Below are 57,671 nucleotides of genomic sequence, written 5' to 3'. Positions count from 1 at the left end.
CGTCGTGGTCGCTGAAGGTTCGTCGCCAGGCGCCGCCTGCGGCTGGGGAGCGGCCAGGGCGGTTTGAATCAGGGCGATGGTTGCCTGCGGGAACTTGGCGTTGGCCAGTTCGGAACTGTGGGCCTTGAGCTGCGGCCACATGGCGACTACCGACTCCAGGAAGTCCAGTTGCACCAAAGAATCCAGGCCCAGGCTTTCATAGCTTTGTGTCGGGTCGATCTGCTCGACCGTAAAGCCGGTGATGGTCGCGAGTTGGTCGAGTACCCACGCTTGGACATCCACCGTTGGTGCCTGCGGATCGGCTTCAAGGCGCGCCAGCAATGCGGTTGGGGTAGGGGCGTCGAAGAGCTGCGAGGTCAGGTCTTTCTTTTCCGGGAAGTGCTGGGCCAGGGATTCGAAAATATCGACCAGCCCCAGGGAGTCGATCCCCAGGCTCTCGAAGCTCTGATCGAAGTCGATCTGTTGAGCCTGGAAGCCGGTGACCGTACTGATTTCGGCACGCAACCATTGCCCGTAGCTGAGTGCATTTGTCTCTTCGACGGCTGCGGCGGCTTCGACGACAGGCGTCGGCGCCAGTATGGTCGGGTTTGAATGAACCGGCTCGAGTACGGGAACACTCGTGTTGACCGCCGCTTCGGTCCCATTGGCATAAACGCCTTCAAGGACTTGTTGATGAGCATTGAAGTAATGCGCAGTGACCGTTTCAGCCTGTTCCAGGAGTCGCAGCAATATTGATTCTTTGGCGATATTGGATTCGCAGAGTGAATCAATAATCTTTTCGGAAAGAGAGAAATAGCTATGGGCTATTCTCCCATTGGACACGATGAATTCCTGCACAACATCATTAAGTTGCAAGCGCATAAGATTCTCCTAACCAAGTCGGTCGATATTTCTATAAGTAAGAAAGATCAAAAATCATGGCCCAGGGCAGGGCCTTGTTTATATCAGTTCATCAAACTGGCAGTAGCCATGGAGCGACTTAAAGTTGGAGTTCCACTGCGTCGGTCTCGCAAGATATTGTTTTTCTGGCACCCTTGAGCAACCCGGACCTTACATTCAGATACGTCATCAGCGTTATTGCATCGGCACCGAGGAAAGCGATATAGCCGTCAGGACGAATCAGCATCATCGTGCCTTCCTTGGCGTGATAGCGCTTATGCAGTCGCCAATCGGGGTCCAGCAACGTCGAGTGCCAAGCCGGCAGGCCGGCGCTGCTCAGGGCGTCGATCACGCAGTAGGCCTTGATGCCTGGGAAGTCCTTTTCCACCGACTTGGCCAGCGTGTAGTAGCCTGGCAGCAACGGCGAAAACTGATCGGCCGCGCTGAAAATCAGCAGCGTGAATGTCCCGTGGAACAAGTCGATCAAGCGTTTTGCTGGCATCCCTTGCAGTTGCCACAGTTCGACATCGGGCGCCAGTTGCCCGGCGCGAGGCGCTGCGCTCTGGAACTCGGGTTTTTCCCTTTCTTGCTCCAGTTCTTGCGCTGCTTCTTCGTCAGCGATTCTTGAATGTAGTCACTTTTCTCATAGTGATATTGATGACCGGAAATCATCGACGGCAGTTTGCGCTGGACCTTTTTGCGGTTGCTCAACAGCGGCAGGACATTGTCGCGCAGCCACACCAGGGCGCGACGCCGGACCGTAATCAGCCCCGTCAGCCGGTGTGCGGTGTTCTCGACTTCCAGGGCAACCGGGTAGCGCTCTTCGTTGTAACTGTCGAGCAAGGATGGATTCGCCAGGCCCTGATCGACATAGGCCATTTTCCAGGCCAGGTTGTAGGCCTCGGAAACCCCCAGGTTCATCCACTGCCCACCGATGGGGCTGCCGATATGCGCCGAGTCCCCCAGCAGAAACACGGAGCCTTGTTGCATCGATTGCACGCGGCGATGCTGGAAAGAGGCGATGGTGGTCGATGAAATGTTGGACAGCGTCATCTTTTGCCCGCGCCCTTCGCACAAGCGCTGGAAGTTCTCCAGGCTCAAGGACGGGCGCTCGCCTTCTGGCGGCAGGTTGTAGGGCATTTCGATGAACAACCGGTAACGCGATTGAGCGCTGATCGGTGCAACGGCCACATAACCGTCCTGCGCACCCAGGAAAAATGCGCCCTCGTCCTTGCTTCCGGACCACTCGATATCGGCATCGGCGAGCATGAAGAAGCGGTCGTAGGACGAGCCTTCGAAGGTCATGTCCAGGCGTTTTCTGATGTTGCTGCGAGCACCGTCGCACGCGGCCACCCAACGACTGGTGAAGTGTTCGTCGGTGCCGTCGGCATGCTTGAGCGTCATGCGCACCGAACCCGGCAGGTTTTCGATGTCCGTCAGTTCGGTATTCCACTCCACCTCGGCGCCCAGCTCCCTGAGCCGCTCCAGGAGAATCTTCTCCGTTTGCGGCTGTGGCAGGCTCAGGAGCAGGGGATAGGGCGCGTCCAGGTAGGAGAAGTTGTAGTTCAGTACCCGCTTGGCATTCGACTGCACCGAAAACTGGTTGATCGTGAAGCCGTCGCTGATGGCTTGCTCGGCAACGCCCAGGTCCCGAAAGATTTCCAGGGTCCGGGAATGGATAGCCATCGCCTTGGTCGCCGTCGAGGGGCCGGCGTTCCTTTCAATGATGCGGAACGACACGCCCCATTTCTTCAACAGGATTGCCAGGGACAGGCCAACAGGACCGGCGCCGACGATCATGACCGTCGGGGCGCTGCCAGGTCGCTGGAAATGCTTGGGGGCCAACGTGCTCAGAGTGTTCATCGATCAGTACCAGTTTCTGTAGAAGGGAGAGTTGGCAATGCCGAGCAGGGCATCGTCGCCTGATGAATCGCCGTAGGCATAAATGTAAAAATCATCAAGGTTGCTCAAGCAGCCCTTGAGCCGCGTGACTTTCTCTCGCTCTACACAGTTGGTACCGGATATCCCGCCGGTCAGCTTGTTCTTTGCCGTTGCCAGGCGGGTGCCGCACACATAGTCGAAACCCGCGGCCTGGCCCCAGGGGATCAGGTAGTTTTCCGGTGAATTGCTCACCAGCGCGGTGACGTGCCCCATGGACTGATGCCATTGCAGCCGTCGCAATGCCTCGGGCCTGAGCCAGAGCGGCAGCAGCTCGCTGATGAAATACTTGGCATGCTCGCGCTCTTGCTCCACCGACAGGCCGCCCAGGTAGCAGGCGATGAACGCCAGGCGCGCTTGCATCAGCGGGGTGATGCCGACGATCACGCTGAGCATCTTGGGCAGCAGGGGAATGATCCGCAGCCAGAACGAACGGGTACCTACGATGAAGCGCATGTAGCGCCAGAACGTGTGCCGGTCGGTCAATGTGCCGTCGAAGTCGAAAACGGCCAGGACCGGTTGTGTGCTGTTAGCGTGCATGTGCCTCTTCCTTGAGAGAAGTAATCTCGATGGTCTTGGGCAGCTTGAAGCCCGATAGGTAGCGCGAAAGCAGGGTGGACAGCGCGTTCTGGGTCAGCTCGCCGGTCCCTTCGACGCACAGGTGCAGCACGTTGACTTCCTTGTGGTCCGGGACGATATAGGCCTTGGCGCGCACCACGTTGGGGTGCTTGAGGGCGACGGATTCGATTTCCACCAGGTCGACCATCTGCGCCTTGATCTTCGAGATTCGCAGGCGTTGGCAATAGAAAAACACATGCCCATCGTCGTCCTGCCAGACCAGGTCACCGCTGTGGAACCAACCATCGCGGAAGAACCGCGCATTGGTGTCCTCGGCATCGTTATAGCCGTCGATCACCATCGAGCCGCGTATCAGCAATTCGCCGATACGCCCAGGCGCTACGTCCTGGCCCTGGGCGTCGACGATGCGTAGCTGCACACCGCTGATCGGCTGGCCCATGGCGCCACGGTGGACCGTTCCAATCGAGCTCTGGACGATCACGGGCATGCTTTCGGTCAAGCCATAGCCCTGCAGCACCGGATTGCATCCCAGCAGCCTTCCCAGCTTCTCGGCCTCGTCGGCCGGCAGGTGGCTGCCGCCCGAGTAAATCATCAACTGCGGGTGCAACGGCAGGAGCGCGCCTTTACGCTTGGCCAGGCGCGTATTGAAGTAGCGAATGACGTCGGGCACCAGGCAGGCAAAGGTGACCTGATGCTCGGACAGGACTTCAGCCAGGTCTCGATTGAGCAGGGTGTTGGTCATCAGCAGGGTGGCGCCGATGCTCAAGGGAAACACCATCATCACGGACAGGCCGAAGATGGCATACAGCGGCAGCGTCACCAGATGAACGGATCCGACGCCTTGCAGATGAAAGTGCTCATGCAGCCCGTCGCTCGATTGCGTCAGGTCGAGATAACGGTGAGAAACAGCCAGGGGCCTGCCGATGCCACGATAGGTGAATTGTACCGAGACGATCGGATTGCCCTCGGGCAACAACAAGGCTTCGATCTGGCAAGGCAGTTGAGAGATGGCCGTTGCGTTGGCAGGCAGGGGCGCTGACGGTTCGCTCCCGCCGTCCAGCACCAGGGAGTGCCTGACACCGTTGTCAGCCTGGAATACCTCACTGTGTTGCACCCATAGCGTTTCGGTCGTGACCACGAGCGTCGGCCTGGCGAGGCTGACGACACTGGCCATTTCGAAGGAGGTCAACTTGTAGTTGAGGATGACCGGAATGGCACCTCGCCCGATGATCGCCAAGTAGTAAGCGATGAACGCCACGCCATTGGGCAGTACCAGCGCTACTTTGTCGCCAGGCAATATACCGAGCGCTGTAAGAGCGCCATTGCATTGTTCAGCCTTGATGCGCAACTCGCGATAAGTAACGGTATCTTCTTCCGTATCCAGATGCCGAATAGCAACTTGCTCGGGGAACGATTCCGAAAAACCGACAAAGCGATGCAGAAAACCTTCTTTATATGAAAGGCTTTTCATTTACCAACCTCTCTCAATCCTTGGATGTTTGGCTAGTCAAAAAAGTACTACAGAGGCAGGCTATATATGAATTGTTTCAATTAAGCATCTGTGTAGTTGTTATTCCGATACCAGTCCAGGGTATCGGTCAGGGTTTCAGCAACAGGGCGGAACTTGCACTCCAGCTCCCTGGAACTTTTGTTATGGCTGAAATGAGTACGGCCTTGTTCTTGCTCCATGAGCTTGACCGTGGAGGTACTGATGAGCACCGGTTTTTTGGTGATCCGGTAATAACCTTCATAGATAAGCGCGATGATTCGCAGCATGAACAGGGGCACTTTTCGCTCTGGGGCTTTTACACCACTGACGCTGGACAGCGCCTGGAAAATGCTCTTCATGTCCATGTGATTGCCGGCGGCCAGGTAACGCTCTCCGGACCTGCCGCGGGTGATGGCCGCGATTTGATGCTCGGCCACATCCCGGGCATCGACGACGGAAAAGCTTCCGGGCAGTACACCGGGCAATTTTTGTCCGACAAAGTCGAGCAGGAACTGTCCTGAGGAAGTAGGGCCGATATCGCCGGGGCCGAACATCCACCCTGGCAGGACCATGGCGATAAACATGTCCGGGTGCTGGGTCAGGAATTGCTGGACCTTCTGTTCGGACAATATTTTGCTCAAGTAGTAATCGTCAGCCTCCAATTCACTGCGAGACATGGTTTCATCGATCACTTGATCCCGGTTGCCCTTCAATACGGCAATGGAAGAGGTGTGGACTGCACGGCGGATACCGGCGTCATAAGCGGCTTGCAGCAAGCGCTCGGTGCCGGTCACATTGGTGTCATACAGTTTTTGCCAATGTTTCCCGCCTTTGTAACTGTCGCGGAAATAGGCCGCCGTATGAAACAGGGCATCACACCCTTGCAGGGCATGGGCGAAGGCCTCGACATTGAGCATGTCACCTTCGACAAACTCCACAGGCAGGCTGCCGAACTGTTTCTTGGCTTTCTCTACGGAACGAACCAGCGCTTTTACTTTGATGTTCCGCTTTAACAGCGCACGAACGACATTATTCCCGAGCAGGCCAGTAGCGCCTGTAACGAAGGCATATTCCATTAAAATCCCGCTCCTGTGAGGTGACCTGGCATTGCATCGAGAGGGGTGTCACTGACTCGATGCGCTGACCAGGCGTTGGGCTCCACCAACGGCGCAAGTAAAAACCATTCGGTATCTGAAAATCAAGTGGTATTTCGTCGGATTGGCGGGCGGATGGCTCTGCACCGGGCTTCATGGGCGGTTTTTCCAGATCCAGCGTGGGGTGTCGGACAGGAAATTATCCGGTTTGAGCCGCTCAAAGGGATCTCAGGGACTCATCAAGCGGGGCGAAATGAAGATTTCGATTGCTTCATATCCGAGCAAAACTGTGGCGGGTAGCCCATCTAGCGTGCCTTTCCGGCTGTTCCAACTACATGGCACATACATGGCATTTTCTGAAAGTTAAAATGTAAATGATTGAACAAGGCGCGTATAAGATATGATGGCGAAAACGGGTTCCGTACAATGAGTAATCGATTCGTAGCATTCAGTTACACATAGCTATCTTGTTTGGCCAAAGGAGCCGAGGGCGTGATTAAAAAGAGACTAGGTCGAGAAGAGAGCCAGCAAGTAACAAGAGACAGATTGTTCGACACAGCCACTGAGCTGATGATCCGAAAGGGCTTTCATGCCGCCAGCGTCAACGTTATCGCCGAAGAGGCGGGCTTTTCCAAAGGCGCCTTTTTCTCAAATTTTTCAAGTAAATCGGACTTGCTGTTGCAATTGACTCAACGCTTCAAGCGAGTTGAGATCGACCGACTGAGTACGACCCTGGCATCGGGATATTCGGCGGAGCAGTTGAGTCACGGCTTGAATGCCTATATCGACACGCTGAAGAACAATACCCGCTGTGCGATCCTCGATGCCGAGTTGCAATTGATCGCCTTGCGCGATGAAGAATTCTCGCCGCATTACTACGACTTGCATGAGGAAAACAGCGAGGCCTTGGGCAAGTTGATTACCATCATATTCAATCACGCTGGCAAGAAGCCGCCGCTGGCCTACGCCGCGCTTGCCAAGACCTTCACCGCCCTGGCGGAAGGCCTGATATTGCAAGGGCATAAAGACCCGGCTGTTGAAATCAAGCTGGTGTTGAACTCGCTCATCCAGACCGCAGAGCCTCTATAAGCCCTTGGTTTATCGCTGATAGGCCAGCAAGCGGCGCTCAGCCCATCGGAATACACCCACCAGCATGCACGCCAGCAACATGTAGAGCAGGGCGGCAATGCCATAGGCCTGGAAGGTCTTGAAGTTATCCTGGGTTTCGGGCCGCGAAGCTTGACTGAACGCATTAATGAGTATTTAGTTGTGCGGTACAACTACTAAATCATTGCGTCCGAGGTCCCCCGTGAGCCATTGCCCACCAGATCTGATTGAGAACGTCCGTTCGGCGTCGCGCCTCATGGTGCGAGAGCTGGGGTTCATGCGCACCACGCTGGCGGCGACGGATTATCCGCCGTCGTCGGTGCACACAATAGTGGAGATCGGCAATCACGAATCCCTGACGGCGGGTGAGCTTGTCGAGTTGCTCGGCCTGGAAAAGTCCAGCGTAAGCCGGATGGTTCGCAAGCTCGTCGAGGCCGGCGAGATCGAAGAAATTCCCCATGAACAGGATGCGCGCGCCAAGCGATTGCGACTCACCGCGCAGGGGCAAGACACCCTTCGAGACATCGATGCTTTCGCCACGCAACAGGTTGTCGCGGCCATGTCTCACTTGTCCAGCGGGCAATGTCAGATCGTGAGCGAGGGGATTGCCAGCTATGCCGACGCGTTGCACGCTCATCGGCTCGGTGCAGAGCCACCTGCGCCGGCGCAGTTGGAGATTGCCCGGGGCTACCGTCCTGGCCTCATCGGTCGCATGGCGGAAATGCACGCAAACTATTACGCCAGGCGTTCAAACTTCGGTCAGCCGTTCGAAAGCCTGGTGGCATCGGACATGGCGGAACTGATGGGGCGTTTGCACAATCCGCGCAACGAGGTCTGGTCGGCCCTGGATGGCGAACGAGTGGTCGGTTCGATTGCCATCGACGGCGAAGGAGAGGACGGCAGTGCGGTGCTGCGTTGCTTCATCCTGGATGATTCGGCACGAGGCAAGGGCGCCGGTAGACGCTTGTTGGCTGAAGCGATGAAGTTCTGTGACGAGTGGGGCTTCAGTTCAACGAGTCTCTGGACGTTCCAGGGGCTCGATGCTGCCCGCAAGCTGTACGAGGATTTCGGTTTCAAGTTGGAACTGGAGCAAGAAGGGCAGCAATGGGGGCAGCGGGTCATGGAGCAGTGTTTTGTCAGGCCGGGTCCAGCCGCCTCATCACGTTGACGCGTAATCCGTCGAGATCAACTGGCCGACGTGGATTTGAAAACCCCACTGAGGATGAAGGCATAGCGTTCCGGGCGGATGAAAAACGTCGTGCGGTCGCAGCAGCGTCCGTCGGCAAAATAGGATGTGCGCTCCATGACCAACAGCGCGGCGCCGCGTTTGACCTGCAGCGCGCTGGCCAGGCCTTTGTCGGCTTCCTGCGCACGGATGGCCAGGTCGGCACGGGTGACCGCCAGGCCGGTGATCGACTCGAGAATGGAATAGATCGGTTGATGTTCGACTTCAGCCCAGGCCACGCTGGCCAGCTCTGCCGGTAAGTGGCTGCGCCCCAACGCGATGGGTTCGTCATCGACGAAGTGCAACCGCTCCAGGAGCAGGCAGTCGTCTGCGTCCTCAAACAAACCACGCAGGGTCTCTGGAACGGGCTGCAGGGCATGGCTGACCACCTGCATGCTCGGTTGCAGCCCTTGCAGCAACAACGCCTCATGAAAACTGCGCAACGCATCCAGGCCGTGGCGTACCTGCTTGGCTGCCACGAAGGTGCCTTTGCCTTGCTTGCGCTCCACCACGCCGTCGTCGCTGAGCTTGCCCACCGCCAGGCGAACCGTGACGCGGCTCACCCCGAACCGTTCGCCCAACTGTGCCTCGGACGGCAGCTTGCCGCTGGGTTCGTAGTCGCCGCGTTGGATTTCCTCCAACAGTTGATGGGCGATCTGTTCGTAGAGCGAGGTGGTGCTGTCGCGAAGAATGGGCGTGGACACAGTCAGTTTCCATGGCCTTGAGCGGGGCAGGGTGCCTTCACTTCTAAGGTTATAAAAATAGGTTATTGGGACTACTTGTATTAATACGTATTATGTCAGGTATTCCCATTGTAAACGACCTGACGACACTTGCCATGCTCAAAACCTTTCCTTACGCACAGCCGCAAGCCGATGCCCTGACGGTCGATGACATCAGCTTCAGTTACCCCAATGGGCACTCCGTATTTTCCGCTTTCAGCCTGAACGCCCAGCCTGGCGAGTTCGTCGCGATCCTGGGGCCATCCGGTTGTGGCAAGACCACGTTGCTGAACTTGTTGTCGGGGTTCATGCAACCGCAAAGCGGCCGTATCACGATCAACCAGACAGCGGTACGTCCGGAGCGTTCGGAATTGGGCTATGTGTTCCAGGCGCCGCAACTGTTTCCCTGGTTGAGCGCGTTGGAAAACGTCCGTTTCGGTCTGCGGATGAGCGCTCGAATCGACGAATCGCAGCAGCGCGCCCAGGCATTGCAGTACCTGCGCCTGGTCGGACTGGAGAATGCGGCGCATCGGCTGCCGCACCAGCTTTCCGGTGGCATGCAACAGCGCGTTTCCCTGGCCAGGACCTTGGCCCTCGAACCCAGCGTGCTACTGATGGACGAGCCGTTCGCCGCGCTCGATGCCATCAGCCGCAACAGCATGAATGAAGAGACATTGCGCATCTGGGCCGAACTGGGCCAGACGGTGTTGTTCATCACCCACGACATCGACGAAGCGGTGTTCCTGGCCGATCGGGTCGTCGTGCTCAACATCGCGCCGGGCGGTATTCATAGCGAGCTGGAGATCCACCTGCCGCGCCCCCGCAGCAACCTGCAAACCCGCCGCCTGCCGGCCTTCCTGGATTACCGCAATGAACTGATGACGCGCATTGCCCGGGTGATGGACGCGCCCCAGGCCATTGCTCACCCCACTCCTCGACTTGAGCTGACAGCATGATCAAACGTTCGCTGCTTGCCCTTACATTGTCTGCTGCCACGTTGGCGGGCAGCGCATTCGCCGTGGCGGGTGAAGAGAAACCCTTGCGTGTGGGGTACGTCTTCGCCATGGCCAACGCCCCGGCGCTGATCGCTGACAAACAGGGTTACTACCACGAGGAAGGCTTGAACGTCGACCTCAAGGCGTTGGGCGATGGCCCTGTGATCCAGCAGGCTCTGGCCGCCGGTGAACTGGATGTGGCCTACGTCGGCACGCCGCCGGTGTACCAGTGGTTTTCCCGCGGGCTGCAAAGCCGGATCCTGGCGAAGGTCAACTACGGTCAGGCTGCAGTGATTGTCGACGCCAAGAGTCCGATCACCAGCCTGGATGCGCTCAAGGGGAAGAAACTGGCCGGGGTCAAGAAGGGCAGTGGCATGGATGTGTTGCTGCGCGGTTATGTCCTGAAGGAAAAGGCCGGGCTCGACCCTGACAAGGACCTGGACATCATTGACATGCCGCCGGGCAACATGAACGCGGCCCTGGAGCGCGGCGTCGTCGATGCGGCATTTTCCTGGGAACCCTTCGTCAGCCAGTCGGTGTTGCGTGGATCGAGCCGGATCCTGCTGGACGTCAACCAGGCGTTGCCCCAGTACCCGTGGTATGTGGTGATCGCCTTGCCGAAAACCTTGCAGGAACGTCCGGATGATGTGGTGAAGCTGCTGCGTGCCCATCGCAAGGCCATTGCCTTCCTCAATGAGCATCCCGCCGAGTCGAACCGGCTCATCGCCGAGGCCTTCAAGCTTGAGGCGGTGCAAGGCACTGACGGCAAGACCATCGCCCCGGAGGCCATCGTCGCCCAAGCGCGGACCCGGCTGGGCTGGTCGGCGGACTTGGAGGAATCGGACATCCAGTTCATCCAGCGCCTGATGAATTACTCCCATGACCTGGGTTTTATCGACACCACGCTCAAGACTGATCAGATCGTGGACACCTCCTACCTGGAAAAATCCGCGCACTGAGTCCGTCATGTCCTTGCCAAAACCGAATTGGGGATGGGCGTCGCTGCCATTCCTGCTGTTGATCTGGATCGCCCTGGCGAGCCACTTTCCCACCTACATCCTGCCGCAGCCCTGGGACGTTGCCCGCGAGGCGCTGCGCTGGCTGGGCGACCGCTCGCTGTTGCAGCACCTGCAGGCCAGTGTGCTTGAAGAGGTGGGGGGCTTTTGCGCGGCGGTGATCGTTGCAATTGCGCTGGGCACTGGCGCTGGCCTGTCCTCGCGTTTTCGCGACTTTATCTCGCCACTCAACAGCCTGTTCATGGCTATCCCGCCGATTGCCTGGGCGCCGCTGATCATGATCATTTTCGGCCTGGGCTATGTGTCCATCGTGCTGGTGATTTTCATTGCCGCGATGTTCCCCATGGCGGTGACCATCCAGGAGGGCGTGCAGAGTATTCGCGGCGGTGAAGTCCGCGCGGCGCGCACCTTGGGTGCCAATGCCTGGCAACTGTTGGCCCACGTCTACCTGCCGGCCTCGTTGCCGTTCGTCACGGCCGCCTTGCGCATTGGCTTCAGCCAGGGCTGGCGGGCACTGGTTGCGGCGGAAATGATCGGCGCCTCCCAGGGCATCGGCTGGATGGTGTCCACGGGCGGCCAGATCGGCAACAGCAGCCAGGTGCTGCTGGGCATTGTCGTGATCGGCCTGATTGCCTGGCTGATGGAGAGCTTTGTATTCCGGCGCATCGAGCGTCACTACCAGAAATGGCGCGTGCAATAAGCGCTACCTGCTTGTCTTCGTCCCCCTTTCAAACCTTCAGTGGACCATTGCACGAGGTGTCATGTGAGTAACGTTTTCGATCCCCGCGAAGCCGGGCATTACATCGCCCCGCAAGGCTTGTACGAGCGCAACAAGAAACGTCCATTCCTGGGCAGCGTCCACTGTGATCGTGACACGCTGGTCGCCGGTCAATGGGATGACATCACCCTGGTCTACGAGGTCGGTGGCAGTGGCCTGGCCGATGGTGCCTGGCTCAAGCTGGCCTTCAAGTTCTATTCCGACTGGGCTTTGTTCCAGACCTCGAACCCGGCCGGCCCCAACTACGTCAGCGCCGAATACCAGGCCGGTGAATTGATGCCCGGCCAGAGCCAGGCCACCGTGCAGCACTTGAAAGTGCGCTTCGACCAGAAGGGCCATGAACGGCCGTTCCAGAAAGCGATCATCATCGACATCATCGACGGTTACCTGAACCCGGGCGACAAAGTCATCATTCGTCTGGGTGACCGACGCCAGGGTGGGGCGGGGACGCGGGTGCAGAGTTTCGTCGAGAAGGACTTCCGTTTCCGTCTGTTCATCGACCCGTTGGGCAGCTCGAAATTTGCCGAGGTGCCGGGCGACCCCTTGCTGGACATCGTGCCGGGACCGGCGCGGAGCGTGCAGTTGATCGTGCCGCGACTGGTCAGCGCCGGTGAGGCGTTCGATGTCCTGTTGCGGGTGGATGATGCCTGGGGCAACACCTGCCGAAACTTGCCGCTCAACGGTGTCCTGACCCTCGTTGACCCGGAAGGTGGCGAGCGCCAACAGCCGTTCACGCTGGCCGCAGAAGGTTGGGCCGCGGCCCGGCTCGAGGGGCTTGATCTCGGCGCCGTGGGCGAGTGGCGTTTGTCCGCCAAGGTGGCAGAGCCTTTTGTCGACGGCGCCCAGGCCTTTGTTACCGTCGACCCGGCCGGTACTGCGTTGCGTCCGCTCTACGCCGACCTGCATGTGCACTCCGATGACACGGTGGGCACCAACGACACCCTGTACAACCTCAGCTACGGTCGCGATGTCGCCGGGCTCGATGTACTCGGCTACACCGCCAACGACTTCAATATCACCGAGCAACGCTGGGACCAGGCGGTCAAGCTGATCCACGAACTCAACGAACCGGGGCGATTTGTTTGTTATCCCGGCACCGAGTGGTGTGGCAACTCTTGTGCGGGCGGCGACCGCAACGTGGTGTTCCTGCATGACCGCAAGCCCGAGTTCCCCTTCGACAACCAGGGGCGGCTGGTGCGCTCCTTCGAGTGGAACGAGTTCACCGCCGGCACCATCAAGCCGGGGGCCTGGCCGGTGGACGAGTTGTACGCCGCCTATGCCAAGGACCCCGAAGGGCATCTGATGATGCCCCACGTCGGCGGACGTCGTTGCAACCTCGACTGGCATCACCCGGAGCTCGAGCGGCTGATCGAGGTCGGTTCGGCCTGGGGCCAGTTCCATTGGGTCTACGCCGAAGCGTTGCAGCGCGGCTATCGGGTGGGAGCCGCGGCGAACAGCGATGAACACCAGGGCCGCTGCGGTGGCGGCGTGCCGGCCACGGCGGTGTTCGGCTCCCGTGGCGGGCTGACCGGCGTTGTCGCCGAGGCTTTCGACCGCGCCAGTGTGGGCAAGGCCCTGCGCGCTCGTCGCACCTTTGCTACGACGGGGGAGCGTTCGTTCGCCAGCTTGCGTCAGGGCAGGCACTTCATGGGTGAAGTCTTCACTGCTGATTCGAATGCCACCTTGGACTATCGACTGCTGGGCGAGGCGGGCTGGGAGCAGGTCGATCTGTTCGATGGCGACAAGCTGATCTGGTCGCGCAACCTGCATCAGGAACTGGGTTTTTGCACGCAACGCATTCGCTTGCGCCTGGGGGGCGCACGGATCAAGGACCGTTATCGCGGCGCCTACTGGACCGGCGAAATCCGCATCACGGGCGCGGTCATCAATGGCTTCCGCGCGCTGGGCCTCGATCATCCCGAGCAGACCGTATGGCGCAAGGATGCGACGGTCCTGGCGTTTCGCACCGACACCAACGGCGATACCGACAGCATCGAAATCGACCTGTCGCAACTGGCCGGCGCGACGCTGCAGGTCCACAGCCGTATCGACAACTACGTCAAGGTCGGCGACCCGTCCGAGCCGCAACCTTACGTACACGCGCCGACGGTGTTGATGACGCTGTCCGGCGAACAGTTGCTGGCGCAATCGCAAGTGGTCGAAGAGTTGCCGGGCGCGGAGTTGAAGGTGTCCCTGGAACGGGTGACCGCCGCAGCGCTGCCCCGTGAGCTGCAGGGGACAATCGAACTGGCCCGGTTGGGTCTTGAGCCAGGTCGTGAACACCCGCTGTTCATCTGCGCCCGCCAGCGGGATCAATCACGGGTATGGACGTCCGCACTGTTTCTGACCCTGTAGGCGTCTGTGCCGGCTGACAGAAAACAATCTGGCCAATTGCTACACGCCGTTGTTCGGCATGATCTAAGCTCCAGAGGAGAGTTACCCGAGCAGGGGGTTTCAATGCGAAGCGCACCTGAAAACAGCCTGAAGAAGGCGCTGAAAGCCTGCCGGAACAGCTTCATTTCTGTCGGGTTTTTCAGCTTTTTCATTAATGCGCTGATGCTCGTACCCACGTTTTACATGCTCCAGGTCTATGGGCGAGTGATCACCAGCGGCAGTCTTACGACCCTGACCATGCTGACGCTGATCATGACCGCATTGCTGGTGACCCTCGGTTCGCTGGAATGGATCCGTTCGCGTGTCATGGTTCGGGTCAGCACCCGGCTGGATGTGCTGCTCAGTCGCCAAGTCTATAAGGCCAGTTTCAAACGGGCTCTGGAGAGTGGCGGCATGGATGCTTCAGCCCAATCGCTCAACGACTTGACCGGCTTGCGACAGTTCCTCTCCGGCAACGGCTTGTTCGCGTTTTTCGATGCGCCCTGGTTACCGATCTATATCGCGGTAATGTTCCTGTTTCATCCCTGGTTTGGTTGGGTCGCGACGGGCAGCGCGCTGTTGTTGCTCGCGCTCGCCTTCGTCAACGAACGGCTGACCGGGCCGGCACTGGCCCAGGCCAACAAGGAGCACATCGGCGCGACGCTCTACACCACCAAGAACCTGCGCAACGCCGAGGTCATCGAATCCATGGGCATGCTTGAGACCCTGATGGATCGTTGGGGACGGCGCCAACGCAACGTGCTGTTGCTGCAATCGGCAGCGAGCGACAGCGGGGCGATCATCAGCACGCTGTCGCGCACCTTTCGCATCCTCGTGCAATCGCTGGTGCTGGGGTTGGGGGCGTACCTGGCCGTGGACCATCAGGTAGGGGCCGGCCTGGTGTTCGCCGGGTCCGTGTTGCTCGGGCGGGCGCTGGCCCCCATCGACCTGATCATCGGCAGTTGGAAGGGGTTTATCGCCGCTCGTTCTCAATACAGTCGTTTGAGCGACATCCTCGATAAACAGCAGGCCCAACCCGAGCGCATGTCTTTGCCGGCGCCCCAGGGGCATGTCCAGGTCGAAAACCTGATTGTCGCGGCCCCCGGGTCCAGGACGCCGATCCTCAAGAACATCAGCTTCAGCGCACCTGCCGGCTGCATGGTGGGCATCATCGGTCCCAGTGCGGCGGGAAAGTCGACCCTGGCCAGGGCGTTGCTGGGCGTCTGGGCGGCGCAGCACGGGGTGGTTCGGCTCGATGGCGCCGACATCAGTACTTGGGATAAGCATGAGCTTGGGCCCTATATCGGTTACTTGCCCCAGGACATTGAATTGTTCGAAGGCACCCTCGGCGAAAACATCGCTCGCTTCGCCGGAGTCGATTCGGTGAAGGTGATCCAGGCGGCCAGGACCGCTGGTGTTCACGAGATGATCCTGCAGTTTTCCGATGGTTATGACACTGTCATCGGCAGCGAGGGACTCATGCTTTCGGCGGGGCAGCGCCAGCGTATCGGACTGGCCCGGGCCCTGTATGGCAGCCCACGGCTGATCGTTCTCGACGAGCCCAACTCCAATCTTGACGACGTCGGCGATCGCGCCCTGGCGGCAGCGATCCAGCAACTGAGGCAGACCGGCGCGACGCTGTTTGTCATTACCCACCGGACCAACATTGTGTCGCAGCTTGACCGGCTCATGGTGATGAACGCTGGGGTTATCAGTCTCTACGGGCCACGCGAGCATGTCCTGGCCGAACTTAACGCGCAGCGACAGCCGGCACAGATGCCAGCCGTGCCCGCAAGCACCGGCACGGCTTCGGTCGATACCGGCAAGGGTGATTCCGATGAACCCCATGGTGCCCAGTCGTCAAATTGAGAGCTTCGCTGACCTGCCGACATCCGATCACAATATTCGACGCCTGGGCGTTGTCATCATAGGCGTGATCTTCGGCGTGTTCGGCACCTGGGCGGCCGTCGCGCCCCTCGACGGTGCCGCGTATGCGCCAGGCGTGGTCACCGTGCAGGCTTATCGAAAAACCGTCCAGCACCTTGAAGGCGGCATCGTCAAAGCGCTGCTTGCCCACGACGGCGACATCGTCAAGCGTGACGATCCGCTGATCATTCTCGATGACGCCCAGTTGCGCTTCGAATACGAGATGGCTCGCGGCCAACTGATAGCGGCCAGGGCCATGGAGGCGAGGCTTATCGCCGAGCGCGACAGTTTGCCGACGATCGGTTTTGGTGACATCGCCGATCCCGACAGCCTGCGGGGCATGGAGGCGCGCCAGGGCGAGACGCGGGTATTCAGCGCTCGACAAGGGTCACGGCTGGGCCAGATCGCGGTGCTGCGCGAGCGCGTTGGCCAGTTCCGCCAGCAGATCAAGGGGCTGGAATCGATGGTCGGCTCCAAGGTTCATCTGGAGAAATCCTACAGCGGCGAAATCGATGAGTTGGCTGACCTTCTCAAACAGGGGTTCGTTGACAAGCAGCGCCTGCTCGAACAAGAGCGAAAATTGGGGCTGCTGCGTTCAGAGGTTGCCGATCACCGCTCCACCATTGACCGGACGCGCCTGCAGATCAACGAAACACAGCTGCAGATACTGCAAGTCGACAAGGATTTCAATGCTGACGTCGTCAAGCAACTGGCCGAGATCCAGACCCGGATCTACGACCTGCAGGAAAAAACCTCGGCACTGGAAGACCGGCTCTCTCGTATCGTCATCCGAGCGCCCGAGGCGGGCATGGTGATCGACATGACGGTGCACACCATTGGCGGGATCGTGCGTCCGGCGACGCCACTGCTCGATATCGTGCCCTCGGTGTCCGACCTGGTCATCGAGGCCCAGGTGGCACCGGTGGATATCGATCGCATCGCCATCGGCAAGCGTGCCGATATCCGTTTCGGTGCATTCAATAGCGCCACCACGCCGGTGATCGAAGGCGAGGTCAGCAGTGTGTCGGCAGACCGGATGATCAACGAAAAGACGGGGACGGCTTATTACCTGGCACGGGTGCGGGTAACCGAGGCGGGTGCGCGCACCTTGGGTGAGCGCAAATTATTGCCGGGCATGCCGGCGGACGTTTTGATTATCACCGGGCAACGCACGTTGTTGCAGTATCTGATGCAGCCGGCTCGCAATGCCCTTTCTCAATCGATGATCGAGGAATGACCATGGTTGCGTCGGCAGCTCTGCTAGGCAGTGTATTGATGCTCGCCGCGGGTGCGGTTCTGGCACAAACCGAGGCGGCAGCGCCCGCCGAGGTCAATGCCTCGACGTTTTCCACCGACCTCATGCAGCTTTATCGCGAGGCACGGCTGGAGGATCCGCAGATCGTGGCGTCCTATGCGCAAGCGAAGGCGGGCCAGGAGCATCAGCGCGAAGCCATGGGCGCGCTCTTGCCGCAGTTGTCGTTCAACGCCGGGTCGAACCGGATTCACCAGGAAAGCGATCTGGTGCAGCGCAGTTTCGATAGCGAAAGCTACGGCCTGGTGCTACGTCAGTACCTCTACAACAAAGCTGCGTGGGAGAACTATCAGAAGTTCAAGAGCCTGGCCCGGCAGTCCGAATCCCAGGCCCTGGAAACCCAGGCCGAGGCCTCGGTGGAACTGGCCCGGCGTTACTTCACCGCGCTGGCGGCCGAGGATGAATTGCAGTTGGTGCGGGCAGAACGTCGAACCACCCAGAGGAGCCTGGATCGGATCAATGTGTTGTACGAAAAGCAGCTGGCATTGATCACCGATCAACTCGATCTCAAGGCCCGGGTAGATCTGCTCACGGCCCAGGAACTGGACGCTCGCAATCAGGTCAGCCTCAGTCGCGAGGCACTGGCGGAGATCGTCGGCCGGCCCGTCAAGGAGCGGCTCAACCGGATTCGTGAAGACCTTCAGTTGCAAGTCTCGGCGCACAACCTGGAGACCTGGGTCCGCGATGGCATGGCACTCAACCCGGCGCTCAAGGCCAACGAGAGCGGCGTCGAAGCGGCGGGGGCAGCGTTGCGCAGCGGCAAGGGTGGGCACTATCCGACGCTGAGCCTGAACCTGAGTGCGCAACAGACCAATGAGGGCTACAACAACTCCCTGGCCCCTCGCACCGACAGTTATGTCGCCGGGATAGGTCTTCAGGTACCGCTGTACAGCGGCGGCTCGACCTCGGCGCGGGTCCGTGGGCTCTACGAGGATCAAGTGGTTGCCGAGCAACAGTTGGAGGCGACCCGGCGCCGGGTGGTCAAGGAGATCACCAACGCCTACCTGACCGCCAATTCCAATGGCGAAAAAATCGGTGCGAACCGGCTGGCATTGGAGTCGGCACAGTTATCCAGGGTGGCCGCCGAGAAAGCGCTGAGCTACGGGATGGTCAATTCCGTCGATGTCCTGGCCAGCGTACGCAATGAGTTCCGCGCTCGGCGCGACTTGCTTAAAACCCAATACGACTTTCTCAGCAACGTGCTGATCCTGAACCGCTGGGCGGGGAAACCACCGGCCGAGGGTATCGAAAATTTAAATAGCTGGTTAAGTTCCGGCAGCGTTGGCCAAGACTTTCGCTGATCGGAATAGGCCCATGCGACCTTCCGTTGGCTGATTCGGAGTAGATTTTTGACGATATATTGACTTCATATTTATTAGGCGTTGTAAGTGCATGCCACTCGTCGATTAATTGACGATTTTCTCTCGGCCTCATACAGGTTGCCAATTCCTCGCTCCCGGCTCAACGAGCTGATTTAGCGAGTGTTTTTCTCCTTTCGGGAAGGTTGCGCAGACGGGGCGGTGCCAAGCCTTGGCCGACGGCTGGCTGATGAGCTGTCAGTGGCGCGCCGGGCTGGCCTAGACTCAGCCTACGAGCTCGTAAGGGGCACATTATCATGTGTAAGCTGTTGATAATTATTCCTATTAAGATTGTCTCGATGGTTTCTCCCAGCTTCTTGAAATGCACGCTACCCCCACCAGAACATCCAGTGGACATCCTGGTTTGCCTTGCGAGGGGGTTAGCGATATGAGACCGGATCATAGAGCACCAATCCGCGTGATGTTGGTCGATTGTCGTCCCCTTGTCCTCCGGGGGCTTCATGACTTGATCAACGCCAGAAAGCCGCAGATGGAAGTGAGCGGTCAGGCTTCGACCTATACCCATGCACTGGACCTTGCCGATCAGTTGCGGCCCAACGTGATTTTTTTCAGTTTCTTTCCCGATGCGCTGAACCCTCTGGAGGTTGTCGCCGGGCTGACTCGCAGTGCGCAGATGAAAGTGCTGGTGCTCAAGGGGTTGTATGAGGCCGTTCCTGTCGCCCAGGCGATAGAGGCGGGCGCACGGGGCATTGTGTTGGCCGAAGACCCGACGGAGTCGATTATCCAGGCCATCGTCAAGGTGCATCATCGCGATATCGGAATGGACAGGGCCTGGGCCGGTGGGCTTTCCGGCTATGCCGCCATCGGCCATGCAACCACCCAGTGCAATCTGGAGCAGGCGAAACAGGCTCGGTTGACGCTGCGCGAGAAGGAATTGATTCGTGCCATCGTGGGGGATCCGTCCGCCAAATACATCAGCATCGCTGGGCGCCTGGGTATCAGCGAGCACACGGTGCACAATCACCTCAGTAACATCTATCAGAAGCTTGATCTTATTAACCGCATCGACCTGTTGATGTATGCGCTCAAGCATGGGCTTACCAACAGTGAAGAGCCGCCGGAGTCCACTTGGGTGGAGTTGGATTGACCTTGTTGGAACTGGCTAGGATTTTGTTGATTGAGTACATATCCATTGCTGCGGTAACGGCTGCTTAGGGTTCCGCCCTGACGGCGGGTCACTTTTGGAAAAGCCGGGAGCCGGACCAGCCAAAAGCAACCAAAAGCGCTTTGCCCCCTCCACAATGCCTGCGTTCGGCCAGCGTGGTTAACGGGGCGCCGAGATCAACGTCCACCGCGAGGCGGCCTAGTAGCCGACCTGGCTCTTCCGGTCGTACACCCGTCAGATCTGTGGGAGCAAAGCTTGCTCCCGAAGACAGTGGCACATGCACCATTGATGCAAGCTGACCCACCGCCTTCGCGAGCAAGCTCGCTCCCACACTGGATCTTCATAGGGCAAAAGATTTGTGTTCGGCACAGATTCCTCTTTGAGGTGAGCTGGATTTTGTCGTGATCAGGGAAGGTATGAAAAGCGATGCGAGGATGGTTTCCAGGCCATCCTCGCATCTTTCACGCACGCGATGCTTCAGGCGTTGCCAAAGACAACGTCGCTGCTCTGCAGATCCACGCCCACCAACGTAATGGTTGTTATTTGCCCGCCAGACTCGGCGACCGTAACGACGCTGTCTGCGCCAGCGTTATCGATCGATTGGACAACGGCGCTCTGATCGCCATTGAGCACCAGGGTGTCCCGCAGGTTTTGGCTCACATCAAACCCCGTGACCTGATACTGGTTCTCGGTGAATGTCAGGTCGACGTTGAAGGCATCACGCTCGCCACCCGTGCCAACCAGCGTGTAGTCGAAGAGTGCATCGGCTGCGTTGTTGGCGAACAGGTTGGCGTCGAACGCACTGGTCGCGGTGTCGCCGTCCTTGTCCGTCAGCGTTGCGTTGAACGACAGTTGCACATCGCTGGCCAGGTTCTCGGTTTCCTGGATGAACTGGATGACCGGTATCTTGATTGCGCCACGGCCCATTGTGAGCTGGACGGCATCGATCATCGCCGTGCCCTCGCGCTCGATCTCGAAGGACACCTGCCCACCCGCTTCGGGCGTCAGGGTGTTGACCTCGGTGAGGTTGGAAAACGTGCCGTCTTCGTAGTAGATCCGGAAATACAGGTCCTCGGTCGCGGTGTTGTAGCCGGCCACTGAGTTGTCGATGAAGACTTTCATGCCCGTCACCAGGCTTTCCGGGTTGATGACGAAGCTTTCATCGGCAGCGCTGATGGCCACCAGGTTGTCCCCTTGCAGCAGGTTGTTGCCGACGCCGATGCCGGAGGTGCTGACGTTCATGGCCGCCGGGTCGATGTAGGACGGCAGGGGCGTGGTTTGCAGGGCAGCCTCGGTGGGGTCGGGAGCGCCGAGGCCGATGCCGGTCAGGATATCCGTGGTGGAGGCAAGTGCCTTCGCGGAGAAGAACACGATTTCTTCGGATGTCGAAGGAATGGCCGGATTGCTGGTCTCAGGGATCAACAAGGTGCGCACCGAATCCGGGCCGCCGGCATCGAGCGAACCGTCGGCACTGCTGCGTACGATAGTCGAGCTGAAGCCTTGCACCAGGTCCAGTGCATAGCTGCCATTGGCATAGGCGGTCAGCGTGTAGTCGACGCTGGTAGCGGCGGTGGTGGCGTTGTTGTCGAAGTCACCGGTCAACGTCCCGGCGAAATGGTACGCGCCATTGGCATCCGGCGAGGATGCTTGCTCGACGAGCGTGCCGGTCCCGGTCGTGGTCGTGTCGTCGGGCCTGACCAGGGTGAACTGGCCATTGACCAGCGAGATGTCCAGGCCAGCGGCTCCCAACCCGTCGGCCCCGGCCGATTTATCCCAGAATCCGTATTGCGCAAGCACGCTGCCGGTGCCGATCAGGTTGCCGAACGCGACCGAAGGGCCGTCGTCCTCGAACACCAGGTTCTGTCCGATGTTGAGTGTCGCTGAGGCGCTGTCGCCGTCCTTGTCGGTCTTGGTCGCGATCAGCGTGACCAGATTGTCTGTGAGGCTCTTGGCGTCATCGGGATTGGTGGCGTCGGGATGCACCAGCGCCCGGATCTGGTCGAGCGTGACATCGCCATTGGCGGCCACGCTGACCGTGAACACCAGCAGGTTGGTGCTCGCCGTGCGACCTTCTACCGTTGTGCCGTTGAGCGATAGATTGACCGCTTCCCCCGTGGCCGTGTCGGTCAGCCCGGAAGCGCCGGTCACCACGCCAAGGGCGTAGGTCAGCGTACCAGCACCGTCGGCGCCATAGGCGGAGGTGAAGTTGGCGGCGAAGTTCTGCGTGGCGTTGGTGCCCAGTAGCGTTTCGTCCACGGTCAGGGTTGGTTCGGTGCCAGTGGTGCTGATGCTCGGTCCGTCATCTTCGAACACCAGGTTCTGGCCGATGTTGAGCGTCGCCTGGACGCTGTCACCGTCCTTGTCGGTCTTGGTAGCGGTCAGCGTGACCAGGTTGTCCGAGGTCAGGCTCTTGGCGTCATCGGGATTGCTTGTATTGGGGTGCACCACGGCCCGGATCTGGTCGAGCGTGACATCGCCATTAGTGGCCACGCTGACCGTGAACACCAACAGGTTGGTGCTGGCCGTGCGTCCCTCCACAACCGCACCGTTGAGCGAGAGGTTGACCACCTCGCCCGTGGCCGTGTCGGTGAGCCCGGAAGCGCCGGTCACCGCGCTCAAAGCATAGGTCAGCGTACCCGCACCGTCGGCGCCGAACGAGGAGTTGAAATTGGCGGCGAAGTTCTGCGTGGCGTTGGTGCCCAGTAGCGTTTCGTCCACGGTCAGGGCTGGCTCGATGCCGGTGGTGCTGATGCTCGGCCCGTCATCTTCGAACACCAGGTTCTGGCCGATGTTGAGCGTCGCCTGGACGCTGTCGCCGTCCCTGTCAGTCTTGGTCGCGGTCAGCGTCACCAGGGTGTCCGAGGTCAGGCTCTTGGCGTCATCGGGATTGGTGGTGTTGGGGTGCACCACGGCCCGGATCTGGTCGAGGGTGACATCGCCATTGGTAGCTACGCTGACGGTGAACACCAAGAGGTTGGTGCTGGCTGTGCGGCCTTCTACCGTCGTGCCATTGAGCGAGAGGTTGACCACCTCGCCCGTGGCCGTGTCGGTGAGCCCGGAAGCGCCCGCGACCACACCCAGTGCGTAGGTCAGCGTGCCGGCACCGTCGGCGCCGTAGGCTGAAACGAAGTTGGCGGCGAAGTTCTGCGTGGCGTTGGTGCCCAGTAGCGTCTCGTCCACCGTCAGGGTTGGCTCGGTGCCGGTGGTGCCGATGCTCGGCCCATCGTCTTCGAAAATCATCTTGGAACCGATCTCGGTCTTGGCAATGGAAGCCTGGACCAGGGTGAAGCCGCCGATGTCAAAGTCGGCGTGGCTGGTGCCCTTGGCATCGAGGGCCGCGCCGTTCTCGATGAGCACGCGGTTGTGATCTGACGTGGTTGTGTATTCGATCTGGTAGCCGGCCTTGACGCCGGTGATGGTGGCGACGCCGGAGGCGAAGCTGATGACGATGCCCGCATCATTGACCGAGCCGTCCGAGTTCTCGATGACGGCGCCGGTGCTGATGTTGATGACCCGCACGTTGCTGATCGCAACCGAGGTGTCACCGACATAGCCGTTGATGAAATTCACCCCGGTTTCAGCCGCGGTGCTGAACGCGCTGATTTTTACCACCGCGGTCTTGCCGCTTTGCAACTGCACGATGTCGAAGTTGGCCATCCTCGCATTGAAGACGTCGGTAAAGTCGATGTTGGATTCCACGTCCGCTTCGGTCTGGTCCAGGTTGGGAATGGTCACATCCTGCCTGGCACCGGTGACGAAGGTAAAACGGATGCCTTCCTGCTCCACTATCATCTGGTTATTGGTGCCGAAGGTCGTCGGCCCACCGGCCTGGCTGGTGTTGATCGTGTCGCCCGTGGTGATATTGGCGCCGCTGGATTGGTCGGCCGGGTTCTTGCCGGTGGCGATGATGGTGGGCTCGGTGATCCGCAGGACACCGTCGACCAGCGTTGTCGTCGGGTTCGCCGTGGTGAACATCAGGAAAAGGTTCTGGCCGGAGGGTGCGTTGGCCAGGCTGAACTCCAGGTCCTGGCTCGCGCCGATGAAGACTTTATCCAGCAGATTGACGGCGTCGTCGGGGTTGGTATTGATGGGTTGCTGGAGCGGTTCGTAGAGCACGGTCCAGATCTTGCCGCCGGTGGCGGTTTCTTCAATGTAGGCGGCAAAAACGATTGCACCGGCTGGCCCGCCGGCCCTGCCGAGGACGATATTGTCGTTGGTGTCCGTGTACAGAAGGATGCTGGTGCCATTGAGCGTATCCAGCCCGCTGTCGACACCGTCGAGCGGCGCACCGGTGCTGCCGACGAAGCTGATATTGGTAATGGTTGCTCCAGGCGCGGCGTTGACCGTGAACGCATCGCTGCCGGTGTTGCCCACGGCGCCGGTATAGCCGCTCAAGGCTGCTCCCGTCGCGGTCCCTGTGCCAAGTGCGGTCAGGCGACTGGCGAAGGCCGTGGGGAGGGATACGACCAGAATATCGTTGTCATCCGCGTCTATTGCAGGGCTCGGCGTGGCGGTGCCGTTCTGCAAATTTGCGGTTTCATCCAGCGTTACGTTGATGCCGGTTGCCACGACCCCCAGGCCGGTGCTGGCGGTTGTAGTGTATAGCGAGGCCGGATCGCTCAGCAGTGCTGAGTCTTGCTCGCGAATAGTCATGACTTTCTCCAGAGCATGCGGTCATCGAGGCCTGACCGTTGACCTTATGACCGCAACTATGGGGAAGCCCGGCGTTATTGCGTATCGGCTGATACTCCCAGGCTGGGTGGGAGTTTCGGCCTATGCCACCGGCAATGGGATTGAGCCGGCGTGGGCAGATTTGCGCAAAACCCCAACAGTCCCGGCAAGCCTGCGAAAGCCCGACAGTCGTCGTTGCGAGAAAGTGAAGCCGTCGACAACGACAGCGCCCACGGGCGCCGGGCTGGCGAATGCCTCGTCTGCCCGTTCACGCAGGAGAGCGATCATGACCGATATCCAATACAGCATTCCCCACGAAGTCGAAGGCAGGGTTGCACTGGTCACCGGAGCCGCCAGTGGCATCGGCAAGGCCATCGCATTGCTGTTGCATGCCCGCGGCGCCAAGGTGGTCGCGGAAGACATCAACCCCGCCGTCCATGAGCTGGCCCGTCCCGGGCTGGTACCGCTGGAGGCTGACATCACCGAGGATGGCGCTGCCGAGCGCGCCGTTGGCCTGGCCGTCGAACAGTTCGGCCGGTTGGACATCCTGGTCAACAACGCCGGGATCATTATCAACAAGCTGGTGATCGACATGACGCGCCAGGACTGGGAGCGCATCCAGGCGGTCAACGCCACCGCCGCCTTCCTGCATTCACGCGAAGCGGTCAAGGCAATGATGCCCAAAAAGTCGGGGGCCATCGTCAACATTGCGTCCTACGCGTCCTATTTTGCCTTCCCGACCATTGCCGCCTACACCGCCTCCAAGGGTGCCCTGGCACAACTGACGCGGACCCTGGCGCTGGAAGTCATCGGGCATGGCATTCGCGTCAATGCGGTCGGAGTTGGCGATGTGGTCACCAACATCCTCAATGACGTGGTCGAGGACGGCGCGGCGTTCCTTGCCCAGCACGGTGAAGCCGCGCCTATTGGCCGAGCCGCACAGCCGGAAGAAATTGCCGAGGTGGTTGCGTTCCTGGCGTCGGACCGTGCCAGCTTTATCGTCGGTTCGGTGGTCATGGCGGACGGTGGCATGACGGTCACTGCTGGCTGAGTCAAGAAAAACGGCGCCTATCCCATGAAGGGTAAGCGCCGTTTTTTTGCCTGCGGCCTTGAGCGTTTGTTCAGAGTTGCACCCGACGAAGTCTGCCGTTTAACGGCACCACGCTTCCATCTGGCGCAGGCAGTGGCCGCCCGACCAGACCCATGCCTTCGCTGACCAGTACCGCGTCGGGTAACAGGCACAGGTTGGAAGGGGTATCCAGGTCGCGGGCGAGCACCGTGACCTGGGCTGTCTGCAAGTCGCAGCTAAGCAGTCGCCCACTGAACCGGGTAAAGCCACCATGCAGGGGTTCGCCGTTCCAGTCGGGGAGCAACGGTTGTTGCAGGCGCTCGCAGAGCTCCAGCACCAGCAACTGGCCGTTGGGGCGCAGCGCCAGCCCGGTGGGCAGTTGCAGGCCGCGAATCAGGGTGTCGATCCTGGCGCTGTCCGGCCAGACCCGGATCACCTGGCCGGCCTTCTCGGCGAAGTCGATGCCCTTGCGGCTCGGGTCGCCGTGCAGTTCGCCCGAGAACAGGCTGATCAGCACGGCGTCTGTCGCCGGTTCGTACACCAGGGTCACGGGAACGGCCTCCTGGCCTTGATCCAGTTCGGGCAGTTGCGCCAGTACGCGCTCTTCCTGGCCTGTGACGAACTCCACCAACTGGTTGGTATCGGGCTTGACGGCCAGCCAACTGCGGCGGGTCGGGTGGTAGCACAGCGCATTCAGGTTGCCACGGCTATGAAAGACCGGTTCGGGCGGTGTGAATTGCAGGTCCAGCAGTTTGGAGCCGGCGACGTAATCGGTCTGGCTGACCAGGCAGCGTCCGTCACCACAGGCGATGTCCGACACCCCCATGATTTCATCGCGCAGCATGCGCGCCTGCATGTTCATGGCGCGAAACGCTTGGGCCAGGGTTTCGCGGGGCAGGTAGGCGCCGGGCCGCTGCGGATCCGGTCGCAGTCGGCTGATACGGCCGCTGAAGGGTTGGTCGGGCAACCCCGAGCCTGCTTCGGTCAGCAGCAGGCTGCCATCGGCTTGCAGGCAGAGGCCGCGAGGGTTCAGCAGGTCCTCGGCGACCAGGGTGCTGGGGCGCAGGTTTTCCCCGGGGTGTGCGGGGATCTGAAGGGGAACGGGCATAGGCTCTCTCCGTGAATGAGCAGGGGATACGGTCATTGCGGCGGCTGCCACGGTTCACCGGTGAGATAGGCCCGCAGCAACGCCCGTTGGCAGGGCGACATCGAGCGCACCACGGGCATGAACAGTGTGGTGCCTTTGTAGGCGTCCGAGGTGCGGGCGAGGATGGGGTTCTTGGCGCCCATGATGGCGTCGGGCTGATTCAGCGGGATATAGCGCGACATGGCGGGGAAGGCCAGGTAGTGGAAGCGCAGCACGTTGGGATACATCAGCGGCCAGGTGATGGTGGTGCCCTTGGGAATGCCGAAGTCGGTCTGGGCGTATTTGCGAAAGTTGGTGAAGTAAGCGCTGCTGTCGAGGCCATTGGCCGTGCAGGTCAGGGCGACGAAACCGGCCTGGGCGGCGTTGCCCGGTTTGACGGTGACGGGGAAGCTGACTGAAAGCTGGCCGGCGCTGACCGTCAGCGAGTCAGGGTAGTCGAGGAAGTCCCAGTACTGCGGTTCTTTGTACGTGGGAGGATCAGCTGCCGGGATTGCCTGCAGGCCGATTTCGGTGGTGCTGGGGACCGCCCCGCCGAGGTACCTGACCTGCAGGGTGATCGACAGGCCGTTGGGGTAGTCCTCCAGGTAGACGTTGCGCTGGTCGGCATAGATCCGATAGGTCGACTCGGTGGCTTGCAACGTGGTGCCGGCGACCTTGCCCGGAGCGTTGATTGCCAAGGCAGAGGTCCTTACTGCCTGTAGCTGGTCGGCGGTCAGGGGCAGGTCGACGATGCCGCCATACACGTAGTAGTCGAATAAAAAGCGGCTGGTCGGCTCCAGGGTCGTCAGGGTGGTGGTGCCGGCACTGATGGTCACGGTCCCGTAATCGGCGTTGGGGCCGATCGGGCTGGTGATGTCGTCCCTGACGGCCCGGAAGGTTTCCTTCGGAATGACGTTCACCATGTCGATGCTCAGGTAACCGGTGTCGCCCAGGTCGGCATAGCCGGCATTGCCGGTACTCTGGTTGACCAGTTGCCGGCCCGGCTGGCAGTTCAGCGGCTCGTCGGCGAAGGCCGGGGCCAAGGTGCCGATGACCCGGCCGATGCTCGGGTTGGGCGTGTACTTGCCGGCGACGTAGTCGGCGTCCAGTTGTTCGGTGGTCATCGTCGGGCACATTTCGAACATGACGAAACGCAGGACGATGCCCGTCGCTCCTGGTGCCTGGATGATCGAGCGCAGGCCGCTGCTGTTCTGGTTCCAACTGACAATGCTGCTCAACGGGAAGGTCAGTTGAAACGTGCCGCTGGCATGGAAAGAGCCCGGCGCGTCCATTTTCGCTGGCAGCAGCACACGTCCCGCCACGTCGAAACTGCTGCACACGGTGTTGCTGCGGATCAGCAGTTGGATGTTGTCGTTGCCACCGATTTGCAGGCCGCCGACGAAGATCTGGGTGGTCGTCGAGGAGGTGGGGTCCAGGTCCACCATCATCGGGCCGGAAACGGGGCCCTGGCCGGTCACCGGGTCCACCGAACCGAGCAAATAGACGGCCTGGCCCACCAGGTCGCCGGTGGTGTTGATGCTGCCGGGGATGCCCTGGGAGCTGATCAAGGCGTTCTGCATGTCGACGACATGCTGCCCGTAGTGATTCCAGCCACCGGCGGTGTAGTAGTTGCCGGCGGGGGCATTGATCATGTTGTTCAACTGGTCGTCGGTGTAGGGCTCGGCGCCCGGTGCCAGGGTCGAGGTGGTCAGGTCGAAGAGCGGCCAGTCATCGTTGCCATCGTAGGGAATGGTCGGGGAGTTGTTCGGCAGGCTGACGTCGGTGCGGATGCCGCCCCAGAAGTTCAGCCGTGGTCCGTTCAGGATGCTCATGAGTTATTCCTCGTCCTTGATGGTTTTGCCGACAGGTGAATTGGCAAATTTGAACAGGTAGGAGTAGTCGGATTTGTAGGGACTCTTGACCGGTGTCGCCATGGAGTGGCAATTCATGCAGCTGCTGTTGGGCTGGATGTAGCTTTCCATGGTCACGTTGGCCGAAAGGGCGGGGGTCGGCTGGCCCAGCGGGTTGCTGGGGTTGTCCGGCATCAGCGGGCGCTGGGTGGTGATGAGTTGGTAGTACTTCAATACGCTGCGTTGCAGGCCCGGGTCGCTGCGGTAACGGGTGTTGACCTCGTTGGTGATCTCGGCGATCGGGGTGTACCGGTTCAACGGGTTCGGGGTCTGGAAGGTGGTGCCAGGCTTGGGCACGCAGACCAGGTGTGCGCCCTGGGTCTGCCAATCGCAGGGCGACTGGTTGAGCGTGGCTGCCGGGGCGCTGGCGTTGAAGTAGGAATAAGCCGTGCCGGAGGTCGGCTGGTCGACCCATACGCCGTTCACCAGCGTTTTGGGCGGAACGTTGTCGATCTGTTCGAAGGTCGACCAGATCCACTGCGGATAGCCGTTCACCTTGGTGATGACGTGCAGTCCTACCAGGCCCAGGTAGGCCTCGGTGACGCCGGTGCGCTGGCCTTGGTCGTCGAACGTGGCCACGCGCGCAAGCATGGTCAGGTAGCGGCTGGCATTGTCGTTGGGGGTGAGGATGCGCCAGCTCGATTTGACCTCGATGACCCCATAGGGGAAGTGGATGTTGTTGGCTTTGGAAACCACATCGGCGTTATAGAACTGGTTGGCGACGATGTAGTTGTAGGAGGTCTCGTTGGCCGAGATGTCGTAGTAGGTCGGGTTGCCGGCCTGGTCGATCAGCCAGCCGCCGACGGCCTGGTCGACGGCATTCACCTGGGAACTGTTCTTCAGCGCGGCGATGTTGATGATGCCCAGGCTCTTGGCAAGCTGCGGGGTGTTCCAGGGGCCTGGGTCGGCCCCCCGTGGCAGGAAGGTTTCTTCCACGGTCTTGTAGGTCTGCCAAACGGTGTAGCCGGGGTCCCCCGGCTGTTTGCTGCAGTCGGGATCACCGCGCTGTCCCGCCTGGGCGGGCCAGTTCACGGCGATGAACAGCTGCCAGCTGTATTGATCGAACAGGTCCTGGCTGGCATTGGCCGCTGGCGCCGTGCTGGGGGGTTGGCAATTCAGGTTCGAGGCCTGCGTCCGTGGCATGGCTTGCTCTTGGGATGGGCCCTGGGATTGCTCCAGGGCCAGGGCCGGAAGGTTGGCCAGGCCCAGCAGTACCAGGATGAAACGGAGTGAAGTGTTCATGGCGATCCTTCGTCATTGGTCAGGGTTTGCGCTGCATGAGCTTGTTCCACTGCGCCTTTTGCCCGTTGCTCTGTGAAGCCGGTGGCTCGAACAGCTGGCAGGGCGGTGGATTCGCCGGGCACATCGCGGCCACCTGCGCCCAGGTCTGGGCAGGGTCCGGTTTGGCGATGCGGAAGTTGGTGTAGTTCTGGCTGACGATGGGGGCATTGGCGACGCTGGTGTCACCGGAGAAAAAGAACGATTGGGGCTGCCGGTAGGGCGGTTGCCCCGACATTTTCTTGTAGAAGGCATAGCCGAACAGGATCGGACCCTGCGGCGATTGAAGGTCCAGCGCGTAGGCCTGCACGCTGCCATTGAGGTTCTGGCTGCGCTCGGCGCTGTAGGGCAGGTGCTGGATGAAGTCTTGCCGCGGCGGATGATTCATCGGCGAAAACATGCAGCAGGCCGGCATGTCCTTGGGGCGATCCTGCGGGTAGGTCAGGAAGTACGCCTTGTTGCCCAGGGACACGAAGGAGCAGGTGTAGTTGTTGTTCTTGATCGGGAAGATCGGCAGGCAGTACTTCTCATAGTGCTCCATCATCGCACCGAAACCGTCGCCATCGGCCGGGATATAGGCCGTGTCGTAGTAGCTGGTTCCTCGGGAGACGGTGTAGTCCGCCGGGGTCAGGGTGGAGGGCGGATTGCTGTAGGGCGGCGGGTTTTTCTCATAATTGTGCATCACCCGGTACATGGTCCAATCGCTGATCCAGAACGCCGGGAAAAACGGATCGGAAGGCTCGCCTGGGAGGCGTTTGGCGATGCAGTTGCCGTTCTGTTCGTTGCAGCCCTCGGTGTTGTGCACGCCCATGGTGAAGTACACGGCACCGCTGTCCTGTTGGGCAAAAAGCCCCGGACTGAACAACAGGATCAGTAACAACAGTCGGCTCAAAATGCAGGCTTTCATATCGACACTCCTGTGCAGTACCGGGCGGCGGGCTCGCCACCCGGTGATCCTGGGTGAAATCGTCAAAGGCCGTTGTAGTCACTCATGCTGAGTTTCTTGGGCGGATAGTTGAACTTCACCAGGCGCTTGGCCCACAGCTCCAGGACGGCGCGGCGGCTTTGGGACATGTCCCGGGTGATGGGCATCGCAAGGGTGCTCTGGTCCTGGTAATCCTTGCTGATCAACAAGATCAATTGGTCGATTGCGCCCTCCACGCGCGTCCGGGAATTGAGCGGCATGAACTTGTTCATGATGGGGTACAGGTAATAGAAGGTTTGCAGGATCCTTGGATAAATGAACGTGTCCCACAGCAGCTCTGGAGCGTTTGTTTTCTCGTAGATGGTGTTCCAGGTGTCGATGAAGTCCTGTTGCAACTGCATGTCCACGGGCAGCACCCGTATCGGTGCGAGGAAGTCGACGTAGGCCTGGGTGATCGGGAAGCTGAACGGAATGGCCGGTTTTTTGCCGTTCTCCTGCACGAAAAAGCGCAAGGTAGGGAAGCCTGGCGCCACTGCCCGGCAGCCTATCTGGGCGATGCCTTGGGCGTTGGTGGTGATGACGGCGTAGGAGTAACTGACGCTGCTGGCCTTCTTGTCCTGCAGTGTACCGGTGCCGTTGATGCCTTTGTCGAAGACCAGGCAGGGGCGCAGGTCGACGGCGACCGGCGTACCGGACGATTTGAGGAAATCTTGATACCCGACCGGTGTGCCCACGGGGTCGGGCACGTCCTGCAGTTCGGTCAGCCGGCGACCGCTGCCGGTGCTGCGATAGAGGGCGACCTTGGGCGCGTCGATGAACTGCGGCAGATTGGCTGTGTTGTTGATACGGGCCAACGGGTTGTCGTAGAACAGCGTGAAATCGGCCGCATTACTGAAAGCCAGGTAGTAATTGCTGCTGGTCACCATGTAGGGATTGCCGTACTCCGCGACATACAACGTGGTGTTGGCGGCCGGCTGACCATTTTTCTGCACCATGATGCTCAGCGTCTTGCGCTCACCAACATCGATGAAGCTGCCGCTCTCGATGACTTCGGCGGTCCACAGTTGCTGGCCGGCGGCCATCTTCGGAGGGGCGGCCGGGATGCGCTGTTGCAGCAGCAGAGGACCGGATTGCAGCAGTGCCTTGGCTTCGGCGTTGAGCGTGAGATCGAGGATGCCTGAGCGTAGCTCGAAAGCCGATTGCTGGTATTTGTCGAAGCCGAAGCCGATCCCCGCCATGAACCGTCCCTTCTGGCGCACGCCCAACAGGTAGTCTCCGGCGTTGAATTTCTCAGGGACCAGGATGTCGGCTGCGGGGTCAACGGGATAACACGGGAACGTGTTGCTCAGGTCCAGCGACAGGGTATTACCGTTGATCTGCGCCGAGATCACCCCCAATGGGACACTATGATTCCCAGCGGGGCCCGGTTGAACGACCGGGACTGGCTGGGTGGGTACCAGGCGCACCCCGGCGGGAGCGGTGGGGTATTCGTTGGCGAACCACAGACCCAGCACCGCCGAGGTGCGGCTGTAGGCGGGGTTGAAGAAAATCTCGTTGACGTTGTTCAAACCTGCCTTGTACAGGTCACGCACATGCTTAATGCTGTCCGTGTGGTTGGAACGGGTGTCGAGGCGCTGCGGGTAATCGTTGAACACACCATTCTTGTCGTAGCAGGTCAGGTAGGCCGAAAACCGGAACATCAGGCCCTGGGCCCCTTGCTGCGTCATCTGCTGCTGGAGGTTGGCCAGCAGACGCGAGTTGCCAATCGCCCATTCCAGGTTCTCCTTGGGAAAGCAGGTCTGCCAGGTGGTGCTGACATTCACCAGGCCACCCAGGGCTCCCCAATTGAAGTTCAGGAAACGGTCCATCATCCGATACTTGCGGTTGAGAGTCAGGCCGCAGGACGTATCCCCCAGCACCAGTTTGTCGAAATACAATGCCGTAAACGTGTTCTGCCATGGGCTGATGTCCACGAAGCGCGCCACGGTCGGGGCGGATCCGCCCAGAGGGCTGCCGAGTAACTGGTATTTCGCGCCGATCAGCGAATCCTGAGCGATGTAGGTATTGGCCTGCAGCTCGCCGCCGATGACGGTCGAGGTGGTTTTCCCGTAGTTCACCAGACCACAACTGTTGTCACCGAACAGATCCCATTCGGCGGGCATGTACGGGTCATGCTTCGGATTGATATTGCCTGGCACCTGCTGCACATAGGTCGGCATGTCAGTCATGTACTGCGTCGAGAGGATCCATGGCATCAGCCTGTCGGGGGCATTGTGGGGGTCGATGCCGAAGTGCTTCACGAACGGCCAGTTGATGTCCATCTTCACCGCGTCATACAGCGGGTACACGTCGTTGTTATTGGCCGTCGGCGGGTTCCAGAACATCTCGCCGTTGAGGTAGATGCGGGGGAAATTCAATATGCTCATGTCGTGCTCTCCTTAGCGTTGCCACTTGGCGTGTTTCAGCGACCAGACAAAATCCAGTTTTTTGTAGCCGAAGAAAGCCTCTTTCGGCAGCGGCGTAGTGGGGTAGGTGAGACCGCCTGAGGTCGGGATGGCGAAACTGAACCAACCGTGGTTCTTCGAGTAGGCGGCGGTGCCGTGGCAGGCCAGGCAGGATGATGTGTCCTGGAATGCCGACTCCAATTGCGAGTTCGCCAGGACCTGGGTAATGGGCTGGAATTCCACGCCGATCAACTGGTACTTCGACAGCGTCGGGTTATTGGCCTGGAACTGGGTGTTGACGGGTTTGGCGTCCGCTGTCGGCCCGGTGCTGTTTGTCATCGGCTTGGGCGGATAGTCCTTGTTCACGGTGTACTTGGGGTTGTTGACGTTTTCGAAGGTGGTCCAGACCCAGTCGGAGGTCAGTTTGTTGACCACATGCAAACCGCTCAACGCCGCATAGCCGACCTTGTACCCGCTACCCACGGCGTAGTAGGCCTGGGCCACGTAGTAGCCATCTTTTTCCAGCTGCTTCTTGTAGTCCGGGTCCGTGCCGATCCATAGCCAGGCGGCTTTCAACTCCCAGGCCGTGGCCGGAAAATTCAGGTCGCTGGTCAGGGCCTCTTGACCATCCACGTTGTAGACATTGGTTTTTACGATGTAGTTGTAGGTGTCCTGGCCCATCAGCAGTTGAAAGCGCACGACGTGACCTTGTTGTGTGGTAGGCACGGCGGCGCCGCCCATGGCCAGGCTCAGGCCGTCGACCTGCTGCACAGCGTTGATGTTATGCAGGAGACGGTTCGGGTCCAGCCCCAGCGCCTTGGCTTGCCTGAGCACCTCGCTCGGTGGCTTCATGCGGCTGTCATACGAACCGGGGTTGGCGCCATTGGCCAGATAGACCTGATCGGAAGGCTTGAACAGCTCCCACTGACGGTTGTAACCGTTGGCGTCGGACTGGTTCAAACAGACGAACCAGTTCCAGGCCATGGTCTCCGGGCTCTTGTTGAACGCGGTCCGGGTCTGGTCGGCGTTGTATCCAAATTGCAGGAAGTTACCGCAATTGAAGTTGGTGGCGTTCTCGGCCTGGGCCAAACCGGCCAGGGCACTGAGAACGGTTATGGAAATGGCTCGCCGCATGGAAGCTCCTTGGCATTCGCCGTATCGGCATGAGGGTGCCCCCGGAAGTGTTCCAGGAGCAGTTGCTTCACCGCCGTGGCCGCAAGGTGCTGTGGCAACGACAGATCACAATTGGTGATGAGCAGCGGGCCGGTCTTCTCGCTCGTGGGCAGCCGTCCGTGGCTGCCGCGGACCAGGCGGGTGTCCAGCGGAATCAGGTCCATGTAGTAGCGAAAGCCGAGCTTTTTCTGGAGCAGGCGGCGCGCCACTTTCAATTTCGGGAAGCGAATGGCCGGGTCGATGAACAGCTCGAGCGGGTCGTAACCTGGCTTGCGATGGATGTCCACGGTGCGGGCAAAGTCGGGAGCCTTGCGCTCGTCGAACCAGTAGTAGTAATCGAACCAGTAACCGGGCGCGGCCACGGCCACCAGCTCGCCGCTGCGGGGATGATCCAGTTGCCAGGCCTGTTGTTCGGTTTTATCCAGTACCTGTTCGATGCCGGCCTGGCGTTGCAACAGCGCCTTGACGCGGGGGATGTCGCGCGCTTGCTTGACGTAGATGTGCGCGACCTGATGATCGGCCACGGCAAACGCTGCACTGGCACCGGGATCGAGCAACTCCCAGGTCAGCGATTGGCGTACCTGCAACAAGCCCTCGGCACGTAATAACCGGTTGATGGAAACGGATTGGGTGACGGCTTCGATCCCGTATTCGGACAGCAGCATCACTGCCGCGTCTTGTGCTTGGGCAAAGTCCAGCAGACGCCCGACTTCGCTGTCGATGGCGCGTACCTCGTCGGCAATCGACGGGTGATCGGGCCCCAGGCGTTGCAGGCTGTAGTCGAGGTGGGGCAGGTAGATCAATTGCAGGTCGGGATGGTTGAGCTGGAATTCGGCAATGGCACAATCGACGATCCAGCGACTCGAGGCGATGCCGGCCGCCGGTCCCCAGAAGCTCGGAAAGGGAAACTCGCCGATCTGCTGTTCGATACGCTCATGCAACGAGGCCGGCGCCGAATACAGGCCGAACATCTTGCGACCATCGGCCGGGTAGTGGGGCCGTGGGGTAATGGCGGCGTCCACGTCGGCATACATGTTGTACCACCAGAACAACTGGCTGCAGCGAAACCCGGGGTACTGACGCTTGAGTGTCTGCCAGACCTTTTCCCCCTGGATCAGTGCGTTGGGTTGCAGCCAGAAACGCACTTCGGCTTGGTCGCGGAAATACCAGCCGTTGCCGATGATGCCGTGTTCCGACGGTGGCTGTCCCGTGAGGATCGAGGCCTGCACGGTCGAAGTGACCGCCGGGAACACCGGTTGCAGCGTGGCCATCTTGGCCGTTTTCAACAGGGCATTGATGCAGGGCGTCGCGGCACCCAACAGCGCGGGCGTCAGGCCGACCACGTTGATCAGCAGCAGCGGCTGGCGCACAGGATCAGAGCGCATGGGCATGGGCCTCCAGCGCTTGAGGTTGCAGCAAGCGGCGCTGCTGCAACTGGTCCTCGACCCAATGCAACTCCGCCGCGATGCCCTGGAGTTGGGCGTGCTCGGTCGTGGGCCGCAATTGGCTGGGCAGGACGCCCCAGCTGTAGGTTTCCACTTCCAGTACGGGGCGAAAATCCCCATGGTCGGACAAAAAGTCGAACGTCTGCGACAGGGCAAGCTGGCTGCCGCTGAGTTCGGGCAGCAGCAACTGCTCGCTGAACAGCGGAATGTGGAAGTGAATCCTCAGTTCGGGATGAGAGACGCGGTTTTGCTCACAATCATCCAGGGCCGCGGGGAGGTCCGCCCAGGCCGATAACCGGTCCTGTCCATTGCGGGCCTTCACTTGATGCAGGTAGGTGGGTTCGGCAAAACCGCTCAATGTCTTGAGCACCTGTTCGCGCCGGAGCTCGTCCTCAGGCAGGCGACAAATCAGTGCATTGGATAACTGGATCTTGCCGATGGGGACCCGGGCCTGACGCAATCGGTCCAGTGATTGATAGCAGTCTTCGAACATCACGGCCTGGTGGCAAACGTCAAAGCACAGCGCCAGGTGTTCATGGTGCGGGTCCGTGGCTTGCCAATGGCGGAAGAAGGCGATGGCCTGGTCGGTGTTTTCCAGCACGCAATCGGGTTCCATCTCCAGGCAGACCACGATCTTCTTGCCTGTCTCCCGTTGCAGCCGGGCCAGTCCGGCAGTGAGCTCGCGCAGTTGGTGCTCGGCACGTTGCTGTAGCGTCGGGCTCCAGTGGGCGGCATAGCCCAGCGGCAGGCTGGAAATCACCCCCTGGGCACAGTCCGCTGGCAGGGCCTGGGCGAGAAATCGAGCCAGGTCCAGGCTGTACGCCAGCCGCTGCGGATCGGCCCAGCTGGGCAGGTAGACGTCGGCTTTCACCGCGCCCTGGTGGAATTGGCCGTAGGGAAACCCATTGAGTGAGGTCAGGCGTAGCCCGCTGCGTTGCAGCAGGTCGAGGAAATCCGCACGGGTCGGCGCTTGTTGGAGTTCGGCGGCGGCGAGGGCGCTGATCCACAATCCACTGTCCTGCGTGTCGAGCCCGCGCAGTGTGCGCACGGTGTGGAAATGCCGTTCGACGGATGCGCGCAGCCCGCCCAGGTCATGGGTCGGGTGCACGTTGCTGCAATAGCCGATCTGCGTGGCCGTCCAACCCGTGCGGGCGCTCATTTGATCACCGGTTCCTGGCCCCGCAGGGCGGAGTTGTCCTGCCATTGCCGCCGCTGATCGATGGGCAGGGGCGTGCTGACCAGGGCTTTGTCCAACTGGCCGCTCTGGGCAAAAAAGTCCACCGGGTTGTGGAACAGCACTTGTTCGACCTGGCCTTCATTGAAGCCTGCGGCCAACATTGCCTGGCCGGTCTTGGGCACCTTGAGCGGGTCGCTGATGCCCCAGTCGGCGGCGCTGTTGACCACCATTTTTTCCGTGCCGTACTGCTGCAGCAGCGCGACCATGCGCTGTTCCGACATCTTGGTATTGGGGTAGATGGAGTGGCCGCGCCAGCAGTCGCTGTCCAGCACCAGGGGCAGGGTCAGTTCGTTGAGGTGGTCGATGATCACCATATGTTCGGCAATGCCGACCTCGCGAATGACCGCGAGCGTGCGTTTGGTGCCGCCGATCTTGTCGCGGTGCGGCGTGTGCACCAGCACCGGCAGATTGAATTGCTTGGCCAGCTCCAATTGCGCGGCGAGGAAGCGATCCTCTTCCGGGGTGATGTCGTCGTAGCCGATTTCACCCACCGCCACCACGCCGTCTTTCACCAGGTAGCGCGGCAGAATCTCCAGCACCTCGTTGGCCACCGACAGGTCATTGGCCTCCTTGGGGTTCAGGCCAATGGTGCAGAAGTGATGGATGCCAAACATGCTGGCGCGAAAGCGTTCCCAGCCCAACAGTGTGTCGAAGTAGTCGATGAAGCTGCCGACGCTGGTCCTGGCCTGGCCCTGCCAGAAGGCCGGCTCGATCACCCCCGTGATGCCGGCGGCCGCCATGTTCTGGTAATCGTCAGTGGTGCGGCTGACCATATGGATATGCGGGTCGAAGTACTTGAGCATGGTGAATCCTCGTCAAAAAAAGCGGGGGACGGTGGGGCATCAGTTCGGCGAAACGCCGCCCAGGTGCTCGTGCCATTGCGCCGGCAAGCGTCGTTGCTGGCCCAGGCCGGCCAGGCGCTGACGTTGCGCCGGGCTCAGCAGGTCGAAGGCAATCACGTGGGGCAGTCCGGCGGACACCGTTCGTTCGGCGGCGAGTTGTTCGTCCAGCAGGTCGAGGGCCAACTGGTTGAGGGTGACGCTTTGTCGTTGCGCCAGGCCGATCAGGCGTCGTACGTCGAGGCCCATGCCCAGCGCTTTCAACACCAGTTGGTTGAAGGCCTGTTCGTTGTAGTGACGCGACGGGTAGGCGGTGTCCAGGGCGAGGGCGGCGAACACCTGGCTGTTGCTGGTGCGCCCGGCCTGGCGTGCAAGCTCCACGCACGCCCCGCGACTATCGAGCCAATCGAGGGCCTTCAAGGTGGCGACCTTTTCCTGGTCGTCGCCCCACAGGAACAATTGGTGCAGCAGGGCGACTTGCTCGGCGGCGGGCTGCTGTTCCAGCACCTGGGCCAGCAGCAACGCCCGCGCCATTTGGACGTTACTCCAGCCGGCGATATCGGGCAGTGCTCGCTCCTTGAGGTTGCGTTTGCATTGGCTGCTCAAGAGTGCCGAGGTATTGGAGTCCGGGCGCTGGGCAAGTTGCTCCTGTGCCTGGCGCCACCATTGCCGCTCGGTTTCTTCGAGTTGACGAATGAAATCTTGCCGTTGTTCGTTCACGCAGTCGTGGCGCATGTCGAGGGCCGCCGATGCCGGTGCAGTAACGTCCGTGTTCATGTTGGTTTGATCCAGCGTTGGAAATGAGGAAGCAGGAAAAACACCAGGACACATAACAGGCTGCCCAGGGGCTGGTCAGCCACGGCCAGCACCAGGGCATCGAACAGCGGCAGGGCTGCCAGGCCAGCGCCGATAAAGGCGCGGACCTGCCGTTGCCGAGGGTTGGCCAGGTTGCGCCAGTAGTGCCAGCCCAACCAGCCAAGCCATAACAGCAGCACCGGCCAGAACCAGGCGCTGCCTGCGTAGATCGCCAAAGCCAGTGGACTCAGCATCAGTAGCAGGGGGAGGCGGCTGATCAGTTGGTTGCGGTGTTCCTGGCGAGCCAGGTAGGTCAGGCCGCTGATGTAGACACCGAGCAAAATGGCGCAGAGCCAGATCGGTCCCGGCGGCAGTGCCAGACTGGCCGCTGCGGTGAGGTAGAGCGCCGAGCGGCAGGCTCCCATCAGCCAGACGCTGTGGGCGTATTTCTTGTGCAGCAGGTTGTAACCGAGGATGCAGCCCACCAACAGGGTGGCGCTGCCCAGCAGCCAGTGCGGCTGCTCGATCAACCGGCTCAGGCCCAGCAGCGAGGCCGCGGCCAGCACCAGCAACAACGCAGTGGCCAGCCGTACTTGCTGGCGGCTGACCAGGCCCAGGGTAATGGGGCGGGGGTTGTGATGTTGCTGGTCCCAGTCGGCGTCCAACAGGTCGTTCAACAGCATGCCGGCCAGGTACAGCAGCGACAGTGCCGCCAGCAGCAGGATCCACACCAGGGAAGACGGCGGTGCCAGGGCCCCGGCGCTGCTGGCGAGCAGGGCGGCGGCCAAGGTGTTGGTCCACACCGTGGGCAGGTTGGACACACGGCCGAGGGTCAGCCAGGCCTTGAGGTTCGGCGCGGTCTGGTTCATTGCGCACAGCGCTCGTTCAGGGGTAGCGCAAGCTCGACCTGGGTGGACAGCCGCTGCAATGCCTGCTCCATTCGCGCGGTATCGATTTCATGCAAGTCCACCGACTCGCCGATCCGGCTGAGCATGGGGATGGAGAGTTGCCCACCCAGATGCTGGCGGAACTCCTCCAGCCCCAGCAAAACCTGCGAGCGGCCCAGTGCATCTTTCAAGATCAGTTCCGGCGGGTTCAGGCAGAAGCCGAGCTTGAGCAGCAGGTTCAGCACCCGTTCGGTGTCGCTGTCGTTCAACAACCCCAAGGCATTGGCATAGAGTCCATCCAGAGCCATGCCCACCGCGACGGCTTCACCATGGCGCAGTCGGTGCTGACTGAGATTTTCCAGTTTGTGAGCGGCCCAATGCCCGTAGTCCAAGGGCCGCCCGTTACCGCGTTCGAAGGGGTCGCCAGCACCGGTGATGTGCGCCAGGTGCAATTCGGCGCAGCGGCGGATCGCATAGCGGCTGGCCCCATGTTCGAAGCAGGCGAGGGCGTCGGCCTGTTGCTCCATCCACTGGAAAAACGCCTGGTCCTTGATCAGCGCCACCTTGACCGCCTCGGCCAGCCCGGCGATCTGGTCGCGCCGGGTCAGGCTGGTCAGCAATTGAAAGTCGTTGATGACTGCGGTGGCGGGATAGAAGGCGCCCAGCAGGTTCTTCTGGCCGAAGGCGTTGATGCCGTTTTTCACACCGATGCCGGCGTCGTTCTGGGCGAGCACGGTGCTGGGGATGCGAATCAGGCGAATGCCGCGGTGGAAGGTGGCGCAGGCGTAGCCCACCGCATCCAGCACCGCGCCGCCACCGAGGGCCAGCACATGGCAGTGCCGGTCCAAGCCATGTTTCAGCATGTCGGTGTACAGCCGCTGCAACACCTGTGAATCCTTGCTCGACTCGCCGGCCGGGACCGCTATCGGCGGCGCCTGCAGGTGCAAGTCAGGAAAGTGGCTGGCGAAGTAGGCGTTGATCTGTTCCAGCAGGTGCGGGGCGCTGTGCAGCAATTGTTCATCGGCGAATATCAACACCGTGACCGGGCCCCTGTGGCCGGCCATGAGCTGGCGGTGCAGGCAGGGATTGAGTGGATCGAATACATGATCGGTGAATACCACCGGGTAGTCGTAGCTGACCTTGAAGCGCCCGTGCAACGGTTGCTCCGCGTCGCTGCGGCGAAGGCTCTTGAACAGGCTGTACCCGGCGATGAACAGCCCGGGCAATACCATGCTGGCGAGCAGGGTCACCAACAGCGCGTTCTGCTCGACGAGAAAGGTGCCAATGGCGCTGTAGGCCAATGCCAGGCCAGCATTGGCCAGGGTGGTGACGAGGATGAACGCGCGCAGCGGGTAGCGTTGCATCCCGGCGGCGACGACCGAGGTTTCCGCCAGCACCGGGACCCCGCGCAGGCAGATCAACGACAGTGTGCCCAACCGGTACGCCAGTTGCCCCGGCTGGCGCTGATGCAGGCCCAGGCGGCCGGCCAACAAACGCAAATAGCCGGCTCCCAAGGCATAGCCCAACCCGGCGCCCAGGCACAGCCCCACGAAAATCGCCAGGTAACCCCCCACGCTGCCAAGCATCGCTACGGCCAGCAGCGCGACCATGCTCGACGGCACCGGCAGCACCACGTCCAGCGCCAGCAGGGCGATCAGCAGCAACGCCAGGTAGAGTTTCTGCGCGGGCGTCGAGGGCTGGTACAGGTTGAGATGGGTCAGGAAATCCTGGATCTGTTGTTCGAACAGCAAGAAGCTGGCGATCACCAGGGCTGAAAAGCAAACCAACGACAGCCAGAAATGTCCGGCTGCGCCTTTTTGCGAGAGCAAACGATACCCACGGCCATGCTTCATCAAGCATCCCTCTTGTTGTTATTGACTGATTCCGTGTCAGTAATTGAAAGCAACGCCAAGTGTGTGTTTTAGGCCAATAGACGCTCTCGCCCGAAGGGCTGTCAGGTGTGGTTGATGATGTGGTTGGAGACAGGTTTGAATCTAGACGGCCCGGGTGTTTTTGCAAGGTCATCTGATGGCAATTTGATTTGGGCTGCCACTGCGCGTTTCAGGTACCCCGTACCAGCGGCTTGTCCCGCTCGTTCAGGGCCTCGAATACCCGCGCAACTGCGCCGGGCTGACGCCAAGGCGTTGCTTGAACAGCGTGGTCATGTGCGCCTGGGAGTTGAAGCCACAAGTGTGGGCGATATCGGTCAGTCGGGCGGTTGAATCGCGCATCAGCGCCCGTGCCTTGGCCAGGCGCCGGTCGATCAGGTAGCTGTGTGGACTTTTGCCGGTGGCATTCTTGAATGCCCGCATGAAATACCCTTCGGACAAGCCAAGCAGGCCGGCCATTTCCTTGACCCCCAGCGGACCGTCGAGACCGGCGTCGATGAACTCGTCGAGCAGGCGCATTCGCCCGCCGGTGATGGACCCTTGTACGGTGGCCGAAAACGTCTTGGGGTCCTTTACCCGTTCAGCCAATCCGAGCGCCCAGGCCTCCCAGTCATCCTCTGCGCTGGCACGCAGCAATGCGCTGCGTATTCTCAGCGCGAGGGTGATGGCCTGCTGGTCAATACGGTTGTTGAACGCATGCTCCCCCGGCAACGCCATACCGTCGGTGCGCACGACCCGCAGGTATTCACCGCCCCTGGGGGACTCGGAGAACACGTCGCATTCGGCGGGGACGAATGCCAGGCCGTTGGGGATCGCCTCGAAGGGTTGCACGCGGTCGCTGCCGATGGCATGCAGGCCGCGCTGGCTGTCGAAGGCGAAGCCGATCGCCGACTGGGTGGCGACATAGCGGGTGGCGTAGGCGCAGCCGGGCAGCAATTCGATCGCCCACGGTCCTGCCTCGATGCGACGGACCGGTTCGGACTGGGGCGGCTGGTGGCGGTTTCGAGGGTTCATGAACAGCATAGTAGTGAAGAGAGAGCCTGAAAGTCAGGTCAGTTTTCTGAAAGCCCGCCGGTGGTGCCCTGATTAGACTGGGCAAAAACCCGGAGGCCCATCATGCACACACTGACTCGCGACGATATCGAACAAGCTGCCCGCCACTTATACGAAGTCATGCCCGCCACCGCCCAGTACGCCTGGCCCTTGCTGGCTGAGCGGTTGGGTTGCACGGTGTGGGTCAAGCACGAGAACCACACCCCGACGGGGGCCTTCAAGGTGCGCGGCGGCCTGACCTTCGTGCGCTGGCTCATGCGCGAGCACCCAGAGGCAAAAGGCATCGTCACGGCGACTCGCGGCAACCATGGCCAGAGCCTGGCGCTGGCGGCCAGCGCATTGGGTTTGAAAGCGTTGATCGTCGTGCCGCACGGTAACTCGCTGGAGAAGAACAACGCCATGCGCGGTTTTGGCGGCGAGGTGGTCGAGTATGGCCGCGATTTCGATGAGGCCCGTGAAGAGGCCGTACGCCTGGCCCAAGTGCATGGCCTCTACCTGGTGCCGCCGTTCCATCCCGAGTTGGTCAAGGGCGTGTCGACCTATGGGCTCGAGCTGTTCAACGCGGTGCCGGACCTGGACACCGTCTATGTGCCGATAGGCTGCGGCTCGGGGATCTGCGCGGTCATCGCCGCCCGCGATGCCTTGGGCCTGAAGACCCACGTGGTGGGCGTGGTGTCCACCGAGGCCGTCGCGGCGAAGTTGTCGTTTGAAACGGGCAGGCTATGCGAGACCGATTCGGCGAACACCTTTGCCGACGGCTTGGCCGTGCGCAGACCCATTCCCGAGGCCTTTGCCATCTACGGCGCCGGGGCGGCGCGAATCGTCGCGGTCAGCGACGCTGAAATTGCCGGGGCCATGCGGGCGTATTACACCGACACCCACAACCTCGCCGAAGGTGCCGGCGCGGCCGCCTTGGCAGCGCTGATGCAGGAGCGTGAAACGATGCGGGGGAAAAGGGTGGCGGTGATTCTGTCCGGTGGGAATATCGACCGGCCGGTGTATGCGAATCTGATTGGCTGAATCCAGGCTTGCCGTTGTGGAAGGCGTTTCCACGCGACAAGTTTAGATCGATTATTTCTTACGGTTATTTATATAGGTTTGGATGGCATATCGATGACCGGAGAATCGAAGCTGTCGTAGGGGAAGTGTCTGCAATGAAAGCGCAGGGCATGCAGCAGCAGACGACTCTGCGCGCGTCACTCCGGTAAGCCTGCTTGAACGTTCATTCCTGCTGTTCGACCGTCATCTTGTCGGGCCCGGGCCAATCCTTAGAATCCGCCCCATCAGCCTCATCCGACTCTCGAACCTTACAGGGAACACCACCATGATGAATGCCATGCAGATGCCGATGAACGCCAACATGCCGATGATGCCAATGATGGGCATGCCGATGATGATGGCGACCATGACCTGCGAAATGATGGATGACGGCATGCTGTGCAAAATGATGCCCGCTGCCGGCATGGACATGGCCATGTTCAAGAACAGCGCTGACATGATGCAGATGATGATGAACTGCGGCATGCCGATGATGATGCACTGCGGCAACATGAGCATGATGTGCATGTCCCCGGCGAGCATGGCCATGCCGATGGCGAGCATGATGATGCCAATGCCTATGATGGGCATGCCGATGCCGTCGATGAAGTGTGTGATGGAATGTACGGTGATGGCTGACTGCATGATGTGCAAAGTCATGCCGATGGCCGGCATGAACATGGACATGATGAAAAGCTGCTGCGCCTTGATGATGAAGATGATGAACGACTGCAGCATGCCGATGATGATGAGCTGCAACGGTATGCCGATGATGTGCTGCACCTGCTGATTCGTTGCTATGGTCAGTGGGGAAGCCTGGCAGTGCGGTGATGTTGTTTACTTATGCCGTTACCGCAGAAACGGATATACACACCACCCTGCCTTTCAGTCCAGGCGTTCCGGGTAGGTAACCACCAGATACGCCACCGCTTCACTGTCGGCCGGGTTGCGATAGCGGTGAGGCTGGTCGGCATAGAACAGAATCGAATCGCCCGTGGAGAGCAGGTAGCGCTCGTCGTTGACGCTGATCTCCAGCACACCTTGGGACACCACCAGGTTTTCCTGGACGCCGGGCCCGTGCCCTTCGGACTGGTCCTCGCCCAAGGGGCTCAGGCGCAGCTCGTAGAATTCCGACTGGCGTGCCACATCGAACGGAAACAAGGCGCGGCTGACGAACGCGCCATTGGCGCTGACCAGGCGTTTGCTCTGGCTGGCCGACAGCACTGCCACCCCTTCGAAAGCCCGGTGTTCCAGGAACGCGGCCACCGACACCTTCAAGCCCTTGGCGATTTTGCACAGCACCTTGATCGACGGCACGCTGCGTCCGGATTCGATCTGCGCCAGCATGGCCCGGCTTACCCCGCACTGGCGGGCGAGGGCGTCGAGGGACAGGTGTCGCTTGGCGCGCAGGCGTTGCAGGTTCTGCGCAACCCGTTCGCAGATCGGATCCTCATCCAAGGCTTCCAGGTGATTGAGGTCCACTTCGGGTTCATCGGTACTCGCCAAAAAGCGCGAGGGTTCCTGGGCGCTCACGCCTGGTACGTCCTGGTCGGCTGGGACGCCTGGATCCACTGGAACGCCTGGTAACCGGCATTACGCGCGTACATTTCCCACATGGCCCGGGCCAGTTGCCGGGCCTGCTTGCGTTTGCGGAATTGGACGAAGTCGATAACGTTGTCAGTCGGTTTCATGAGGCACTTCACTGTCGTGACCAAAGGGACGGGATGAGCTGAGAGTACGTGGTTATGTTTATAACCATAAATACTGATTGTTTATTTATTAATGCTTTTGTGTTCTTAGCGAGGCGCCTGATCAAATCACGTGGGCGCGGTGCAATTCGGTCAGGGCCAGCGCCTTGAGTCGGGCCAGCAACGGGTCGCGCCGGTCACGCGGGTGGTCCAGTTGCACCGCCAATTCTTGGCGAATGCGGCTCGGGCGGTTATCCATCACCAACACCCGGTCGCTCAGGTACAGCGCCTCGTCGACATCATGTGTCACCAGCAACAGGGCGATGGCGTGCCGCTCGGCCAGTTGCAGCAACAGGTCCTGCAGTTTCATCCGGGTGAAGGCATCCACGGCGCTGAAGGGCTCGTCCAGCAACAGCACCTGTGGTCGCGAGTACAGGCCGCGGGCAATCGCCACCCGTTGCGCCATGCCGCCGGACAACGCCTTGGGCAAGGCATCGGCAAAACCCGTGAGGCCGACTTCCTCGATCAACTGCGCGACCCAGGCCTGATCGTAATGGTCGTCATCGCTGAAGCCTATGTTCTGCTGCACCGTCAGCCAGGGCATCAACCGCGGTTCCTGGAACACAAAGGCCAATTGTTCGGTGTGGCTGAGCAGTTGCCCTTCAAAGTCCTTTTCCAGGCCGGCGACGATGCGCAGCAAGGTGCTTTTGCCGCAGCCGCTGGGACCCAACAGGCTCACGGTTTCTCGAGGCTGTAATTGCAGGTGGATGTGATTGAGCACGGTGGTGGCGGCGAAGGTCTTGCGCTCGACGTGGATCTCCAGCATGGCTTGGGTCATGGCTCACTCCTCGGTGCCGTTAAAGGTGTCGCGCCAGGCCAGGAAGCGTTTTTCCAGGCCGGCAAGCAGGCCGTCGCTGAGTTTGCCCAGCAGGGCGAGCACGATGATCGCCGCCAGCACAATGTCTGGGCGCGAGGTTTCGCGGCCATCGCTGAGCAGGTAGCCCAGGCCTTTGGTCGCGGCGATCAGTTCGGCGGCCACCAAGAACATCCAGGCCAGGCTCATGCCGCTGCGCAACCCGGTGAACAGGCCGGGCAGGGCGGCCGGCAGGAGAATCCGGCGCACCAGACAGCGGCGGCTGAAGCCGTACATGTGGCCGACCTCCACCAGTTTGCGGTCGATGTTGCGAATCGCCGCCACGCCATTGAGGTAAACGGGAAAGAACGCGCCGATGGCGATCAGTACCACTTTCGAGGTTTCGTCGATGCCCAGCCACAGCAGGAGCAATGGCACCCAGGCCAGGCTGGGGATCGAGCGCAGGCCGGCGAAGGTCGGCTCCAGATAGGCCTCAGCTTCCCGGCTCAAGCCAACCCAGGCGGCGAAGATCAAGGCCAGGCCAGCGCCGATGGCGAAGCCCAGCAACACTCGCAAGAGGCTGGCGCTGATGTGTTTCCACAGCGCACCTTCGGCCAGGTCGCCAAGGGTCAGGGCGATCTCGCTGGGGGCCGGCATCTGGTAGGCGGGCAGCCAACCGATGCGCACGATGATCTCCAGGAACACGATGATCAGCACCGGCAGGGCCAACCCCTTGAGGCGCAGCCGCCAATGGTCGGGATTGAACAGCGGCGCTTTGCCTGGTGTGGACAGAGCCAGGCGCGGGCTGGAGAGGTCTTTGCTGTTGCTGCTCATGGCGGTTCTCCGGCAACGCCGAATCCGCGCCAGGCGCGGATCGGTTGTCGCCTGGGCTAGGGGGTTATTGACGGGCCACGGCCTGCTGGCGGCCGGTGTCGAGCAATTGATCGATCACCTGGTCGACATTCACCCCGCGACGTACCAACTCTTCGGAGACCAGGATCGGCGCTGCAGCCTTGGAGGCCAGCACATCCTTGGCGCTCAACTGCGGGCTGCCCAGGTCGGTGCGCGACAGTTGCAGCCGGGCAACTTCCAGCGGCAGGCCGGATTCGTCGGCCAGCAATTTGGCCAGTTCTTGCGGATGCTCCACCGACCACGCCCGGGCCTGTTCGTAGGCCGCGAGCACGGTGTTGATGGTCTGCGGATGCTCCTGGGCATATTTCTCCGTGACGCTGACCACGCCGTAGCTGTTGAAGGCGGGGTTGCGATAGAGCAGGCGCGATCCGGCCTGCACTTCGCTGGCGGCCATGTGCGGGTCAAGACCGGCCCAGGCATCGACGTCGCCTTTTTCCAGGGCGGTGCGTCCGTCCGGGTGCTGCAGGTGCACCAGCTCCACATCGTCTTTTTTCAGCCCGGCCTGTTGCAGGCTGCGCAGGGTGAACAGATATGGATCGGTGCCTTTGGTGGCGGCGATTTTCTTGCCCTTGAGGTCGGCGATCGTCTGGTACGGCGAATCCTTGCGCACCACCAGGGCGGTCCATTCGGCGCGGCTGTAGACATACACCGACTTGATCGGGCTGCCGTTGGCCCGGCTCAGCACCGCGGCGAGGCTGGCAGACGAAGCGAAGTCGACGCCGCCACTGTTGAGGTATTCCAGGGAACGGTTGCTGCCCTGGCTCAGGACCCAGCTGACCTTGGTCTGGGGCAGGGCTTTTTCCAGATAACCGAAGTGCTTGAGCACCAGGCTGACCGGTGAGTAATAGGCGTAGTCCAGGTGCACTTCGGCCGGAGGGCTTTCTGCGGCCAGGGCCAGGGACGGCAGGCCCAGCGCGAGGGCGCAGGCGCTGATCAAGTATCTGGCGCGGGCCAGGGAGAAGCGGACGTCGGGTTTCATGGAACAGCTCCAGACAAGGCGGCGAGAAGGCAATGTTCTTATTTCCGAAAGATCGGACAGCGGAAGAAAATACCGCCTGAAAGGAATATTGCAGGCTCTGTGCCATAGCCGGCGAAAGGGCGTTTTTCGGGGGGCGCCATGGGGTAAAGGCTTCAAGCCGATGTTGCCCAGCCAACAGTCTGTTGCGGCACTGTTGCGCCCTGGACATTGGCTGCCTGTGACTATGAGCTTATGCTTTAAAAGAATTTCTAATGTGAATTCCAAGAGCGTTATGTTCTATGAAATTCACTCAGGAATGTCTTCATGAAGTTCGCCCGATCCCTGCGCCGTCTGTTCCTCAGCACATTGTTCGCCGCCCCTTTGGTCCACGCCAGCGAGCCCTTGGTACTGCACGTCGGCGACCAGAACTATTACAACGTACGGGCATCGGTGGAGGCTTCGGGTGTGCTTGAGGGCGCACCTTACCAAGTCGACTGGAAACACTTCCAGGCCGCCGCGCCCCTGGCCGAGGCGCTGAATACCGGCGACCTGGACCTGGGTTTCCTCGGCGATTCGGGTTTTCTGTTCCTGGCTGCCAAGCAGGCACCGGTGAAATTGATCGGTGTCTCGCGGCAGAACCCGGACACTATCGCGCTGCTGGTGCCCAAGGATTCACCGGTCAAGACCATCGCCGACCTCAAGGGCAAGAAAGTCGCCTATTGGCCCGGTGCCTGGAGCCAGCAACTGACCTTGCGCGCCCTGGAGCAGGCCGGTTTGCCAGAGAACCATGTGGCATTCATCAAGCTGATGCCGATCGACGCGGCGGCGGCCTTGCCCCAGGGCAGCATCGATGCGTTTCCGGTGTGGGAGCCCTACATCTCGCAACAGATCTTGTTCTCCGGCGCCCGGCCGATCCTGACGGCGAAAAACCTGATGCCCGGCCTCAGCGCCATTGCCGCTTCGACGCCGGCCATCGACAGCAAGCGTGAAGCCATCGCCGACTTTCTCGGGCGTGTGAAACAAGCCCGCGCCTGGGTCGACAACCACACCGACCAATACGCGGACCTGTGGGCGAAAAAGGCCAACCTCGACCAGAACGTCTCGCGTCATTGGTTGCGCCAGGCACACATGAGTGTCGGCCCGGTGGACCAACAGGCTGCCGCCGACCTGCAAAGCACGGCGGACTTCCTGTTCAAGGTCAAGGCGCTGCCGGCACCGCTGGCCACTGCCGGGATTATCGACACGTCCTTCAACCAGGCCTTGAGCGAATAAACCGAGCTGCTCTGGATCAGGGCACCAGTACGGCTTTTGCGCTGCTGCCCTTGGCGATCAGCGCGTACTGGGCCTTGCCGTCCACCAGGGGGATTTCAAGAATATCCGTGGGAGCGTCGATGACGCCTGCCTCGAAGTGCTTGCCAAATTCTTCAAGCATCCGGGCGCAATCGGAATTGTCATAGAGCAGCGAGTTCACCCCGATCAAGATGCCGCCTTTGCGATAGAGCGCCAGGGCGGGGAAGTGCACCATCCCATCCGGCGGGGCAGCAATGATCGCGATGCGACCGAAGTTGGCCAATGCCGATACCGCCTCTTGCAGCCAGAAGCCGGTGGTGTCGAAGATGACCTGCGCCCCTCCCGGAAACACCGCGTTGACCTGCTCTGCAAGGCTGCCGGGCGCGCTGGTCACGATGACGTCGTAGCCTTTGGCTTGCAACTCGGCGGCCCGCTCCGGTCGCCGTACCGCCGCAAGCACACGGGCCCCGCGGGCCTTCGCCAGGGCAAGCGCTGCGCTGCCTACCGCGCCATTGGCGCCAATCACCAAGAATGTCGTGTCGCGCTGCACGTGGGATCGTTCAACGGCATCGTAGGCGGTGGTAAAAGGCACGCCGATAGCCGCCGCCTGGACGAAGGACAAACGCTCGGGCTTCAGGGCCACGCCACTTGCCGGAACCGTGAGATATTGCGCATGGGAACCGTCACGCAGGAAACCCGGGCCCTTGCCGGTTCCCCAGACCGCTTTGCCGAGCAGGTGTGCCGGGCCTTGCTCAACCACCCCGGCGAAATCACGGCCGGGCACGCGGGGCAAGGTGGTATAGGGGAAGCGGCCCTCGACATTCTTGACATCACTGGGGTTGAGCCCAGCTGCCTTGACCCGGATGAGGACCTCGTCGGGGCCCGGGACGGGTGTCGGCAAGTCAACGAGGCAGAGGTGGTCCAGGCTGCCGGTGGCGGAAAACTGTAGGGCTTTCAAGCTGCAATACTCCTCGACGAAATGTGCATCGAGGATAGCGTCCGGGCCGATAGCGAGCCCGCCAGAGAGTTTCGTCTATCGGACAAATCCCCTCGATGCCATCGCGTTTTTATACGCCGACGGTGCAACGCCCAGGGAACGGCGGAACATCTCGCTGAAACTGCTCAGCGTGTAGCCCAACCGCGCCGCTATCGTCCCCACCGAGCCACCCTCCAGGAGTGCGGCGACGGCGTGGGCCAACTGCACTTGGCGTCGCCACTCGGTGAACGTCAGGCCAAGCTCGCCATGGAACAACCGGGCCAAGGTGCGGGTGCTGGCCCCCACCGACTCGGCATGCTGCTCAAAGGACATGGCCAGGCCGGGGACGTCGAGCACCGTCTCGCACAAATTGCGCAAGCGCCTATCCCCGCCGGCAGGCATGGGCACCTTGAGCACCGCCGGGCGCTGCTCGCGAAGTTCCAGCACCAGCAGGTTGTCCAAGGCATCACGCAACGCAGGATCAGGACGGTTACCCAGCGCCACTCGCCGGATGATCAGCTCGCGCAGCAGTTTGCTGACCTCGAGCACTTCCAGCTCAAGCCCCACGCCCATGGCCAGTTCTGCGCGTAAATAGAGATTGCGCATCTCCAAGGGCGAAACCACTCGGATCCCATGTGTGACCCGCGGCGGCAGCCACACCGCGCGCTGCGGCGGGACCAGCAGCGCAGCACCGGGTGTATCGACCCACATGAGACCACTTTGCGCGTAGAGAAGCTGACCCCATTCATGATGATGAGGCGCGATCAACGTCCCGGATGAGTAGGTGCGGGAAAGCGGTTGAACAAGATGCGTCGTGTCCGTCAGATCGGGAGGTGAAGCAAGGGCCATGACCGGAACTCAGAACGATAACGGTGCTTTTTAGCACAAGTGCGCAAGCGTTGGGGCCTGGCGTGGCTGTACCGCCGCTATCGCGAGCAAGGGATCCGGGTGTATCTCGAATCTCACAATCACCCCGGACACCTGTGGGAGCGAGCCTGCTCGCAATAGCGGTGGTTCAGATCGCACCGAGATTGGATGCCGCCTCCGCAGCCATGGCCGCCCGGACGCTGGGGCGTGCGGCGATTCGCGCCATGAACGCCGCCAGCGCCGGCCAGTCCCTGATCTGGATATTGAATAACGGCAGCCAGTTCAGGACGGTAAACAAATAGCCGTCGGCCAGGCCAAAGGTGCCCATCAGGTAATCCTGTTGTTCAAGGGCCTGGCTGAGGTAATCCAGACGCCTGAACAGCTTTGCCCTGAAGATGGCCTTGGTCGGCTCTGCAATATCGGCGTTGAACAATGGCGCACATCCGCTGTGAATCTCGCAGGTAATGAAGTTCAACCATTCCTGCAGGCGAACCCGCTCCCAGGTGCCATTGACCGGCGCCAGTGTGTTTGCGGGAACCAGATCGGCCAGGTATTGGACGATGGCGGGGCCCTCGGTCAGGACATCACCGTTATCCAGCACCAAGGCTGCCACGTAGCCCTTGGGGTTGATGGTCAGGAAGTCGAGCCCATCGGCAGTTCGTTTGGTCTGGTTGTCGACCCGGATCAATTCAAAGGGCAGGCCCAATTCCCGCAGCACGATGTGCGGGGACAATGAGCAGGTCATGGGGGCGAAGTACAGTTTCATGGTTTCCTCAAGGTCGGGGGCGTGCCGCCAGAATCCGCGAGGGCCGGAACATTTTCAAAGGACATCTTCAGTGCTAGCGTATGACAAAATCTCATGAGCAAGCCAACCCAATGGCCACAAGAATCCCTTCCTTAAATGGCCTTAGAGCATTCGAGTCGGCCGCTCGGCACATGAGTTTTACCAAGGCTGCGCTAGAGCTGAACGTCACTCAAACAGCCATCAGCCATCAAATTCGCCGGCTCGAAGAGGAGCTGGGCGTGCGCCTGTTCCTGCGGCTCAAGGATGGCCCGGCGCTGACAGACGAAGGACATGGCTATTTCCCAGGCGTTCGTGCGGCGTTCCATGAGTTGCGCTATTGCACGCAGACGTTGCTGGAGAGCCGCAACAACAGCGTCTTGACCATCAGTACGCTGGTGTCCTTTGCCTCCAAATGGTTGTTGCCGCGACTGGCGTCTTTCCAGCAGGCGTTTCCCAGCATTGACGTACGCGTTACGGCCTCCACCGAACGGGTGGATTTTCGCAAGGGCGGCGTCGATGCGGCCATTCGTTACGGTTCCGGGGATTGGAAGGGCTTGCGGGCGGACTGGCTGATGGCCGATGAGATCTTTCCGGTGTGCAGCCCCAGGCTGCTGCAAGGTCCGACAGCCCTGGAGAATCCGCACGATCTGGCCCGGCACACCTTGTTGCAGGTCAGTGGGGTGACCCACGACGACTGGAGTGCCTGGTTGAGTGCCGCCGGCCAACCGAAAAAACTGGCCGAAGGCAGCCGGTTGACTTTCGACCTTGCCATGATGGCTGTTCAGGCTGCGGTTGACGGCCTGGGGGTCTGCATCGGGCGTTCAACCTATGTCGAGGATGACCTGAAGGCCGGGCGATTGGTTGTCCCCTTCGATCTACGCTTGAAATCTGACCTCGGCTTTTATTTCGTGAGCCCGCATGAAACAGCCGACACCCCAAAAGTGCAGGCCTTTAGAACCTGGTTGATGGATTCGGTGAGTTTTGGCGCCAAAACATAATTACAGCGTACCGTTCAGCCTCCAGCCAGCGAGCCGATATGAATAAAAGGTCCGGTTACTTCCAGGGTTCACCGAGGGTACGTCATGTTTAATACAACACTAAAAAATGAACTGACGGCTAGGACGGCCGAATTGGCAACATACAAAGGACTGGTCGGCGCCTTGGAGCGGTCGATGGCTGTCATCGAGTTCAGCCCCGATGGCAAGGTCCTTCGGGCGAACGAGAATTTTCTTGGCACGATGGGCTACCGTGCGGATCAGTTGGCCAGCCTGTCCCATCGGGATTTTTGCACCCCAGCGCTGGTGGGCAGCGCCGAGTATCGTGAATTCTGGAACCAGCTGCGCGCCGGCCAATTTGTTTCCGGCACGTTTCAGCGCCGTAGCGCGCAAGGCCAGAACGTGTGGCTGGAAGCTAGCTATAACCCGGTAGTGGACGAGCAAGGCCGCGTCGTGAAGGTGGTCAAGTACGCACTCGATGTCACCGCCAAGGTTGCCGCCGAGGCAGAAACACGTGGCCGGCTGGCGGCACTCGACCGGGCCATGGCAGTGATCGAGTTCGACCTGGGCGGCAACATCCTGACCGCCAACGACAACTTCTTGAATGTCATGAATTACACGTTGGCAGAGCTCAAGGGCAAGCATCACCGGATGTTCTGCGAACCGAGCCTGGTGGGCAGTTCGGAGTACAGTGATTTCTGGCGTCGTCTCAACGCCGGCGAGTTTTTCAGTGGCCAGTTCAAGCGCCTCGGCAAAAACGGCAAAGTCGTCTGGCTGGAAGCCAGCTACAACCCGGTCTACGACGCCGAAGGCAAGTTGTGCAAGGTTGTGAAGTTCGCCAGTGACATCAGCGAACGGGTGGAGAAGTTCGAAGAGGATTCGCGTGGCGCTTCCCGTGCGTACCATATCTCCGCCGAGACCGAGCGAGTGGCCGAACAGGGCGCCCAGGTGATCCACCAGACTGCCAAGGAGATGCGCGAGATCGCCGACAACATTGGCTCTTCCGCGCGTCTGGTTGGGCAGTTGGGGGCGCGTTCGGAAGAGATCACAGCCATCGTCAACACCATTCGCGGCATTGCCGACCAGACCAACCTGCTGGCCCTCAACGCGGCTATCGAGGCCGCGCGGGCCGGAGACCAGGGAGGGGATTCGCGGTGGTGGCCGACGAGGTCCGGCAACTGGCCGGGCGCACCAGTCGCTCCACCTCGGAGATTGCCGAAATGATCGGCATGATTCTCTCCGAAACCCGCGACGCCGTCGCCAGCATGAACGTGACCCATGAAGGCGCATTGCGCGGTGTAACCCTGGCAGACCAGGCCGGCTCGGTCATCGTGCAAATCAGGAACGGGACCACGGATGCACTCGAGGCCGTGAGCATGTTTGCGTCCAAACTCGACGAGTCCGAGGTGATTCCCAAGACGGCTATCGGCTGGGTGGGTTGAGGTGAGCTGAGTCCTCGCCCCAGCGATCCATGCGCTTGACCAATTCAAGCAATACCGCTCGCAGTTCCGGCGGTCGCACGGGCTTGGCCAGCACCGAGATACTCAGGCTTTGCAGCGATTGGCGTATCCGCTCGATCTCATGCCCGGTGATGACCAGCGCCGGGACTTGCCAGCCGCGCTGCTCGCGTAGCGCGGCAATGCATTCGGCGCCCGAGACTTTTGTGCCCAGGTCGAAATCGGCGATGACGATGTCGCAATCGCTGGTCAGCCCTTCACCGTCGCTGTGGGCCTCCACCTCGCAGCCCCATTTTTCCAGCAGCGCCGAGGTCGCCATCAGCACGTTGGCGTCGTCTTCAACCAAACACACCCGCAACCCGTCCAGGCGATTCTGGACGGGCACCACCTTGGGCGCCATGACACGTGGTGCCGCCGGTTCCAGGCCGCTGATCGCCACCCGGGTGCCTTGTCCGACCTTGGAATGGATGTGTATATCGACATTGAGCATCTGGCTGATGCGCTTGACGATGGACAGGCCGAGGCCGAGCCCCTCGACATCCTTGTCGCGCGCATGGCGAATGCGGTAGAACTCCTTGAACACCTCGGGCAAATGTTCGGCGGCGATGCCGCGCCCCTTGTCGTAGATCACCACGGCCAGGCGCTGGCCCTGGCGTCGCACGCCGATCAGCACGGGTTGGCCGGGTGCGTATTTGAGCGCGTTGGACAGCAGGTTCTGGACCATCGTGGTCAGCAAGCCGGGATTGACGCTGACCCAGTAAGGACAGGCGCGCAAACGCAGCTCGACGCCGGCCCAGCGGGCCGCTTCGGTGTTCTGCTTGACGACGTCCTGCAGCAATTGGCCCAGGTGTACGGTGTCGGCCTTCGGCATCGGTTGGCCGTGATCGAGGGTGTAGATATCGAGGATCGAGCGGAACAGTTGCGACACGGTGTGCAGCGAACGGTCGATGTTGTCCACCAGCCGCAATTCTTCCAGCCCCAGCCTGGCGTCACGCAGGCAGGCCGTAAACAGACCGATGGAGTGGATTGGCTGGCGCAGGTCATGACTGGCCTGGGCCAGGAATCGCGATTTCTCCTGATTGGCCAAAATGGCTTCTTCGGAGGCAATGCGTGTGCGCTTGAGCAAAATGTGCGCGTAGGCGGGCACCACAATGGTGGTGACGATCAACATCAGGAACATGTAGGGCTGCGTATGCCAGAACGGGGTCAGCCAGAAAACCAGTACCAGGGTCGACAGCGCGATAACGGTCGCCAGCGCCAGGTAGCGCGAGCCGAAGCGCATGCCATTGCCCAGCGTGACCCAGAGTAATGCAGCGTACACCGGGAGCGTGCCCTCTCCACCCACGATCATGGCAAATGCGATGCCGGCATAGTCATGCAGCATCGTGAACAGGCGCCGCCAGAAGAAGTGCCCTGGCCAGCGCTTGATGATCATGCGCAGGAACACCGAGACGACGATGAACGTACAGATGTAGATAATGATGGGCACGTAGCTCGCGACGTCTCCTGGATAGAGGCCGGCGAGGATGACGATATACAACAGCGCACAGGCGCTGACGGTCAGGCGTAACGTGGCCTGGTCGAGTTCACTGTTCTTTTCCACTGGCTTTGGCACCGCATGACCTCTGATGCCTCCAAGCGTAGCGGCTAGCCTCGGTGAAGGTTGGGAACAGACGTGATGCTGTCCCCAACGGGCGATGCCATTGCGTCAGTAGACCCTGTAGTACTTCACGACATCATCGACGAAATAGATGGTCAATACCGAACCCTGGCTCTGGCTCTGGCCTGTTTTCGTGCCGGTCACGCTGCTGACGTCATTGGCTACGGTTTGCGCCTTGGACAGTTGTGCCGAGGTTTCATACATCTTCAGGCTGGTTTCGGTCGACACGTACTTATGGGCCAGCTTCATGTACTTATCCAGGCCTTCATCAGTCTTTTCATAGGTCCAGTTCGACTCGTTGCTGGAGCTCGTCGAATTGAGTTCTTCATTGGTCGGCGCGCCGAACATTTGAGTGATCTGGCCTTTTGTCGTCTTGCCCGGAATGATCGTTTGCTTGAGGTAAGAAACGTCGTATTTCTTGGCGCCCTGATTCAAGGAGCCCATCAAGTTGCCCAAGTCGCCGGTGTTTGCACAACCGTTCAGTACGCCCGCCAGCACGCACAGCGCCATTCCATTTCTAAGTGTTTTTCCATATTCGAAGGACATGATGACTTACCTTGAGTTAATGTCAGGACCATTCCATTTCAACCGTGCAGACGGTGAAGTTGACCCAGCATTGCGCCGCCTATCGATTTATAAAATCCATAGGCTTCGCACGTCATAACGTTTCAATAGGTACAGTGATACTGCACGGCGCATGGCATGTTGGCTTTCTTTATGTTTGGCTGTTCGAACAGCCTTTTTATGGAGCGTCCACAGCTTAGGGGGAGAGTACTGGGCGACGCTATAGTACAAGTGTGCTATAGCCTCGGAGATGGGCAGGCGGGGAGGGTGATGCTCAATTAATATTCGCGGTCGTTATACATTTAACTGTCTTGTTTTCCCGGCCATCCACCATTGCCTGGGAAGTTGGAAAACTGCGCCGCGGCCGCCGCGCGCGTGGGCACACCCAGGGATTTGAGCAGGCTTGAGACATGGATGCGCACCGTGAACGGGGAAATGCCCAGGTCCCGGGCTATCTCCTTGTTGGTCTTGCCGGCGGCGATCAAGCCAAGCACTTGCCGTTGGCGCGCGGTCAGTTGGGAAAGTGCATCGTCCAGGATCGCGTTTTCGGCCTGATACTTCACCACCACTTCGCCTTCGCGTATTGCCATGATGGCGTCGGCAATACCGGCGGGGTCGATATTCTTGCCGATGAATCCGTCGGCACCCAGCGCCATCACTTGGGAAATAACGTCGACATCATCCACCATTGAAACCACAATGATCGAGGTGCGCTTGAACTCATTGCGCAACTGGCCGATTACTTGCAACGATTTGATCCCGGGAAAGCGCAAGTCGAGTATCAGGGAGTCCACTTCCATTCCGGAACGTGCCAGCGCCAATACTTCGTCCAGATTTCCAGCCTGTTCTATGGATGCTGTCGGTATGAGTCGTTCAATGGTCCTCAGCATACCTTCGCGAAACAAAGGATGGTCATCTGCCACAATTACTCTGCACGTCATGCTTCAGATCCTTCTGATCTTCCAGTTCAC

General features: G+C 60.6%; 47 protein-coding genes and 3 pseudogenes (1 of these 50 running past the window's edge). 17 read left to right on the top strand and 33 right to left on the bottom strand.

Annotated elements, in window-relative coordinates; translation table 11 throughout:
* The 6 genes from AB4O22_RS13350 to AB4O22_RS13325 all read right to left on the bottom strand — a co-directional run.
* On the bottom strand, positions 1-861 hold the 5' portion of the coding sequence (locus tag AB4O22_RS13350) for an acyl carrier protein (protein ID WP_460096465.1). Its footprint begins 240 nt before the window's first position; only the first 861 of its 1,101 coding nucleotides appear in the window; its start codon is at positions 859-861; its stop codon lies beyond the left edge, outside the window.
* A gap of 118 nt (positions 862-979) precedes the next feature.
* Entirely contained in the window at positions 980-1,381 is a 402-nt protein-coding gene (locus AB4O22_RS13345) for a hypothetical protein (protein WP_460158252.1), read from the bottom strand.
* Positions 1,363-2,742: an FAD-dependent oxidoreductase gene (locus AB4O22_RS13340; protein WP_460158251.1), complete on the bottom strand. Its 1,380-nt coding sequence runs from the start codon at positions 2,740-2,742 to the stop codon at positions 1,363-1,365. Before AB4O22_RS13340 ends, AB4O22_RS13345 begins: the two co-directional genes overlap by 19 nt.
* 3 nt (positions 2,743-2,745) lie before the next feature.
* Positions 2,746-3,357 carry an HAD-IB family hydrolase gene (locus AB4O22_RS13335; RefSeq protein WP_003201018.1) on the bottom strand — a complete coding sequence of 204 codons (612 nt, stop codon included), beginning with the start codon at positions 3,355-3,357 and terminating at the stop codon, positions 2,746-2,748.
* The gene (locus tag AB4O22_RS13330) at positions 3,347-4,867 is read right to left on the bottom strand and encodes a class I adenylate-forming enzyme family protein (protein WP_460096464.1); all 1,521 of its coding nucleotides are present in this window, start codon (positions 4,865-4,867) and stop codon (positions 3,347-3,349) included. Before AB4O22_RS13330 ends, AB4O22_RS13335 begins: the two co-directional genes overlap by 11 nt.
* An 80-nt stretch (positions 4,868-4,947) precedes the next feature.
* The gene (locus AB4O22_RS13325; protein ID WP_027912317.1) at positions 4,948-5,961 is read right to left on the bottom strand and encodes an SDR family oxidoreductase; all 1,014 of its coding nucleotides are present in this window, start codon (positions 5,959-5,961) and stop codon (positions 4,948-4,950) included.
* Between the two features lie 510 nt (positions 5,962-6,471).
* On the opposite strand from AB4O22_RS13325, the gene AB4O22_RS13320 reads away from it, so the two are divergent.
* On the top strand, positions 6,472-7,068 hold the full coding sequence (locus AB4O22_RS13320) for a TetR/AcrR family transcriptional regulator (RefSeq protein ID WP_003201023.1): 597 nt from the start codon (positions 6,472-6,474) through the stop codon (positions 7,066-7,068).
* A gap of 9 nt (positions 7,069-7,077) precedes the next feature.
* Here the strand turns inward: AB4O22_RS13320 and AB4O22_RS13315 are convergent.
* Positions 7,078-7,191: pseudogene (locus AB4O22_RS13315) on the bottom strand (amino acid ABC transporter permease); the annotation flags it as partial.
* A 151-nt stretch (positions 7,192-7,342) separates the two neighbouring features.
* Between AB4O22_RS13315 and AB4O22_RS13310 the strand changes: the two are divergent.
* Positions 7,343-8,254: a bifunctional helix-turn-helix transcriptional regulator/GNAT family N-acetyltransferase gene (locus tag AB4O22_RS13310; RefSeq protein WP_223522770.1), complete on the top strand. Its 912-nt coding sequence runs from the start codon at positions 7,343-7,345 to the stop codon at positions 8,252-8,254.
* 17 nt (positions 8,255-8,271) lie between these two features.
* Here the strand turns inward: AB4O22_RS13310 and AB4O22_RS13305 are convergent, their stop codons facing one another.
* Positions 8,272-9,015, bottom strand: a complete 744-nt coding sequence (locus AB4O22_RS13305) for a GntR family transcriptional regulator (protein ID WP_069970894.1) — start codon at positions 9,013-9,015, stop codon at positions 8,272-8,274.
* A 134-nt stretch (positions 9,016-9,149) separates the two neighbouring features.
* On the opposite strand from AB4O22_RS13305, the gene AB4O22_RS13300 reads away from it, so the two are divergent.
* From AB4O22_RS13300 to AB4O22_RS13265, 8 genes are all read left to right on the top strand, one after another.
* On the top strand, positions 9,150-9,989 hold the full coding sequence (locus tag AB4O22_RS13300) for an ABC transporter ATP-binding protein (protein ID WP_460096463.1): 840 nt from the start codon (positions 9,150-9,152) through the stop codon (positions 9,987-9,989).
* Positions 9,986-10,987 carry an ABC transporter substrate-binding protein gene (locus tag AB4O22_RS13295; RefSeq protein WP_363806625.1) on the top strand — a complete coding sequence of 334 codons (1,002 nt, stop codon included), beginning with the start codon at positions 9,986-9,988 and terminating at the stop codon, positions 10,985-10,987. Before AB4O22_RS13300 ends, AB4O22_RS13295 begins: the two co-directional genes overlap by 4 nt.
* 7 nt (positions 10,988-10,994) lie before the next feature.
* Positions 10,995-11,744, top strand: a complete 750-nt coding sequence (locus AB4O22_RS13290) for an ABC transporter permease (protein WP_223471744.1) — start codon at positions 10,995-10,997, stop codon at positions 11,742-11,744.
* 63 nt (positions 11,745-11,807) lie between these two features.
* Positions 11,808-14,177 (top strand): CehA/McbA family metallohydrolase domain-containing protein, encoded by a 2,370-nt coding sequence (locus AB4O22_RS13285; protein WP_415239516.1) that lies wholly within the window; start codon positions 11,808-11,810, stop codon positions 14,175-14,177.
* A 102-nt stretch (positions 14,178-14,279) separates the two neighbouring features.
* On the top strand, positions 14,280-16,064 hold the full coding sequence (locus AB4O22_RS13280; protein WP_123350844.1) for a type I secretion system permease/ATPase: 1,785 nt from the start codon (positions 14,280-14,282) through the stop codon (positions 16,062-16,064).
* Positions 16,033-17,358, top strand: coding sequence for an HlyD family type I secretion periplasmic adaptor subunit (locus AB4O22_RS13275; RefSeq protein WP_185047012.1), 1,326 nt, complete (start codon positions 16,033-16,035; stop codon positions 17,356-17,358). The genes AB4O22_RS13280 and AB4O22_RS13275 overlap by 32 nt, the downstream gene beginning before the upstream one ends.
* Before the next feature lie 2 nt (positions 17,359-17,360).
* The gene (locus AB4O22_RS13270) at positions 17,361-18,734 is read left to right on the top strand and encodes a TolC family outer membrane protein (RefSeq protein ID WP_123350845.1); all 1,374 of its coding nucleotides are present in this window, start codon (positions 17,361-17,363) and stop codon (positions 18,732-18,734) included.
* Positions 18,735-19,212: 478 nt separating this feature from the next.
* Positions 19,213-19,899 (top strand): response regulator transcription factor, encoded by a 687-nt coding sequence (locus tag AB4O22_RS13265; protein ID WP_123350846.1) that lies wholly within the window; start codon positions 19,213-19,215, stop codon positions 19,897-19,899.
* Between the two features lie 495 nt (positions 19,900-20,394).
* Here AB4O22_RS13265 and AB4O22_RS13260 read toward each other — a convergent pair whose 3' ends face one another.
* A complete protein-coding gene (locus AB4O22_RS13260; protein ID WP_123350847.1) occupies positions 20,395-24,570 on the bottom strand; it encodes a DUF5801 repeats-in-toxin domain-containing protein in 4,176 nt (1,391 codons plus the stop codon).
* Between the two features lie 304 nt (positions 24,571-24,874).
* Here AB4O22_RS13260 and AB4O22_RS13255 point away from each other — a divergent pair, with 304 nt between their 5' ends.
* On the top strand, positions 24,875-25,639 hold the full coding sequence (locus AB4O22_RS13255) for an SDR family NAD(P)-dependent oxidoreductase (RefSeq protein WP_223471746.1): 765 nt from the start codon (positions 24,875-24,877) through the stop codon (positions 25,637-25,639).
* Positions 25,640-25,709: 70 nt separating this feature from the next.
* Here the strand turns inward: AB4O22_RS13255 and AB4O22_RS13250 are convergent, their stop codons facing one another.
* The 13 genes from AB4O22_RS13250 to AB4O22_RS13190 form a co-directional block, all read right to left on the bottom strand.
* Positions 25,710-26,765 carry a hypothetical protein gene (locus AB4O22_RS13250; RefSeq protein WP_223471747.1) on the bottom strand — a complete coding sequence of 352 codons (1,056 nt, stop codon included), beginning with the start codon at positions 26,763-26,765 and terminating at the stop codon, positions 25,710-25,712.
* A gap of 32 nt (positions 26,766-26,797) precedes the next feature.
* The gene (locus AB4O22_RS13245; protein ID WP_460096462.1) at positions 26,798-28,615 is read right to left on the bottom strand and encodes a hypothetical protein; all 1,818 of its coding nucleotides are present in this window, start codon (positions 28,613-28,615) and stop codon (positions 26,798-26,800) included.
* Between the two features lie 3 nt (positions 28,616-28,618).
* The gene (locus AB4O22_RS13240; RefSeq protein ID WP_223471749.1) at positions 28,619-29,935 is read right to left on the bottom strand and encodes a hypothetical protein; all 1,317 of its coding nucleotides are present in this window, start codon (positions 29,933-29,935) and stop codon (positions 28,619-28,621) included.
* 19 nt (positions 29,936-29,954) lie between these two features.
* Positions 29,955-30,878 carry a hypothetical protein gene (locus AB4O22_RS13235; RefSeq protein WP_223471750.1) on the bottom strand — a complete coding sequence of 308 codons (924 nt, stop codon included), beginning with the start codon at positions 30,876-30,878 and terminating at the stop codon, positions 29,955-29,957.
* 62 nt (positions 30,879-30,940) lie between these two features.
* The gene (locus AB4O22_RS13230) at positions 30,941-33,322 is read right to left on the bottom strand and encodes a hypothetical protein (RefSeq protein ID WP_223471751.1); all 2,382 of its coding nucleotides are present in this window, start codon (positions 33,320-33,322) and stop codon (positions 30,941-30,943) included.
* A gap of 12 nt (positions 33,323-33,334) precedes the next feature.
* Positions 33,335-34,474 carry a hypothetical protein gene (locus tag AB4O22_RS13225; RefSeq protein ID WP_460096461.1) on the bottom strand — a complete coding sequence of 380 codons (1,140 nt, stop codon included), beginning with the start codon at positions 34,472-34,474 and terminating at the stop codon, positions 33,335-33,337.
* Positions 34,453-35,898, bottom strand: a complete 1,446-nt coding sequence (locus AB4O22_RS13220) for an alkaline phosphatase family protein (RefSeq protein ID WP_460096460.1) — start codon at positions 35,896-35,898, stop codon at positions 34,453-34,455. The genes AB4O22_RS13225 and AB4O22_RS13220 overlap by 22 nt, the downstream gene beginning before the upstream one ends.
* Complete coding sequence (gene eboE / locus AB4O22_RS13215) at positions 35,888-37,117, bottom strand: metabolite traffic protein EboE (RefSeq protein ID WP_460096459.1); 1,230 nt, start codon at positions 37,115-37,117, stop codon at positions 35,888-35,890. The genes AB4O22_RS13220 and eboE overlap by 11 nt, the downstream gene beginning before the upstream one ends.
* Entirely contained in the window at positions 37,114-37,998 is an 885-nt protein-coding gene (locus AB4O22_RS13210; RefSeq protein ID WP_460096458.1) for a TatD family hydrolase, read from the bottom strand. Before AB4O22_RS13210 ends, eboE begins: the two co-directional genes overlap by 4 nt.
* Before the next feature lie 39 nt (positions 37,999-38,037).
* Complete coding sequence (locus AB4O22_RS13205; protein ID WP_460096456.1) at positions 38,038-38,811, bottom strand: EboA domain-containing protein; 774 nt, start codon at positions 38,809-38,811, stop codon at positions 38,038-38,040.
* Positions 38,808-39,698: a UbiA family prenyltransferase gene (locus AB4O22_RS13200; RefSeq protein WP_223471756.1), complete on the bottom strand. Its 891-nt coding sequence runs from the start codon at positions 39,696-39,698 to the stop codon at positions 38,808-38,810. Before AB4O22_RS13200 ends, AB4O22_RS13205 begins: the two co-directional genes overlap by 4 nt.
* Positions 39,695-41,569, bottom strand: coding sequence for a 3-dehydroquinate synthase (locus AB4O22_RS13195; protein WP_460096455.1), 1,875 nt, complete (start codon positions 41,567-41,569; stop codon positions 39,695-39,697). The genes AB4O22_RS13200 and AB4O22_RS13195 overlap by 4 nt, the downstream gene beginning before the upstream one ends.
* A 243-nt stretch (positions 41,570-41,812) precedes the next feature.
* Positions 41,813-42,628, bottom strand: coding sequence for a helix-turn-helix transcriptional regulator (locus AB4O22_RS13190; RefSeq protein WP_460096454.1), 816 nt, complete (start codon positions 42,626-42,628; stop codon positions 41,813-41,815).
* A gap of 93 nt (positions 42,629-42,721) precedes the next feature.
* On the opposite strand from AB4O22_RS13190, the gene AB4O22_RS13185 reads away from it, so the two are divergent.
* Together AB4O22_RS13185 and AB4O22_RS13180 are read left to right on the top strand one after the other, a co-directional pair.
* Positions 42,722-43,678 (top strand): threonine dehydratase, encoded by a 957-nt coding sequence (locus AB4O22_RS13185; protein ID WP_460096453.1) that lies wholly within the window; start codon positions 42,722-42,724, stop codon positions 43,676-43,678.
* Between the two features lie 304 nt (positions 43,679-43,982).
* On the top strand, positions 43,983-44,486 hold the full coding sequence (locus tag AB4O22_RS13180) for a hypothetical protein (protein ID WP_077506097.1): 504 nt from the start codon (positions 43,983-43,985) through the stop codon (positions 44,484-44,486).
* A 95-nt stretch (positions 44,487-44,581) separates the two neighbouring features.
* Here the strand turns inward: AB4O22_RS13180 and AB4O22_RS13175 are convergent, their stop codons facing one another.
* From AB4O22_RS13175 to AB4O22_RS13155, 5 genes are all read right to left on the bottom strand, one after another.
* A complete protein-coding gene (locus tag AB4O22_RS13175) occupies positions 44,582-45,178 on the bottom strand; it encodes a helix-turn-helix domain-containing protein (protein ID WP_223471820.1) in 597 nt (198 codons plus the stop codon).
* A 47-nt stretch (positions 45,179-45,225) separates the two neighbouring features.
* Entirely contained in the window at positions 45,226-45,387 is a 162-nt protein-coding gene (locus AB4O22_RS13170; RefSeq protein WP_223471759.1) for a hypothetical protein, read from the bottom strand.
* 121 nt (positions 45,388-45,508) lie between these two features.
* Positions 45,509-46,222 carry an ABC transporter ATP-binding protein gene (locus AB4O22_RS13165; RefSeq protein WP_223471760.1) on the bottom strand — a complete coding sequence of 238 codons (714 nt, stop codon included), beginning with the start codon at positions 46,220-46,222 and terminating at the stop codon, positions 45,509-45,511.
* Between the two features lie 3 nt (positions 46,223-46,225).
* On the bottom strand, positions 46,226-47,071 hold the full coding sequence (locus AB4O22_RS13160; protein ID WP_223471761.1) for an ABC transporter permease: 846 nt from the start codon (positions 47,069-47,071) through the stop codon (positions 46,226-46,228).
* 64 nt (positions 47,072-47,135) lie between these two features.
* Positions 47,136-48,128: an aliphatic sulfonate ABC transporter substrate-binding protein gene (locus AB4O22_RS13155; protein WP_223471762.1), complete on the bottom strand. Its 993-nt coding sequence runs from the start codon at positions 48,126-48,128 to the stop codon at positions 47,136-47,138.
* A gap of 303 nt (positions 48,129-48,431) precedes the next feature.
* Between AB4O22_RS13155 and AB4O22_RS13150 the strand changes: the two genes are divergently transcribed.
* Positions 48,432-49,379: an ABC transporter substrate-binding protein gene (locus tag AB4O22_RS13150; RefSeq protein WP_003201065.1), complete on the top strand. Its 948-nt coding sequence runs from the start codon at positions 48,432-48,434 to the stop codon at positions 49,377-49,379.
* Between the two features lie 16 nt (positions 49,380-49,395).
* Here AB4O22_RS13150 and AB4O22_RS13145 read toward each other — a convergent pair whose 3' ends face one another.
* From AB4O22_RS13145 to gstA, 3 genes are all read right to left on the bottom strand, one after another.
* Positions 49,396-50,355 (bottom strand): quinone oxidoreductase family protein, encoded by a 960-nt coding sequence (locus tag AB4O22_RS13145; protein WP_460096452.1) that lies wholly within the window; start codon positions 50,353-50,355, stop codon positions 49,396-49,398.
* 75 nt (positions 50,356-50,430) lie between these two features.
* Positions 50,431-51,222 carry an AraC family transcriptional regulator gene (locus tag AB4O22_RS13140; protein ID WP_415239520.1) on the bottom strand — a complete coding sequence of 264 codons (792 nt, stop codon included), beginning with the start codon at positions 51,220-51,222 and terminating at the stop codon, positions 50,431-50,433.
* Between the two features lie 166 nt (positions 51,223-51,388).
* Positions 51,389-52,006, bottom strand: a complete 618-nt coding sequence (gene gstA / locus AB4O22_RS13135) for a glutathione transferase GstA (protein WP_114730977.1) — start codon at positions 52,004-52,006, stop codon at positions 51,389-51,391.
* Between the two features lie 110 nt (positions 52,007-52,116).
* Here gstA and AB4O22_RS13130 point away from each other — a divergent pair, with 110 nt between their 5' ends.
* The 3 genes and pseudogenes from AB4O22_RS13130 to AB4O22_RS13120 all read left to right on the top strand — a co-directional run bounded on the left by AB4O22_RS13130 (position 52,117) and on the right by AB4O22_RS13120 (position 54,461).
* On the top strand, positions 52,117-53,022 hold the full coding sequence (locus AB4O22_RS13130; protein WP_460096451.1) for a transcriptional regulator GcvA: 906 nt from the start codon (positions 52,117-52,119) through the stop codon (positions 53,020-53,022).
* Positions 53,023-53,106: 84 nt separating this feature from the next.
* Positions 53,107-53,826 (top strand): annotated as a pseudogene (locus AB4O22_RS13125) (PAS domain-containing protein); the annotation flags it as partial.
* 21 nt (positions 53,827-53,847) lie between these two features.
* A pseudogene (locus tag AB4O22_RS13120) lies at positions 53,848-54,461 on the top strand (methyl-accepting chemotaxis protein).
* Here the strand turns inward: AB4O22_RS13120 and AB4O22_RS13115 are convergent.
* From AB4O22_RS13115 to AB4O22_RS13105, 3 genes are all read right to left on the bottom strand, one after another.
* Positions 54,442-56,079 (bottom strand): ATP-binding response regulator, encoded by a 1,638-nt coding sequence (locus AB4O22_RS13115; protein WP_460096450.1) that lies wholly within the window; start codon positions 56,077-56,079, stop codon positions 54,442-54,444. The pseudogene AB4O22_RS13120 and the gene AB4O22_RS13115 sit on opposite strands and share 20 nt — an antisense overlap.
* Before the next feature lie 105 nt (positions 56,080-56,184).
* Positions 56,185-56,682 carry a hypothetical protein gene (locus AB4O22_RS13110; RefSeq protein WP_003201077.1) on the bottom strand — a complete coding sequence of 166 codons (498 nt, stop codon included), beginning with the start codon at positions 56,680-56,682 and terminating at the stop codon, positions 56,185-56,187.
* A 320-nt stretch (positions 56,683-57,002) separates the two neighbouring features.
* Positions 57,003-57,641 carry a response regulator gene (locus AB4O22_RS13105; RefSeq protein ID WP_460096448.1) on the bottom strand — a complete coding sequence of 213 codons (639 nt, stop codon included), beginning with the start codon at positions 57,639-57,641 and terminating at the stop codon, positions 57,003-57,005.
* Positions 57,642-57,671 lie beyond the last annotated feature (30 nt).

The sequence above is a fragment of the Pseudomonas sp. S3_B11 genome (genome assembly GCF_054667715.1).
This window is presented reverse-complemented; position numbering and strand designations above follow the sequence as displayed.

Coding starts and splice junctions, on each gene's coding strand:
- AB4O22_RS13340 (WP_460158251.1), bottom strand. CDS start 2,742: ATGAACACTCTGAGCACGTTGGCCCCCAAGCATTTCCAGCGACCTGGC.
- AB4O22_RS13345 (WP_460158252.1), bottom strand. CDS start 1,381: ATGCCAGCAAAACGCTTGATCGACTTGTTCCACGGGACATTCACGCTG.
- AB4O22_RS13130 (WP_460096451.1), top strand. CDS start 52,117: ATGGCCACAAGAATCCCTTCCTTAAATGGCCTTAGAGCATTCGAGTCG.
- AB4O22_RS13335 (WP_003201018.1), bottom strand. CDS start 3,357: ATGCACGCTAACAGCACACAACCGGTCCTGGCCGTTTTCGACTTCGAC.
- AB4O22_RS13165 (WP_223471760.1), bottom strand. CDS start 46,222: ATGACCCAAGCCATGCTGGAGATCCACGTCGAGCGCAAGACCTTCGCC.
- AB4O22_RS13160 (WP_223471761.1), bottom strand. CDS start 47,071: ATGAGCAGCAACAGCAAAGACCTCTCCAGCCCGCGCCTGGCTCTGTCC.
- AB4O22_RS13270 (WP_123350845.1), top strand. CDS start 17,361: ATGGTTGCGTCGGCAGCTCTGCTAGGCAGTGTATTGATGCTCGCCGCG.
- AB4O22_RS13225 (WP_460096461.1), bottom strand. CDS start 34,474: ATGCGGCGAGCCATTTCCATAACCGTTCTCAGTGCCCTGGCCGGTTTG.
- AB4O22_RS13180 (WP_077506097.1), top strand. CDS start 43,983: ATGATGAATGCCATGCAGATGCCGATGAACGCCAACATGCCGATGATG.
- AB4O22_RS13330 (WP_460096464.1), bottom strand. CDS start 4,867: ATGAAAAGCCTTTCATATAAAGAAGGTTTTCTGCATCGCTTTGTCGGT.
- AB4O22_RS13245 (WP_460096462.1), bottom strand. CDS start 28,615: ATGAGCATCCTGAACGGACCACGGCTGAACTTCTGGGGCGGCATCCGC.
- AB4O22_RS13220 (WP_460096460.1), bottom strand. CDS start 35,898: ATGCGCTCTGATCCTGTGCGCCAGCCGCTGCTGCTGATCAACGTGGTC.
- AB4O22_RS13310 (WP_223522770.1), top strand. CDS start 7,343: ATGGTGCGAGAGCTGGGGTTCATGCGCACCACGCTGGCGGCGACGGAT.
- AB4O22_RS13110 (WP_003201077.1), bottom strand. CDS start 56,682: ATGTCCTTCGAATATGGAAAAACACTTAGAAATGGAATGGCGCTGTGC.
- AB4O22_RS13200 (WP_223471756.1), bottom strand. CDS start 39,698: ATGAACCAGACCGCGCCGAACCTCAAGGCCTGGCTGACCCTCGGCCGT.
- AB4O22_RS13210 (WP_460096458.1), bottom strand. CDS start 37,998: ATGCTCAAGTACTTCGACCCGCATATCCATATGGTCAGCCGCACCACT.
- AB4O22_RS13170 (WP_223471759.1), bottom strand. CDS start 45,387: ATGAAACCGACTGACAACGTTATCGACTTCGTCCAATTCCGCAAACGC.
- AB4O22_RS13295 (WP_363806625.1), top strand. CDS start 9,986: ATGATCAAACGTTCGCTGCTTGCCCTTACATTGTCTGCTGCCACGTTG.
- AB4O22_RS13105 (WP_460096448.1), bottom strand. CDS start 57,641: ATGACGTGCAGAGTAATTGTGGCAGATGACCATCCTTTGTTTCGCGAA.
- AB4O22_RS13185 (WP_460096453.1), top strand. CDS start 42,722: ATGCACACACTGACTCGCGACGATATCGAACAAGCTGCCCGCCACTTA.
- AB4O22_RS13230 (WP_223471751.1), bottom strand. CDS start 33,322: ATGAGCATATTGAATTTCCCCCGCATCTACCTCAACGGCGAGATGTTC.
- AB4O22_RS13280 (WP_123350844.1), top strand. CDS start 14,280: ATGCGAAGCGCACCTGAAAACAGCCTGAAGAAGGCGCTGAAAGCCTGC.
- AB4O22_RS13190 (WP_460096454.1), bottom strand. CDS start 42,628: ATGCTGTTCATGAACCCTCGAAACCGCCACCAGCCGCCCCAGTCCGAA.
- gstA (WP_114730977.1), bottom strand. CDS start 52,006: ATGAAACTGTACTTCGCCCCCATGACCTGCTCATTGTCCCCGCACATC.
- AB4O22_RS13240 (WP_223471749.1), bottom strand. CDS start 29,935: ATGAACACTTCACTCCGTTTCATCCTGGTACTGCTGGGCCTGGCCAAC.
- AB4O22_RS13195 (WP_460096455.1), bottom strand. CDS start 41,569: ATGAAGCATGGCCGTGGGTATCGTTTGCTCTCGCAAAAAGGCGCAGCC.
- AB4O22_RS13250 (WP_223471747.1), bottom strand. CDS start 26,765: ATGCCCGTTCCCCTTCAGATCCCCGCACACCCCGGGGAAAACCTGCGC.
- AB4O22_RS13265 (WP_123350846.1), top strand. CDS start 19,213: ATGTTGGTCGATTGTCGTCCCCTTGTCCTCCGGGGGCTTCATGACTTG.
- AB4O22_RS13260 (WP_123350847.1), bottom strand. CDS start 24,570: ATGACTATTCGCGAGCAAGACTCAGCACTGCTGAGCGATCCGGCCTCG.
- AB4O22_RS13275 (WP_185047012.1), top strand. CDS start 16,033: ATGAACCCCATGGTGCCCAGTCGTCAAATTGAGAGCTTCGCTGACCTG.
- AB4O22_RS13140 (WP_415239520.1), bottom strand. CDS start 51,222: ATGGCCCTTGCTTCACCTCCCGATCTGACGGACACGACGCATCTTGTT.
- AB4O22_RS13150 (WP_003201065.1), top strand. CDS start 48,432: ATGAAGTTCGCCCGATCCCTGCGCCGTCTGTTCCTCAGCACATTGTTC.
- AB4O22_RS13155 (WP_223471762.1), bottom strand. CDS start 48,128: ATGAAACCCGACGTCCGCTTCTCCCTGGCCCGCGCCAGATACTTGATC.
- AB4O22_RS13255 (WP_223471746.1), top strand. CDS start 24,875: ATGACCGATATCCAATACAGCATTCCCCACGAAGTCGAAGGCAGGGTT.
- AB4O22_RS13235 (WP_223471750.1), bottom strand. CDS start 30,878: ATGAAAGCCTGCATTTTGAGCCGACTGTTGTTACTGATCCTGTTGTTC.
- AB4O22_RS13300 (WP_460096463.1), top strand. CDS start 9,150: ATGCTCAAAACCTTTCCTTACGCACAGCCGCAAGCCGATGCCCTGACG.
- AB4O22_RS13325 (WP_027912317.1), bottom strand. CDS start 5,961: ATGGAATATGCCTTCGTTACAGGCGCTACTGGCCTGCTCGGGAATAAT.
- AB4O22_RS13290 (WP_223471744.1), top strand. CDS start 10,995: ATGTCCTTGCCAAAACCGAATTGGGGATGGGCGTCGCTGCCATTCCTG.
- eboE (WP_460096459.1), bottom strand. CDS start 37,117: ATGAGCGCCCGCACGGGTTGGACGGCCACGCAGATCGGCTATTGCAGC.
- AB4O22_RS13205 (WP_460096456.1), bottom strand. CDS start 38,811: ATGAACACGGACGTTACTGCACCGGCATCGGCGGCCCTCGACATGCGC.